General features: G+C 71.9%; 52 protein-coding genes (1 of these 52 only partly in view). 46 read left to right on the top strand and 6 right to left on the bottom strand.

Annotated features, from left to right (window positions below; translation table 11 throughout):
* From ruvA to WAB15_RS08445, 7 genes are all read left to right on the top strand, one after another.
* Positions 1 to 574, top strand: the 3' portion of a protein-coding gene (ruvA, locus tag WAB15_RS08475) for a Holliday junction branch migration protein RuvA (RefSeq protein WP_399144118.1). The gene continues 47 nt to the left of window position 1, outside the view; 574 of the gene's 621 nt are visible here — the last part of the coding sequence; the start codon falls outside the window, past its left edge; the stop codon is at positions 572 to 574.
* A 79-nt stretch (positions 575 to 653) separates the two neighbouring features.
* Positions 654 to 1,742, top strand: a complete 1,089-nt coding sequence (gene ruvB, locus WAB15_RS08470) for a Holliday junction branch migration DNA helicase RuvB (RefSeq protein ID WP_407285856.1) — start codon at positions 654 to 656, stop codon at positions 1,740 to 1,742.
* Positions 1,743 to 1,863: 121 nt separating this feature from the next.
* Positions 1,864 to 2,442, top strand: a complete 579-nt coding sequence (gene yajC / locus WAB15_RS08465) for a preprotein translocase subunit YajC (RefSeq protein ID WP_399144116.1) — start codon at positions 1,864 to 1,866, stop codon at positions 2,440 to 2,442.
* 147 nt (positions 2,443 to 2,589) lie between these two features.
* Positions 2,590 to 4,362 (top strand): protein translocase subunit SecD, encoded by a 1,773-nt coding sequence (gene secD, locus WAB15_RS08460; protein WP_399144115.1) that lies wholly within the window; start codon positions 2,590 to 2,592, stop codon positions 4,360 to 4,362.
* A gap of 1 nt (position 4,363) precedes the next feature.
* Positions 4,364 to 5,485, top strand: coding sequence for a protein translocase subunit SecF (gene secF / locus WAB15_RS08455; protein WP_407285855.1), 1,122 nt, complete (start codon positions 4,364 to 4,366; stop codon positions 5,483 to 5,485).
* A gap of 73 nt (positions 5,486 to 5,558) precedes the next feature.
* On the top strand, positions 5,559 to 6,107 hold the full coding sequence (locus WAB15_RS08450) for an adenine phosphoribosyltransferase (protein WP_399144113.1): 549 nt from the start codon (positions 5,559 to 5,561) through the stop codon (positions 6,105 to 6,107).
* Between the two features lie 183 nt (positions 6,108 to 6,290).
* Complete coding sequence (locus WAB15_RS08445; RefSeq protein ID WP_407285854.1) at positions 6,291 to 8,897, top strand: RelA/SpoT family protein; 2,607 nt, start codon at positions 6,291 to 6,293, stop codon at positions 8,895 to 8,897.
* A gap of 80 nt (positions 8,898 to 8,977) precedes the next feature.
* Here the strand turns inward: WAB15_RS08445 and WAB15_RS08440 are convergent, their stop codons facing one another.
* Positions 8,978 to 10,207 (bottom strand): DUF349 domain-containing protein, encoded by a 1,230-nt coding sequence (locus tag WAB15_RS08440; protein WP_399144110.1) that lies wholly within the window; start codon positions 10,205 to 10,207, stop codon positions 8,978 to 8,980.
* 252 nt (positions 10,208 to 10,459) lie between these two features.
* Entirely contained in the window at positions 10,460 to 11,281 is an 822-nt protein-coding gene (locus WAB15_RS08435; protein ID WP_399144109.1) for a peptidylprolyl isomerase, read from the bottom strand.
* A gap of 205 nt (positions 11,282 to 11,486) precedes the next feature.
* Here WAB15_RS08435 and WAB15_RS08430 point away from each other — a divergent pair, with 205 nt between their 5' ends.
* The 4 genes from WAB15_RS08430 (at position 11,487) to WAB15_RS08415 (ending at position 15,728) form a co-directional block, all read left to right on the top strand.
* Complete coding sequence (locus WAB15_RS08430; RefSeq protein ID WP_399144108.1) at positions 11,487 to 12,200, top strand: MBL fold metallo-hydrolase; 714 nt, start codon at positions 11,487 to 11,489, stop codon at positions 12,198 to 12,200.
* A gap of 10 nt (positions 12,201 to 12,210) precedes the next feature.
* Positions 12,211 to 13,473: a histidine--tRNA ligase gene (hisS, locus tag WAB15_RS08425; protein WP_407285853.1), complete on the top strand. Its 1,263-nt coding sequence runs from the start codon at positions 12,211 to 12,213 to the stop codon at positions 13,471 to 13,473.
* Between the two features lie 158 nt (positions 13,474 to 13,631).
* Positions 13,632 to 14,273 carry a vitamin K epoxide reductase family protein gene (locus tag WAB15_RS08420; RefSeq protein ID WP_399144106.1) on the top strand — a complete coding sequence of 214 codons (642 nt, stop codon included), beginning with the start codon at positions 13,632 to 13,634 and terminating at the stop codon, positions 14,271 to 14,273.
* Positions 14,274 to 14,357: 84 nt separating this feature from the next.
* Complete coding sequence (locus WAB15_RS08415; protein WP_399144104.1) at positions 14,358 to 15,728, top strand: replication-associated recombination protein A; 1,371 nt, start codon at positions 14,358 to 14,360, stop codon at positions 15,726 to 15,728.
* A 46-nt stretch (positions 15,729 to 15,774) separates the two neighbouring features.
* Here WAB15_RS08415 and WAB15_RS08410 read toward each other — a convergent pair whose 3' ends face one another.
* Positions 15,775 to 16,566 carry a DUF2470 domain-containing protein gene (locus WAB15_RS08410; RefSeq protein ID WP_407285852.1) on the bottom strand — a complete coding sequence of 264 codons (792 nt, stop codon included), beginning with the start codon at positions 16,564 to 16,566 and terminating at the stop codon, positions 15,775 to 15,777.
* A gap of 185 nt (positions 16,567 to 16,751) precedes the next feature.
* Here WAB15_RS08410 and rpsD point away from each other — a divergent pair, with 185 nt between their 5' ends.
* Positions 16,752 to 17,363, top strand: a complete 612-nt coding sequence (rpsD, locus tag WAB15_RS08405; RefSeq protein ID WP_384429048.1) for a 30S ribosomal protein S4 — start codon at positions 16,752 to 16,754, stop codon at positions 17,361 to 17,363.
* Positions 17,364 to 17,388: 25 nt separating this feature from the next.
* Here the strand turns inward: rpsD and WAB15_RS08400 are convergent, their stop codons facing one another.
* On the bottom strand, positions 17,389 to 19,578 hold the full coding sequence (locus WAB15_RS08400) for an ATP-binding protein (protein ID WP_407285851.1): 2,190 nt from the start codon (positions 19,576 to 19,578) through the stop codon (positions 17,389 to 17,391).
* Between the two features lie 181 nt (positions 19,579 to 19,759).
* On the opposite strand from WAB15_RS08400, the gene WAB15_RS08395 reads away from it, so the two are divergent.
* The 14 genes from WAB15_RS08395 (at position 19,760) to nusB (ending at position 33,199) form a co-directional block, all read left to right on the top strand.
* On the top strand, positions 19,760 to 20,194 hold the full coding sequence (locus tag WAB15_RS08395; protein WP_244943242.1) for a DUF948 domain-containing protein: 435 nt from the start codon (positions 19,760 to 19,762) through the stop codon (positions 20,192 to 20,194).
* An 8-nt stretch (positions 20,195 to 20,202) separates the two neighbouring features.
* Complete coding sequence (locus WAB15_RS08390; RefSeq protein WP_407285850.1) at positions 20,203 to 20,547, top strand: DUF6167 family protein; 345 nt, start codon at positions 20,203 to 20,205, stop codon at positions 20,545 to 20,547.
* Positions 20,547 to 23,216 (top strand): alanine--tRNA ligase, encoded by a 2,670-nt coding sequence (gene alaS, locus WAB15_RS08385; RefSeq protein WP_407285849.1) that lies wholly within the window; start codon positions 20,547 to 20,549, stop codon positions 23,214 to 23,216. The genes WAB15_RS08390 and alaS overlap by 1 nt, the downstream gene beginning before the upstream one ends.
* A 14-nt stretch (positions 23,217 to 23,230) precedes the next feature.
* Positions 23,231 to 23,695, top strand: coding sequence for a Holliday junction resolvase RuvX (gene ruvX / locus WAB15_RS08380; protein ID WP_399144516.1), 465 nt, complete (start codon positions 23,231 to 23,233; stop codon positions 23,693 to 23,695).
* A 128-nt stretch (positions 23,696 to 23,823) separates the two neighbouring features.
* Positions 23,824 to 25,500: an endolytic transglycosylase MltG gene (gene mltG / locus WAB15_RS08375; protein WP_407285848.1), complete on the top strand. Its 1,677-nt coding sequence runs from the start codon at positions 23,824 to 23,826 to the stop codon at positions 25,498 to 25,500.
* Positions 25,500 to 26,327 carry a shikimate dehydrogenase gene (locus WAB15_RS08370; protein ID WP_407285847.1) on the top strand — a complete coding sequence of 276 codons (828 nt, stop codon included), beginning with the start codon at positions 25,500 to 25,502 and terminating at the stop codon, positions 26,325 to 26,327. Before mltG ends, WAB15_RS08370 begins: the two co-directional genes overlap by 1 nt.
* Positions 26,328 to 26,447: 120 nt before the next feature.
* On the top strand, positions 26,448 to 27,632 hold the full coding sequence (gene aroC / locus WAB15_RS08365) for a chorismate synthase (protein ID WP_399144096.1): 1,185 nt from the start codon (positions 26,448 to 26,450) through the stop codon (positions 27,630 to 27,632).
* A complete protein-coding gene (locus WAB15_RS08360; RefSeq protein ID WP_399144095.1) occupies positions 27,629 to 28,186 on the top strand; it encodes a shikimate kinase in 558 nt (185 codons plus the stop codon). Before aroC ends, WAB15_RS08360 begins: the two co-directional genes overlap by 4 nt.
* Positions 28,183 to 29,274, top strand: a complete 1,092-nt coding sequence (gene aroB, locus WAB15_RS08355) for a 3-dehydroquinate synthase (protein WP_399144094.1) — start codon at positions 28,183 to 28,185, stop codon at positions 29,272 to 29,274. The genes WAB15_RS08360 and aroB overlap by 4 nt, the downstream gene beginning before the upstream one ends.
* A gap of 73 nt (positions 29,275 to 29,347) precedes the next feature.
* The gene (gene aroQ / locus WAB15_RS08350; RefSeq protein WP_399144093.1) at positions 29,348 to 29,797 is read left to right on the top strand and encodes a type II 3-dehydroquinate dehydratase; all 450 of its coding nucleotides are present in this window, start codon (positions 29,348 to 29,350) and stop codon (positions 29,795 to 29,797) included.
* Positions 29,798 to 30,082: 285 nt separating this feature from the next.
* Positions 30,083 to 30,955 carry a Pro-rich N-terminal domain-containing protein gene (locus WAB15_RS08345; protein WP_407285846.1) on the top strand — a complete coding sequence of 291 codons (873 nt, stop codon included), beginning with the start codon at positions 30,083 to 30,085 and terminating at the stop codon, positions 30,953 to 30,955.
* A gap of 67 nt (positions 30,956 to 31,022) precedes the next feature.
* Positions 31,023 to 32,129, top strand: coding sequence for an aminopeptidase P family protein (locus tag WAB15_RS08340; protein WP_399144091.1), 1,107 nt, complete (start codon positions 31,023 to 31,025; stop codon positions 32,127 to 32,129).
* A 66-nt stretch (positions 32,130 to 32,195) separates the two neighbouring features.
* Complete coding sequence (gene efp, locus WAB15_RS08335) at positions 32,196 to 32,762, top strand: elongation factor P (RefSeq protein WP_399144090.1); 567 nt, start codon at positions 32,196 to 32,198, stop codon at positions 32,760 to 32,762.
* 2 nt (positions 32,763 to 32,764) lie between these two features.
* Positions 32,765 to 33,199 (top strand): transcription antitermination factor NusB, encoded by a 435-nt coding sequence (gene nusB, locus WAB15_RS08330; protein ID WP_407285845.1) that lies wholly within the window; start codon positions 32,765 to 32,767, stop codon positions 33,197 to 33,199.
* A gap of 276 nt (positions 33,200 to 33,475) precedes the next feature.
* On the opposite strand, the gene bldD is transcribed toward nusB, so the two are convergent.
* Positions 33,476 to 33,976 carry a transcriptional regulator BldD gene (bldD, locus tag WAB15_RS08325; protein WP_384429091.1) on the bottom strand — a complete coding sequence of 167 codons (501 nt, stop codon included), beginning with the start codon at positions 33,974 to 33,976 and terminating at the stop codon, positions 33,476 to 33,478.
* Positions 33,977 to 34,196: 220 nt separating this feature from the next.
* Here bldD and pyrR point away from each other — a divergent pair, with 220 nt between their 5' ends.
* The 14 genes from pyrR (at position 34,197) to WAB15_RS08255 (ending at position 50,881) form a co-directional block, all read left to right on the top strand.
* Positions 34,197 to 34,787, top strand: coding sequence for a bifunctional pyr operon transcriptional regulator/uracil phosphoribosyltransferase PyrR (gene pyrR, locus WAB15_RS08320; RefSeq protein ID WP_407285844.1), 591 nt, complete (start codon positions 34,197 to 34,199; stop codon positions 34,785 to 34,787).
* 93 nt (positions 34,788 to 34,880) lie between these two features.
* Positions 34,881 to 35,858: an aspartate carbamoyltransferase catalytic subunit gene (locus WAB15_RS08315; protein ID WP_399144087.1), complete on the top strand. Its 978-nt coding sequence runs from the start codon at positions 34,881 to 34,883 to the stop codon at positions 35,856 to 35,858.
* A 4-nt stretch (positions 35,859 to 35,862) separates the two neighbouring features.
* Entirely contained in the window at positions 35,863 to 37,149 is a 1,287-nt protein-coding gene (locus WAB15_RS08310; RefSeq protein ID WP_393487934.1) for a dihydroorotase, read from the top strand.
* A complete protein-coding gene (locus tag WAB15_RS08305) occupies positions 37,146 to 37,724 on the top strand; it encodes a hypothetical protein (protein ID WP_399144085.1) in 579 nt (192 codons plus the stop codon). The genes WAB15_RS08310 and WAB15_RS08305 overlap by 4 nt, the downstream gene beginning before the upstream one ends.
* Complete coding sequence (gene carA, locus WAB15_RS08300) at positions 37,721 to 38,863, top strand: glutamine-hydrolyzing carbamoyl-phosphate synthase small subunit (protein WP_407285843.1); 1,143 nt, start codon at positions 37,721 to 37,723, stop codon at positions 38,861 to 38,863. Before WAB15_RS08305 ends, carA begins: the two co-directional genes overlap by 4 nt.
* Positions 38,856 to 42,167 (top strand): carbamoyl-phosphate synthase large subunit, encoded by a 3,312-nt coding sequence (gene carB, locus WAB15_RS08295; protein WP_399144083.1) that lies wholly within the window; start codon positions 38,856 to 38,858, stop codon positions 42,165 to 42,167. Before carA ends, carB begins: the two co-directional genes overlap by 8 nt.
* Positions 42,168 to 42,251: 84 nt before the next feature.
* Complete coding sequence (locus WAB15_RS08290; protein WP_399144082.1) at positions 42,252 to 43,361, top strand: quinone-dependent dihydroorotate dehydrogenase; 1,110 nt, start codon at positions 42,252 to 42,254, stop codon at positions 43,359 to 43,361.
* Complete coding sequence (gene pyrF, locus WAB15_RS08285; RefSeq protein WP_407285842.1) at positions 43,358 to 44,197, top strand: orotidine-5'-phosphate decarboxylase; 840 nt, start codon at positions 43,358 to 43,360, stop codon at positions 44,195 to 44,197. Before WAB15_RS08290 ends, pyrF begins: the two co-directional genes overlap by 4 nt.
* A gap of 215 nt (positions 44,198 to 44,412) precedes the next feature.
* Complete coding sequence (locus WAB15_RS08280; protein WP_006607450.1) at positions 44,413 to 44,736, top strand: integration host factor; 324 nt, start codon at positions 44,413 to 44,415, stop codon at positions 44,734 to 44,736.
* 38 nt (positions 44,737 to 44,774) lie between these two features.
* Positions 44,775 to 45,395: a guanylate kinase gene (gene gmk / locus WAB15_RS08275; protein ID WP_407285841.1), complete on the top strand. Its 621-nt coding sequence runs from the start codon at positions 44,775 to 44,777 to the stop codon at positions 45,393 to 45,395.
* Between the two features lie 106 nt (positions 45,396 to 45,501).
* Positions 45,502 to 45,774: a DNA-directed RNA polymerase subunit omega gene (gene rpoZ, locus WAB15_RS08270; RefSeq protein WP_039649019.1), complete on the top strand. Its 273-nt coding sequence runs from the start codon at positions 45,502 to 45,504 to the stop codon at positions 45,772 to 45,774.
* A gap of 133 nt (positions 45,775 to 45,907) precedes the next feature.
* On the top strand, positions 45,908 to 47,134 hold the full coding sequence (gene coaBC, locus WAB15_RS08265) for a bifunctional phosphopantothenoylcysteine decarboxylase/phosphopantothenate--cysteine ligase CoaBC (protein WP_399144078.1): 1,227 nt from the start codon (positions 45,908 to 45,910) through the stop codon (positions 47,132 to 47,134).
* Between the two features lie 276 nt (positions 47,135 to 47,410).
* Positions 47,411 to 48,619 (top strand): methionine adenosyltransferase, encoded by a 1,209-nt coding sequence (gene metK, locus WAB15_RS08260; RefSeq protein ID WP_384485054.1) that lies wholly within the window; start codon positions 47,411 to 47,413, stop codon positions 48,617 to 48,619.
* A 123-nt stretch (positions 48,620 to 48,742) separates the two neighbouring features.
* Entirely contained in the window at positions 48,743 to 50,881 is a 2,139-nt protein-coding gene (locus tag WAB15_RS08255; protein WP_407285840.1) for a primosomal protein N', read from the top strand.
* Between the two features lie 236 nt (positions 50,882 to 51,117).
* On the opposite strand, the gene WAB15_RS08250 is transcribed toward WAB15_RS08255, so the two are convergent.
* Entirely contained in the window at positions 51,118 to 51,675 is a 558-nt protein-coding gene (locus tag WAB15_RS08250; RefSeq protein WP_399144075.1) for a hypothetical protein, read from the bottom strand.
* A 250-nt stretch (positions 51,676 to 51,925) separates the two neighbouring features.
* Here WAB15_RS08250 and fmt point away from each other — a divergent pair, with 250 nt between their 5' ends.
* The 6 genes from fmt to WAB15_RS08220 all read left to right on the top strand — a co-directional run bounded on the left by fmt (position 51,926) and on the right by WAB15_RS08220 (position 57,647).
* Entirely contained in the window at positions 51,926 to 52,870 is a 945-nt protein-coding gene (fmt, locus tag WAB15_RS08245; protein WP_399144074.1) for a methionyl-tRNA formyltransferase, read from the top strand.
* A gap of 261 nt (positions 52,871 to 53,131) precedes the next feature.
* Positions 53,132 to 54,565 (top strand): RsmB/NOP family class I SAM-dependent RNA methyltransferase, encoded by a 1,434-nt coding sequence (locus WAB15_RS08240; protein WP_399144073.1) that lies wholly within the window; start codon positions 53,132 to 53,134, stop codon positions 54,563 to 54,565.
* 123 nt (positions 54,566 to 54,688) lie between these two features.
* Complete coding sequence (rpe, locus tag WAB15_RS08235) at positions 54,689 to 55,372, top strand: ribulose-phosphate 3-epimerase (RefSeq protein ID WP_407285839.1); 684 nt, start codon at positions 54,689 to 54,691, stop codon at positions 55,370 to 55,372.
* A gap of 216 nt (positions 55,373 to 55,588) precedes the next feature.
* Positions 55,589 to 56,605, top strand: a complete 1,017-nt coding sequence (locus tag WAB15_RS08230) for a sugar-binding transcriptional regulator (protein ID WP_399144071.1) — start codon at positions 55,589 to 55,591, stop codon at positions 56,603 to 56,605.
* Positions 56,606 to 56,716: 111 nt separating this feature from the next.
* Positions 56,717 to 57,184: a ribonuclease domain-containing protein gene (locus tag WAB15_RS08225; RefSeq protein ID WP_399144070.1), complete on the top strand. Its 468-nt coding sequence runs from the start codon at positions 56,717 to 56,719 to the stop codon at positions 57,182 to 57,184.
* A gap of 19 nt (positions 57,185 to 57,203) precedes the next feature.
* Positions 57,204 to 57,647, top strand: coding sequence for a barstar family protein (locus WAB15_RS08220; RefSeq protein WP_399144069.1), 444 nt, complete (start codon positions 57,204 to 57,206; stop codon positions 57,645 to 57,647).
* The last annotated feature ends 24 nt before the right edge of the window (positions 57,648 to 57,671 follow it).

Here is a 57,671-nt window from a genome sequence, read left to right as displayed (position 1 = left end):
GGCAGTCGTCGAGGTCGGCGGTATCGGCATGGCCGTCCAGTGCACCCCGAACACGCTCTCCACGCTGCGCATCGGAGCCCCGACCAAGCTCGCCACCTCCCTCGTCGTCCGCGAGGACTCCCTCACGCTCTACGGCTTCGTCGACGACGACGAGCGCCAGACGTTCGAGCTGCTGCAGACGGCCAGCGGCGTGGGCCCCCGGCTCGCCCAGGCCATGCTCGCGGTGCACAGCCCGGACGCGCTGCGCCGCGCGGTCTCCACGGGTGACGAGAAGGCGCTCACCGCCGTACCCGGCATCGGCAAGAAGGGCGCCCAGAAGCTGCTGCTGGAGCTGAAGGACCGGCTCGGCGAGCCGGTCGGCGGCGGTCGGCCCGCGGTCGGCGGCGCCGGCACCGCCGGCTGGCGCGACCAGCTGCAGGCCGCCCTGATCGGGCTCGGCTACGCCACCCGCGAGGCGGACGAGGCGGTCGCCGCGGTCGCCCCGCAGGCCGAGGAGGCCGTCGCCGCCGGCGGCGCGCCCCAGGTGCCGCAGCTGCTCAAGGCCGCCCTGCAGACGCTGAACCGCGCCCGATGACCGCCGCCCGGTCCGCGAGCCCCCGACCGCATGACCACGCAGGCGGCCCGGCCGCCCCGACCCCGCGAGGCAATCCGCAGTGAACTGGGACGACACCGCACCGCCCACCGAGGACACCGCCCCGGGCGGCCCCGACCGGCTGGTCGGAGCCGACGCGGACGGCGAGGACACCGCCGTCGAGGCCGCGCTGCGGCCCAAGGACCTCGCCGAGTTCGTGGGCCAGGAGCGGGTGCGCGAACAGCTCGACCTGGTGCTGCGGGCCGCCCGCGCCCGCGGCGCCACCGCCGACCACGTCCTGCTGTCCGGCGCGCCGGGCCTCGGCAAGACGACCCTGTCGATGATCATCGCCGCCGAGATGGGCGCCCCGATCCGGATCACCTCCGGCCCCGCCATCCAGCACGCCGGCGACCTCGCCGCGATCCTCTCCTCCCTCCAGGAGGGCGAGGTGCTCTTCCTCGACGAGATCCACCGGATGTCCCGGCCCGCCGAGGAGATGCTCTACATGGCGATGGAGGACTTCCGCGTCGACGTCATCGTCGGCAAGGGTCCGGGCGCCACCGCCATCCCCCTCGAACTCCCGCCGTTCACCCTGGTCGGCGCCACGACCAGGGCCGGACTGCTGCCGCCCCCGCTGCGCGACCGCTTCGGCTTCACCGCCCATATGGAGTTCTACGCCCCCGCCGAGCTCCAGCGGGTCATCCACCGCTCGGCCGGCCTGCTCGACGTCGAGATAGAAGGGGACGGCGCCGCCGAGATCGCCGGCCGCTCCCGCGGCACGCCCCGTATCGCCAACCGCCTGCTCCGCCGCGTCCGCGACTACGCCCAGGTCAAGGCCGACGGCCTGATCACCCGCGAGATCGCCTCCCAGGCCCTGGCCGTCTACGAGGTCGACGCCCGCGGGCTGGACCGCCTGGACCGCGCCGTGCTCACGGCCCTGCTGAAGCTCTTCGGCGGCGGCCCGGTGGGCCTGTCCACCCTCGCGGTCGCCGTGGGGGAGGAGCGCGAGACGGTCGAGGAGGTCGCCGAGCCGTTCCTCGTACGGGAGGGGCTGCTCGCCAGGACTCCCAGGGGGCGCATCGCGACCCCGGCGGCCTGGGCCCATCTCGGGCTGGTCCCGCCCCAGCAGCAATCAGGAGGAAGCGGACAGCAGGGCTTGTTCGGACCCTGACGGCGCGGAGACTCGCCCGGTCAGGAACTGCGGTGCGATGCTGGGCGTTGTTCCACTGGTGGGGACTCGCTTAGACTCCGCCGATGCCGTCCGTAAGGGCCGGCATACCCACCCCCGCTATATGAGACCGCGCAGCAGCGGTCGTGCGAAGGATTTCCGTCCCGTGCCCAATATCGTGACTCTCCTCCCCTTTATCGTTCTCATCGGGGCCATGTTCCTGATGACGCGGTCCGCCAAGAAGAAGCAGCAGGCGGCCCAGCAGATGCGCGAAGAGATGCAGGCCGGCACCGGCGTCCGGACGATCGGCGGTATGTACGCCACCGTCAAGGAAGTCCACGAGGACACCGTCCTCCTGGAGGTCGCCCCCGGCGTGCACGCCATCTATGCCAAGAACGCCATCGGCGCGGTGCTCGCTGATGAGGAGTACAACCGCATTCTGGACGGTGCCGAGGCCGGCCACGGCGACGCGCCCGTCGTCCCGGACGACGCCTCCTCGCTGACCGGCGACGCCGCCACCGCAACGGGTGACAAGGCCGCCAAGATCGAGCTGGGCAAGGCCGAGACCCCGGCCGCCGACAAGCCCGCCGACGACGCCGCGGCCGAGCCGGACGCCGAGGACGCCAAGGACGCCAAGGACACCGCCAAGGCGGACGCCGACGCCGCCAAGGACGACAAGAAGGCCGGCGACGACGCGAAGTAGTCCATCCCACGGAACCGCGGGGCATGTTGGGTCGTGCACCGCGGTTCCGGGACGGTTTAGGCTCCGGCGGGGGCAGGTCCGCACAAGACTTCGTGGCCGCTCGGCCGACACCCCGGGCCGAGGGGTTGGACAGGGAGAAACGAGAAGGTGGCAGCACCGAAGAAGGGCCGCAGGGCGCCCGCGAGCCAGGGGCATCCGGGCCGCACCCTGATCCTGGTCCTGATCGCGATGGTGGGGCTGATCGGAGGCATGTTCTACTCCGGCACGCTGACGCCCCGCCTGGGCATCGACCTGGCGGGCGGCACCAGCTTCACGCTGGCGGCCCAGAACCAGCCGGGCAAGCCCAACGCGATCAACGAGACCAATATGAAGACCGCCTCCGACATCATGGAGCGACGGGTCAACGGTCTCGGCGTGACCGAGTCCGAGGTCCAGACGCAGGGCAGCAACCACATCATCGTGAACATCCCCAAGGGGACGGACGCGAAGCAGGCCCGCCAGCAGGTCGGTACCACCGCCCAGCTCGGGTTCCGGCCGGTGCTGACCACCACCGTGGGCACCAAGACGCCCGAGCCGAACCCCTCCAAGAGCGGCGCCAACGACAAGGGCAAGGGCGACAAGGCGTCCGGCGACAAGGCCAAGGACCAGCCGGGCACCCAGCAGAACGCCTCGTCCTCGCCGAGCGCCAAGCCGACGACGCAGGGCCGCGCCGTGACGGACGCGCTGAAGAAGGCGCCGTCCGCGAAGCCCACCCCGTCGGGCAAGCCCTCCGCGCCTCCGACGCCGCCGGCGCTCCCCGGCGCCGAGGAGATCCCGCCGGCCCTCCAGAAGCAGCTGAACGCGCTGGACTGCTCCACGAAGAAGAGCCGCGCCACGGCCGGTGAGAAGGCCGCCGGCGCCAAGCCGTCCGACCCGATCGTGGCCTGCAAGGACGACGGCACCCAGAAGTACGTGCTGGGTCCGATCGCCGTCGAGGGCACCGACGTCAAGGGCGCCAAGGCCGTCTTCGACAGCCAGCAGGGCCAGGGCTGGATCGTCCAGATGGACTTCACCTCCGACGGCGGCAAGAAGTTCGCGGACATCACCGGCAAGCTCGCGACCAAGGCCCAGCCGCAGAACCAGTTCGCGATCGTCCTGGACGGCGCGGTGGTCTCCGACCCCCGGGTCCACGAGCGGCTCAACGGCGGCAACGCCACCATCTCCGGCGGCTTCACCCAGCAGTCCGCCGAGGACCTCGGCAACATGCTCTCCTACGGTGCGCTGCCCCTCTCCTTCAAGATCGACGACGAGACCACGGTCACCGCGGCCCTCGGCGGCGAGCAGCTGCACGCCGGTCTGATCGCCGGCGCCATCGGCCTCGCCCTGGTCGTCATCTACCTGATCGCCTACTACCGGGGCCTGGCGCTGGTCGCGCTGGCGAGCCTGTGCGTCTCGGCGATCCTGACGTACACGATCATGACGTTGCTCGGCCCGGCCATCGGGTTCGCGCTGAACCTCCCGGCGGTCTGCGGCGCCATCGTCGCCATCGGCATCACCGCCGACTCGTTCATCGTCTACTTCGAACGCATCCGGGACGAGATCCGCGAGGGCCGCACCCTGCGCCCGGCCGTCGAGCGCGGCTGGCCGCGGGCCCGCCGCACGATCCTGGTCTCCGACTTCGTGTCGTTCCTGGCCGCCGCGGTGCTGTTCATCGTCACCGTCGGCAAGGTGCAGGGCTTCGCCTTCACCCTCGGCCTGACCACCGTCCTCGACGTCGTGGTGGTCTTCCTCTTCACCAAGCCCCTGATGACGCTGCTGGCCCGGCGGAAGTTCTTCTACGAGGGCCACTCCTGGTCCGGCCTCGACCCCCAGCGCCTGGGCGCCAAGCCGCCGCTGCGCCGCCGCCGTGGCACCGCCCCCACCCAGACGAAGGAGGCGTGAGATGTCCAAGCTCGGAAACATCGGCGCCCGGCTCTACCGCGGCGAGGTCGGCTACGACTTCATCGGCAAGCGGAAGATCTGGTACGGCATCTCGATCCTCATCACCATCACGGCCATCGTCGGCCTGGCGGTGCGCGGTCTGAACATGGGCATCGAGTTCTCCGGCGGCGCGGTCTTCACCACCCCGTCCACCTCCGTGTCCGCCTCCGAGGCCCAGCACCAGGCCGAGTCGGCGGCGGGCGGCCACCAGGCCGTCGTGCAGAAGCTCGGCGACGGCGCGCTGCGCATCCAGATCAGCGGTCTGGACACCAAGCAGGCGGTGCCGGTCCAGGAGGAGCTGGCCAAGGACCTGAGCATCCCGGTCAAGGACGTCAACACCCAGCTGGTCGGCCCGAGCTGGGGCGAGCAGATCGCCGACAAGGCCTGGCTGGGCCTGGGGATCTTCATGGTCCTCGTGGTGATCTATCTGGCCATCGCCTTCGAGTGGCGGATGGCGCTCGCCGCCCTGATCGCACTGATCCACGACCTCACGATCACGGTCGGCGTCTACGCCCTGGTCGGCTTCGAGGTCACGCCCGGCACGGTCATCGGTCTGCTGACCATCCTCGGTTACTCCCTGTACGACACGGTCGTCGTCTTCGACAGCCTCAAGGAAGCCTCCAGGGACATCACCAAGCAGACCCGCTTCACCTACAGCGAGATCGCCAACCGCTCCATCAACAGCACGCTGGTCCGCTCCATCAACACCACCGTGGTGGCGCTGCTCCCGGTCGCCGGTCTGCTGTTCGTCGGCGGCGGCGTGCTGGGCGCGGGCATGCTCAACGACATCTCGCTGGCCCTGTTCGTGGGTCTGGCCGCCGGTGCGTACTCCTCGATCTTCATCGCCACCCCGCTGGTCGCGGACTTCAAGAACGCCGAGCCGGAGATGAAGGCGCTGGCCAAGCGGGTCAAGGCCAAGCGCGCCGCCGCGGCGGCCAAGGGCGCGAGCCAGGAGGAGCCGCAGGACGCCGTCCCCGGTGGCGCGGACGCCGACGAGGACGCGGACGCCGCGGTCGTCGGTCCGCGTCGGCAGCCCCCCACCCGCCCCCGCGGACGCGGCCGCTCGTCGGGCAAGCGCCGATGAGCGGGCGTAGTGAGCGAAGCATCAGGGGGTGCGCGTCGCGCGAATGCGCGGCCGAGCTGAGCGAGGTTTCGGCATGAGTGCTCCCGCAGCCCTGCAGGAGCTGCTGCTCAGCCGGATCACCGATGTCCCGGACTATCCGAAGCCGGGCGTGATGTTCAAGGACATCACCCCGCTGCTGTCCGACCCGGCGGCCTTCGGCGCGCTCACCGACGCCTTCGCCGAGCTGTGCGAGCGGCATCGCGCCGACAAGGTGGTGGGCCTGGAGGCGCGCGGTTTCATACTCGCCGCCCCCGTGGCGGTCCGCGCCGGCATCGGCTTCGTCCCCGTACGCAAGGCCGGCAAGCTGCCCGGCGCGACGCTGGGCCAGGCCTACGAGCTGGAGTACGGCACCGCCGAGATCGAGATCCACGCCGACGCACTGGCCCCGGGCGACCGGGTGCTGGTCATCGACGACGTGCTCGCCACCGGCGGCACCGCCGACGCCTCGGTGCAGCTCATCCGCCGCGCGGGCGCCGAGGTCGCCGGCCTGGCGGTGCTGCTGGAGCTGGGCTTCCTGGCCGGGCGGCAGCGGCTGCAGCCGGGTCTGCAGGGTGCTCCGCTGGAGGCCCTGATCACGGTCTGAGCCGCTCGCGGGCGGCCGCCGCACACCACAGAAGCAGCGGGGGCATCCGGAAGAATCCGGGTGCCCCCGCTGCTGTGTCATGTACGGACCCATGGCCGCGGGGGAGCCGCCGCCGCGGGCTCGATACCATGGCACCCCGACCCGTTCGAGGTCCTGGGGTCCGGAACCGCCTGAGGAGTGCTCTTGCCAGACGAGGCCCAGCCGCTCTCCCCCGGACTGCGTCCGGCGGGATCCGACGCCGCGCGCCCGGACGAGCCGAAGCCGAAGGACGCGGCTTCCACGGACGCGCCCCAGCCCGAGCGGCCCGGCGCTCCCGACGGAAGCGCCATGCCCCGGCCGCCGGCCGACCGGCCCGCCACGTCTCCCGCCGAGCACTCCCGGCCGGCGCCCAAGCCGGCGACCGCCGCTTCCCCGGCCACGCGTGCGCCCAAGCCGCCCGCCAAGGCCGACCAGCCGGCCGCGCCCAAGCCGCTGCCGCCCACTCCGGCCGGCCGCTCCGGTTCCCCCAACCGGGTACGCGCCCGTCTCGCCCGGCTGGGCGTCCAGCGCTCCAGCCCGTACAACCCGGTCCTGGAGCCGCTGCTGCGGGCCGTGCGCGGCAACGACCCCAAGATCGAGACCGCGACGCTGCGCCAGGTCGAGCGGGCCTACCAGGTCGCCGAGCGCTGGCACCGCGGCCAGAAGCGCAAGAGCGGCGACCCGTACATCACCCACCCGCTCGCGGTCACCACCATCCTCGCCGAGCTGGGCATGGACCCGGCGACGCTGATGGCCGGCCTGCTGCACGACACCGTCGAGGACACCGAGTACGGCCTGGACACCCTGCGCCGGGACTTCGGCGACCAGGTCGCGCTGCTGGTCGACGGCGTCACCAAGCTCGACAAGGTCAAGTTCGGCGAGGCCGCGCAGGCCGAGACGGTCCGCAAGATGGTCGTCGCGATGGCCAAGGACCCGCGCGTCCTGGTCATCAAGCTCGCCGACCGCCTGCACAACATGCGCACCATGCGCTACCTCAAGCGGGAGAAGCAGGAGAAGAAGGCCCGCGAGACGCTGGAGATCTACGCCCCGCTCGCCCACCGCCTGGGCATGAACACCATCAAGTGGGAGCTGGAGGACCTCGCCTTCGCGATCCTCTACCCCAAGATGTACGACGAGATCGTCCGGCTGGTCGCCGAGCGGGCGCCCAAGCGGGACGAGTATCTGGCGATAGTGACCGACGAGGTCCAGGCCGATCTGCGCGCCGCCCGCATCAAGGCCACCGTCACCGGCCGCCCGAAGCACTACTACAGCGTCTACCAGAAGATGATCGTGCGCGGCCGCGACTTCGCCGAGATCTACGACCTGGTGGGCATCCGCGTCCTCGTCGACACCGTCCGCGACTGCTACGCCGCCCTCGGCACCATCCACGCGCGATGGAACCCGGTCCCCGGCCGGTTCAAGGACTACATCGCGATGCCGAAGTTCAACATGTACCAGTCGCTGCACACGACGGTCATCGGGCCCAGCGGCAAGCCGGTCGAACTCCAGATCCGCACCTTCGACATGCACCGCCGCGCCGAGTACGGCATCGCCGCGCACTGGAAGTACAAGCAGGAAGCGGTGGCCGGCGCCTCCAAGATCCGTACGGATGTGCCGAAGAACGCGGGCAAGGGCCAGGACACCGTCAACGACATGGCCTGGCTGCGGCAGCTGCTGGACTGGCAGAAGGAGACCGAGGACCCCGGCGAGTTCCTGGAGTCGCTGCGCTTCGACCTGTCCCGCAACGAGGTCTTCGTCTTCACGCCGAAGGGCGATGTGATAGCGCTGCCGGCCGGCGCCACCCCCGTCGACTTCGCCTACGCGGTGCACACCGAGGTCGGCCACCGCACGATAGGGGCCCGGGTCAACGGACGCCTCGTCCCGCTCGAATCGACCCTGGACAACGGCGACCTGGTGGAGGTCTTCACCTCCAAGGCCCCGGGCGCCGGACCGTCCCGGGACTGGCTCGGCTTCGTCAAGTCCCCGCGCGCCCGGAACAAGATCCGCGGCTGGTTCTCCAAGGAGCGCCGCGACGAGGCCATCGAGCAGGGCAAGGACGCCATCGCGCGGGCCATGCGCAAGCAGAACCTGCCGATCCAGCGGATCCTGACCGGCGACTCCCTGGTGACCCTCGCGCACGAGATGCGCTATCCGGACATCTCCTCGCTCTACGCCGCCATCGGCGAGGGCCATGTCGCGGCGCAGGGCGTCGTCCAGAAGCTGGTGCAGGCGCTCGGCGGCCAGGACGAGGCCACCGAGGACATCGCCGAGTCCACCCCGATCCGGCCGCGCTCCAAGCGCCGCTCCAGCGCCGACCCCGGCGTGGTCGTCAAGGGCGTCGATGACGTCTGGGTCAAGCTCGCCCGCTGCTGTACGCCGGTGCCGGGCGACCCCATCATCGGCTTCGTCACCCGCGGCAGCGGCGTCTCGGTGCACCGCGCCGACTGCGTCAACGTCGACTCGCTGTCCCGGCAGCCGGAGCGGATCCTGGACGTCGAATGGGCGCCCACCCAGTCCTCGGTCTTCCTGGTCGCCATCCAGGTCGAGGCGCTGGACCGGTCCCGGCTGCTGTCGGACGTCACCCGGGTGCTGTCGGACCAGCACGTCAACATCCTCTCGGCGGCCGTCCAGACCTCCCGCGACCGCGTCGCCACCTCCCGCTTCACCTTCGAGATGGGCGACCCGAAGCATCTGGGGCATGTGCTCAAGGCGGTGCGGGGCGTGGAGGGCGTGTACGACGTGTACCGCGTGACGTCGGCGCGCAGGCCGTAGCCGCGCGCACGAGGAGGGCCCCGGTACGGAAGTACCGGGGCCCTCCTTCGTATCGGGCGCCTCAGCCGCAAAGGGGCCGATCAGCCACCGAACTCCTCAAGACCCTTCAGCGCCTGGTCCAGCAGGGCCTTGCGGCCCTCCAGCTCCCGGCCGAGCTTGTCGGCCTTGGCGTCGTTGCCGGCCGCCCGAGCCGTGTCGATCTGCTTCTGCAGCTTGTCGACGGCGTCCTGGAGCTGCCCGGTCAGCCCCGCGGCACGGGCCCGCGCCTCGGGGTTCGTCCGCCGCCACTCGGCCTCCTCGGCCTCCTGGATGGCGCGCTCCACGGCGTGCATCCGGCCCTCGATCTTCGGGCGGGCGTCCCGCGGGACGTGGCCGATGGCCTCCCACCGCTCGTTGATCGACCGGAACGCGGCCCTTGCGGCCTTCAGGTCGGTGACCGGGAGCAGCTTCTCGGCCTCGACGGCCAGCTCCTCCTTGCGGGTCAGGTTCTCCCCCTGCTCGGCGTCGCGCTCCGCGAAGACCTCACCGCGCGCCTGGAAGAAGACGTCCTGGGCGCCGCGGAAGCGGTTCCACAGGTCGTCCTCGTGCTCGCGCTGAGCCCGGCCCGCGGCCTTCCACTCCGCCATCAGCTCGCGGTAGCGGGCCGCGGTGGCGCCCCAGTCCGTCGAGCCCGAGAGCGACTCGGCCTCGGCGACCAGCTTCTCCTTGGCCTTGCGGGACTCCTCGCGCTGCGCGTCCAGCGACGCGAAGTGCGCCTTGCGCCGCTTGGAGAACGCCGAGCGGGCGTGCGAGAAGCGGTGCCACAGCTCGTCGTCCGCCTTGCGGTCGAGCCGCGGCAGGCCCTTCCAGGTGTCCACCAGCGCACGCAGCCGTTCGCCGGCCGCCCGCCACTGCTCACTGGCCGCCAGTTCCTCGGCCTCGGCGACCAGCTGCTCCTTGGCCACACGGGCCTCGTCGCTCTGCTTGGCCTTCTGCGCCTTGCGCTCCTCGCGGCGCGATTCGACCGACTCGACGAGCTTGTCCAGCCGCTTCCTGAGCGCGTCCAGATCGCCGACCGCGTGGTGCTCGTCGACCTGCTGGCGCAGATGGTCGATCGCGGTGCTCGCGTCCTTCGCCGACAGGTCGGTGGTCTTGACCCGGCGCTCGAGGAGGCCGATCTCGACGACCAGGCCCTCATACTTGCGCTCGAAGTAGGCGAGGGCCTCCTCGGGAGTGCCCGCCTGCCACGATCCGACGACCTGCTCGCCATCGGCGGTACGCACGTACACGGTCCCCGTCTCATCGACGCGGCCCCATGGGTCGCTGCTCACAGCGCCTCCTCCACATGATGCCGACGGGGGCGTGCGGCCCCCCGGCATCGTCCACAGTTTCTGTCCGGCAGAGCCGCGCCCTGGCCGGTCCGACGGGGTGTCTTGCGGGTGAGGGTGGCAGCCGTCGGAGCAGGCACCCTACCCAACGCCAATCTAGGCGACCGGGGCTCGGCTGTCCGCATCCAGCGCGACCGAAATTCCACGGTGCGCACCCGGGGGCGGTGCCGCGCCGCCCCCGCCGCGACCCGCCGGTCAGGACTTCTTCACGGTCGCCCGGTCGATCACGACGGTGGCGTTGGGCGCGGTGTTGCGGGTCTGCGGGTCGGGCGTGGAGCCCGCGTCGGCGATCTTGCGCAGTACGTCCAGGCCGCCCGTGATCGTCCCGAACGGTGTGTAGTTGGGCGGCAGCTCGCTGTCCTGGTAGACGAGGAAGAACTGGCTGCCGCCGGAGTTGCGGGTCTTCTCGTTCTGCCCGTCGTAGGTGTTGGCCATCGCGACCGTGCCCGCCGGATACACCCCGCCCTTGAGCCGGGGGTCCTTGAGGTTCTCGTCGGGGAGGGTGTAGCCGGGCGTGCCCTTGCCCGTGGCCGTCGGGTCGCCGCACTGCAGGACGTGGATGCCCTGGTCCACCAGGCGGTGGCAGCGGCTGTGGTCGAAGTAGCCCTGACGGGCCAGGAAGGCGAACGAGTTGACCGTGTGCGGCGCCTTGCCCGCGTCCAGCTTCAGACCGATCTCGCCGCAGGTCGTCGCCAGCTTCACGGAGTAGGGGGCCGCGGTGTCGACGGACATCGCCGGTTCCTTCTTCCAGGTCTTCGTCGACGGCGCGCCCTTCGCGGGCCTGCCGCACGGGTCCGGCGCCGCGGACGGTGTCGCGTCGGCCGCCGCCCGGTCGTCGCCGCCGGCCAGTCCCGCCGAGGCGTAGGCCGCGGCGCCGGCGGCCAGTGCCACGGCCGCGGCGGACGCGACGATCACATTGCGCCGCTTGGCCTTGCGCCGGGCGGAGGACCGCCGCTCCCGCTGACGCTCGAACTTCTCCCGGGCGAGCTGCCGCCGCCGCTGATCCTTGCTGACCACCGGTCGTCTCCTTGTCCGATCATCGATGTGTCCGAGCAGTGCGGTGTCCGGGCACCGAGGTCCTCGTTCGCCGAGCGCCTCCGCCGTGGCCGTACCGTATACGGGTTCGCCCTGGCGGGAGTCCCGCCGGTAGGCTCTGGAGCTGCCGAGATGTCCGGGAGCGGCCTTGCGTAACCGCCCTCCACACCGACCTTTAAGGACGAACGTGCTGATTGCCGGGTTCCCCGCCGGGGCCTGGGGCACCAACTGCTACTTGGTCGCCCCCGCCGCCGGCGAGGAGTGCGTCATCATCGACCCGGGCCACCAGGCGGCCCAAGGAGTCGAGGACGCGGTCGCAAAGCATCGTCTCAAGCCCGTCGCGGTCGTCCTCACCCACGGCCATATCGACCATGTCGCCTCGGTCGTCCCCGTGTGCGGCGCGCACGACGTCCCGGCCTGGATCCACCCCGAGGACCGTTTCATGATGAGCGATCCCGAGCGGGCCCTGGGCCGCTCCATCGGTCGGCAGCTCATGGGCGAACTGACGGTGGGGGAGCCGGACGACGTCAAGGAGCTCAGTGACGGCAGCGTCCTGGAACTGGCCGGAATGGAGTTCTCCGTCGCGCACGCGCCGGGCCATACCAAGGGGTCGGTGACGTTCAGGATGCCCGAGCAGGCGGACGTTCCGCCGGTGTTCTTCTCGGGCGACCTGCTGTTCGCCGGCTCCATCGGACGCACCGACCTGCCGGGCGGCGACCACGCCGAGATCCTGCAGTCGCTGGCCCGCGTGTGCCTGCCACTGGAGGACTCGACCGTCGTCCTGTCCGGCCACGGCCCCCAGACCACCATCGGCCGCGAGCGCGCCACCAACCCGTTCCTGCGGGAGGTGGCCGCCGGCCTCGGAGACGGCTTCAGCGCCGCTCCACGACGAGGAATGTGACGAGAGCTTCGTGAGCACCTTCAAGGCCCCCAAGGGCACCTACGACCTGATTCCGCCGCAGTCCGCCACCTACCTCGCGGTGCGCGAGGCGATCGCCGAGCCGCTGAGGAACTCCGGTTACGGCTACGTCGAGACGCCCGGCTTCGAGAACGTCGAGCTCTTCGCGCGCGGCGTCGGCGAGTCCACCGACATCGTGACCAAGGAGATGTACGTCTTCGAGACCAAGGGCGGCGACCGGCTCGCCCTGCGCCCGGAGACCACCGCTCCTGTGCTGCGCGCGGTCCTGGAGTCCAATCTCCACAAGGCGGGAAACCTGCCGGTGAAGGTCTGGTACTCGGGCTCGCAGTACCGCTACGAGCGCCCCCAGAAGGGCCGTTACAGGCACTTCTCCCAGGTCGGCGCGGAGGCCATCGGCACCGAGGACCCGGCACTGGACGCCGAGTTGATCATCCTGGCCGACCAGGCCTACCGCGCCCTGGGACTGCGCGACTTCCGCATCCTGCTCAACTCCCTGGGCGACAAGGAGTGCCGCCCCGTCTACCGCGCCGCGCTGCAGGACTTCCTGCGCGGGCTCGACCTGGACGACGACACCCGGCGCCGGGTCGACATCAACCCGCTGCGCGTCCTGGACGACAAGCGCGAGTCCGTCCAGCGGCAGCTGGCCGGGGCGCCGATGCTGCGCGACTACCTGTGCGAGGCGTGCAAGGCGTACCACGAGCAGGTCCGCGAGCTGCTGGCGGCGGCGGGCGTGGCCTTCGAGGACGACGAGAAGCTGGTCCGCGGCCTGGACTACTACACCCGCACCACCTTCGAGTTCGTCCACGACGGCCTCGGCTCGCAGTCCGCGGTGGGCGGCGGCGGCCGCTACGACGGCCTGTCGGAGATGATCGGCGGCCCCGCGCTGCCGTCCGTCGGCTGGGCGCTGGGCGTCGACCGCACGGTGCTGGCGCTGGAGGCGGAGGGCATCACGCTCGACATCCCCGCCGCCACCGCCGTGTACGCCGTACCGCTCGGCGAGGAGGCCCGCCGGGTGCTCTTCGGCACCGTCACCGAGCTGCGCCGGGCCGGCGTCGCCACCGACTTCGCCTACGGCGGCAAGGGCCTGAAGAACGCCATGAAGTCCGCCAACCGCTCGGGCGCACGGCTGGCGCTGGTGGCCGGCGAGCGGGATCTGGCCGAGGGCGTCGTCCAGCTCAAGGACCTCGAAAGCGGCGAGCAGACCCCCGTCGCGCTGGCCGCGGTGGCCGACGAGGTCCGCCGCCGGCTGGGCTGAGGGCCGCCGGTCCGTCAACGCCGGACCCGAGAATTCGCCGTGTTTACGCGCAGCGAACGGCGGTCCCTTGGGTGGTTGAGGCAGAATGAAGGGCGCGGCCGCGGCCCCGCGGGCCCGTCCGCGCAGCCCATCTCCCAAGGGACCGACGGAACGGCGATATGACGACGACAGCGGTTGACGACGTGTCCATCGACGACGACCACGCGAGCGGCCCGAGCACCATCGGCTCGGGCCGCGGACTCGCCCTGCTCCTGGTGATCACCGGTGCGCTGGGCGGCCTGGCCGCTTGGATCATCACGCTGGACAAGTTCGAGCTGCTGAAGGACCCGAACTTCAAGCCGGCGTGCAGCCTCAACCCGATCATCTCCTGCGGCAGTGTCATGCAGAGCAAGCAGGCGGAGGCCTTCGGCTTCCCGAACCCGATGGCCGGTCTGGTCGGCTTCGGCGTGGTCGTCGCGATCGGCATGGCCCTGCTCGCCGGTGCCCGCTTCCGCCGCTGGTACTGGATCGGGTTGAACATCGGCACCGGGCTCGCCGCGGTGTTCTGCATGTGGCTGATGACCCAGTCGCTGTACAGCATCAACGCGCTGTGCCTGTGGTGCACGCTGACCTGGTGCGTGACGATCCTCATGTTCTGGTACACCACGGTGCACAACATCAAGCACGGCGTCGTCCCGGCCCCCGAGGGGCTGCGCCGCACGGTGCTGGAGTTCCACTGGGTCGTCCCGGTGCTCTGGTACGGCGTGATCGCCCTGCTGATCCTCACCAAGTGGTGGTCGTACTGGAGCACCCTGCTCTAGGCGAAGCGTCCCGAACTGCCCGCCCCGGTTCCGTCCCACGACGGGGCCGGGGCGTTGTCAGTGGGGTGGCATAGGCTCGTCGACGTGGAGCCCGACCTGTTCACCGCCGCCGCCGAAGACCGCCAGGAGAAGGACCCCGCGGGGTCTCCGCTCGCCGTGCGGATGCGTCCGCGCACCCTCGACGAGGTGGTGGGCCAGCAGCATCTGCTCAAACCGGGCTCGCCGCTGCGCCGCCTGGTGGGGGAGGGCAGCGGCGGGCCGGCGGGGCCGTCGTCGGTGTTTCTGTGGGGGCCGCCCGGCATCGGCAAGACGACCCTGGCGTATGTCGTCAGCCAGGCGACGAACAAGCGCTTCGTGGAGCTGTCGGCGATCACGGCCGGGGTCAAGGAGGTCCGTGCGGTCATCGACGGCGCCCGGCGCGCCTCCGGCGGCTTCGGCAAGGAGACCGTCCTCTTCCTCGACGAGATCCACCGCTTCAGCAAGGCGCAGCAGGACTCCCTGCTGCCCGCCGTGGAGAACCGCTGGGTCACCCTGATCGCCGCGACGACCGAGAACCCGTACTTCTCGGTGATCTCCCCGCTGCTGTCCCGGTCGCTGCTGCTGACGCTCGAACCGCTCACGGACGACGATCTGCGCGGGCTGCTGCGGCGCGCGCTGACCGACGCGCGCGGCCTCGCCGGCGCGGTCACCCTCCCCGAGGACACCGAGGCGCATCTGCTGCGCATCGCCGGCGGCGACGCCCGGCGCGCGCTCACGGCCCTGGAGGCCGGCGCCGGATCCGCGCTGGCCAAGGGGGAGAAGGAGATCACCCTCCAGACCCTGGAGGAGTCCGTCGACCGCGCCGCGGTGAAGTACGACCGGGACGGCGATCAGCACTACGACGTCGCCAGCGCGCTGATCAAGTCCATCCGCGGTTCGGACGTCGACGCCGCGCTGCACTACCTTGCGCGGATGATCGAGGCGGGCGAGGACCCGCGGTTCATCGCCCGACGGCTGATGATCTCGGCGAGCGAGGACATCGGCCTGGCGGATCCGTCGGCCCTGCAGACCGCGGTCGCCGCCGCCCAGGCGGTGGCGCTGATCGGTTTCCCCGAGGCCCGGATCACGCTGAGCCAGGCCACCATCGCGCTCGCCCTGGCGCCGAAGTCCAACGCCGCCTACACGGCCATCGACGCGGCGCTGGCGGACGTCCGGGCCGGCCGGGCCGGTGCGGTCCCGCCCCATCTGCGCGACAGCCACTACAAGGGCGCCCAGAAGCTCGGCCACGGCCAGGGCTACCAGTACCCGCACGACCTGCCGGGCGGCATCGCGGCCCAGCAGTACGCGCCGGACGAGGTGCACGGCAGGCGGTACTACGAGCCCACCCGCCATGGCGCGGAGGCACGCTACGCCGACGTCGCCGAGCGGGTGCGGGCCCGCCTGCGCGGCGCGGCCGGCGAGGGCGTCGCCGAGTAGCCCGGAGCACTTCAGGGGGCCGGCCGGCACCGGGCCGGCCAGCGATCTACTCGGCCGCCGCCTCGAAGAGCGTGTGCATCGCCCGCCGCAGCTCCGCCACGTCCCGTACGGGTTCGGGGAAGTCGAAGCGGGCGTCGAAGGAGCGCTGCTCGGCGTCGGTGCCGCGGTCTTCCGGGGAACGCCCCCCGGACCCCTGGACAAAGCGCACTCGCAGGCCGAAACGGTCCAGGCCCACGGGCACCGCCTGCTCGCGCGGTCCGCACAGCCGGCCGCGGTCGCCCAGCAGGGCGCACAATCCGTGTACCTGCTCGCTGTGCGCCGCGTGCAGATGCTGCAGCAGCTCCGCCTCGTGGGCGACCAGCGGATCGGGGGTCGCGTCGGCGAAGTCGTCCGGCTCGACGGCCTCGGTGCCCCACAGGTCGTCCACCGCGCCCTCGCCGACCTCCAGGCGGAGCATCATCCAGGCGGTCCGCCCGTACAGGCCCGGTGCCGGATCCGGCTGCAGCGCCTCGCCGATGCCGAGCAGCTCGCCCACGGGGTGCCGCTCGGCGAGCAGCATCGCCGCCTCGGCGCGCTGCTCGTTGCGTACGGGCGTCAGCCAGCCGGCCACCCAGGCCCTTCCGCGGATCCGATGGGGCACCGAAACCGGCGCCACGTCCGTGATCTCCATCACTGCGGAAAGATCATCATCCTGTGCGTGCGCGGCCGCCCGAGCCGCCGCGGAGTCCCCAGGGACCAGCAACAGCACGTCTCCGTCGGTGGTGACGGTCCGGCAGACGGGCGCCGAGAGTCCGGTCTCGTCGGGGTCCTCGACACCGGGGATGCTCAAAGACGCCATAGCATGGGACTCGACGAGGGTTCGTACGCGCTCAGCGGCGGTCGGCTGCTGGGCGTCTTCCACGGGACGCGGCTGACCCGCCTCTGTGCTCTGACCAGCACTGGGCAGGGGGATCCCAGGTCGAAACATGCGTTCTCCTCACGCTAAGGTAAGCCTCACCTAACTTACACGGAGGTCCGTTCCACGTGAACCAGTCGCGTCCCAAGGTCAAGAAGTCGCGCGCGCTCGGCATCGCGCTGACGCCGAAGGCCGTCAAGTACTTCGAGGCCCGTCCCTACCCGCCCGGCGAGCACGGCCGTGGCCGCAAGCAGAACAGTGACTACAAGGTCCGACTGCTCGAGAAGCAGCGTCTGCGTGCGCAGTACGACATCAGCGAGCGTCAGATGGCGCGCGCCTACGACCGCGCTCGGAAGGTCGAAGGCAAGACCGGCGAAGCGCTGATCATCGAGCTTGAGCGCCGTCTGGACGCGCTCGTCCTGCGTTCGGGCATCGCCCGCACGATCTACCAGGCCCGCCAGATGGTCGTCCACGGCCACATCTCGGTGAACGACCGCAAGGTCGACAAGCCGTCCTTCCGCGTCCGCCCCGGCGACGTCGTGATGGTCCGCGAGCGCAGCCGCGAGAAGCACCCCTTCCAGGTCGCGCGTGAGGGTGGCTACGCCCCCGACGGCGAGACGCCGCGCTATCTGGAGGTCAACCTGCAGGCTCTGGCGTTCCGCCTCGACCGGGACCCGAACCGCAAGGAGATCCCCGTGATCTGCGACGAGCAGCTCGTCGTCGAGTACTACGCCCGCTAAGCACCACCGCAGGCGCAGCACCACTTCAGCCCGCCGTCTCCCCGCCGCTCGCGGAGGGGGAGGCGGCGGGCTCGTTCGTGGCGGGCGGCGCGATCCGCACCGTGCGGCGCGGCGCGGGCGACCGGTGCGCGGGCCGCAGGATCCGGGCCACCGCCGCGTCCAGGTCGAGCCGCCCGCCCGCGCGCAGCGCGTCCTCGTACGCCTCGTCCCCGAGCCGCCGCCGCGCCCGCTCCTCGCACAACGCGTGCAGCCGGCTGTAGTGGTGCGAGCCGAACAGCGGCAGCCCCACCGACGGCCAGACCCGCCCCGCGGCGCCCTGCAGCACCGCCGCCTCCTCCGCCTCGCCCTCACCGAGCGTCACCAGTGCCAGCAGTTCGAGCGCCAGCACCGCGCCCAGCAGATCGCCGAAGGCGTGGTCGACGGCCAAGGACTCCTCCAGCAGCGTGCGGGCCCGTCCGCCGTCGCCCTGGGACCAGGCGGCGTAGGCCAGCACGAACTGGGCGTAGGCCAGCGTCCAGCGCTCACCGTGGTCCTCGCAGACCTCCCGAACTTCCTCGCCCAGCCGCACGGCGTCCGCCAGCTCCTCCTGGAAGGCCACCGTCATCGCCAGCGCGAGCTGTGCCATCAGCGCCGTGCTGCTCAGCTCCCCGATCTCCCGGTAGCGCGCCAGCGCGCCGCGCAGCAGCTCCTCGGCGCGCGGCAGGTCGTCGCAGACCAGGGCCAGGCAGCCGGTGCGGTGCAGCGCGTACGCGGCCGCGGTGGCGTTACCGGTCCGCTCGGCCTTCTCGCTGCACTCCTGCAGCGCCCCCAGCGCGCCGACGGTGTCCCCCTGGAGCACCGCGACATGGCCGGTCACCCACAGCGCCTTCAGCCGCGCCTCGTCGTGGTCGCTGTCCAGCTCCAGGGCCCGGTCCAGCCAGTGCCGGCCCTCCGAGAGCCGGCCGCAGCCCACCCAGTAGAACCACAGGGTGCCCGCCAGGTACTGGCCCAGGTGCGTATCGTCGGCACTCGCCAGGCTCTGCTCCAGCGCCACCCGCAAATTGGGCAGTTCGGCCTCGATCCGGGCGGCGATCTCGGCTTGCCGGGGGCTGAACCAGTCCAGCTCGCACCAGGTCGCCAGCCCCAGGTACCAGTCGCGGTGCCGGCGCCGGAGCCGGGCGGTGTCGCCCGTCGCGTCGAGCCAGTCCGCGCCGTAGGCCCGTACGGTGTCCAGCATCCGGTAGCGCACACCGGCCGCGGTCTCCTCGCGCACCAGGACCGACTGGGCGACCAACTCCGCGACGACGTCGAGGACTTCCTCGCCCGGCAGCTCCGGGCCCGCGCAGACGTACTCGACCGCCTCCAGGTCGAACTGCCCGGCGAAGACCGACAGCCGCGCCCACAGCAGCCGCTCCCCGGGGGTGCACAGTTCATGGCTCCACCCGATCGCGGTCCGCAGTGTCCGGTGCCGGGGCAGGGTGCCGCGGGCGCCGCCGGTCAGCAGCCGGAAGCGGTCGTCGAGGCGGTGCAGCACCTGGTTGACGGAGAGCGCGCGCAGCCGGACCGCGGCCAGTTCCAGCGCGAGCGGAATGCCGTCCAGCCGCCGGCACAGCTCGGCGACCGCGACCTCGTCGGACGCCTCGACGGTGAAGCCGGCGACGACCGACGCGGCGCGGTCGGCGAACAGCGCGGCGGCGTCGTCCGCGGTCATCGGTGCCAGCGGCACCACGTGTTCGCCCGGGATCCCCAGCGGCCGCCGGCCGGCGGCCAGCACCCGCAGCCCGGGGGCGCGCCGCAGCAGCTCCAGGGTCAGCTCGGCGCACGCCTCGACCAGGTGGTCGTAGCCGTCGAGGACCAGCAGCAGCTCACGGCCTGCGAGGTGCTCGCCGAGCGCGGCGCGCACCGGCCGACCGCCGCGGTCGGCCGCCGCCAGCGCCTCGGCGACGGTGAGGTCCAGGAGATGCGGTTCGCGCAGGGAGTCCAGTTCGACCAGCCACACCCCATCGCAGAAGCGATCCTGCAAGATCGCCGCGCCGTGTGCGGCGAGACGCGACTTCCCCACGCCGCCGAGGCCGGTGAGGGTGACGAGCCGGGCCGATTCCAGCCGCCGTGCCAGCGCGGCCAGTTCGTCGTCGCGGCCGATGAACCGATTGAGCTCCGCGGGGAGGTTGCCGGGCCCCCGCGCGTGCTCGGGGAGCGGGCGATCGGAGGGCCCGGGGCCCGTGAAGCGTCGCATGGCACACGGAGAGTACTCGGCGCGATGCGGACCGTACAATCATGCCGTCGCGTGCCGCCCGGGCCCTTCTCGTGGCGCCGGGAACGGGGTACGGACGGACAGTCACGGCGCGATAAGGTCAAGGTTGCCGTTCGAGCAGGACGACGAGACCAGACCAGACCAGTCGGAGAGTGGTGCCAGCGTGTCCGGTGGAGAGGTGGCCGGGATCCTCGTGGCCGTCTTCTGGGCGATCCTCGTGTCGTTCCTCGCCCTTGTACTGGTGAGGCTCGCGCAGACGCTCAAGGCGACCACGAAAATGGTGGCCGAGGTGTCCGAGCAGGCCGTTCCGCTTCTCGCCGACGCCTCCGCGACCGTCCGCTCCGCGCACACCCAGCTCGCCCGCGTCGACGCGATCGCGGCCGACGTGCAGGAAGTCACCGCCAACGCCTCCGCGCTCTCCTCGACCGTCTCCTCCGCCTTCGGCGGACCGCTGGTCAAGGTGGCCGCGTTCGGCTACGGCGTGCGCCGCGCGATCGGCAAGAAGGGCGCGCCGGAGCCCGAGCGCACCGTCGTCGTCGGCCGTACCCTGCCCGGCGCCCGCCGCGGCGGGCGCCGCAACCGTCGCTCCAAGGACTGATCACAGCGATGTTCCGCCGCGCATTCTGGTTCACCACCGGCGCCGCCGCCGGAGTGTGGGCCACGAACAAGGTCCACCAAAAGCTGCGCAAGCTGCAGCCCGACAGCCTCGCCGCCCAGGCGGCGGAGAAGGCCGTCGAAACCGGAAACCGGTTGCGCCAATTTGCATTGGACGTACGGACCGGAATGGCGGACCGTGAAGAGCAGCTGCACGACGCCCTCGGCCTGAGCGAGCCAGCCGAGGTGCGCGAGCTGCCCGCACCGCGCCGCGCGGTGCTCGAACCGCACCACCGAACCACGAGAAGAACCGGACCGAACGGTCTGACCGGACCGACTGGAAAAGAGGACCACTGATGGAGTCGGCTGAAATCCGCCGCCGCTGGCTGCGCTTCTTCGAGGAGCGCGGGCACACCGTCGTGCCGTCGGCGTCGCTCATCGCGGACGACCCGACGCTGCTGCTGGTCCCCGCGGGCATGGTCCCCTTCAAGCCCTACTTCCTGGGCGAGGTCAAGCCGCCCTACAAGACCGCCACCAGCGTCCAGAAGTGCGTCCGTACGCCGGACATCGAAGAGGTCGGCAAGACCACCCGGCACGGCACGTTCTTCCAGATGTGCGGCAACTTCTCCTTCGGCGACTACTTCAAGGAAGGCGCCATCAAGTACGCCTGGGAGCTGCTGACCAGCCCCCAGGACAAGGGCGGTTACGGACTGGAGCCGGAGAAGCTCTGGATCACCGTGTACTTGGAGGACGACGAGGCCGAGCGCATCTGGCACGAGGTCGTCGGCGTGCCCAAGGAGCGCATCCAGCGCCTCGGCAAGAAGGACAACTACTGGTCCATGGGCGTCCCGGGCCCCTGCGGCCCCTGCTCCGAGATCAACTACGACCGCGGCCCCGAGTTCGGCGTCGAGGGCGGCCCGGCCGTCAACGACGAGCGGTACGTGGAGATCTGGAACCTGGTCTTCATGCAGTACGAGCGCGGCGCGGGCACCTCCAAGGAGGACTTCGAGATCCTCGGCGACCTGCCGTCGAAGAACATCGACACGGGTCTGGGCCTCGAACGCCTCGCCATGATCTTGCAGGGCGTCCGCAACATGTACGAGACGGACACCCTGCGCGTCGTCATCGACAAGGCCACCGAGCTCTCCGGTGTCCGCTACGGCGGCTCGGAGGCCACCGACGTCTCGCTGCGCGTGGTCGCCGACCACATGCGCACGTCCACGATGCTCATCGGCGACGGCGTCACGCCCGGCAACGAGGGCCGCGGCTACGTGCTGCGCCGCATCATGCGCCGCGCCATCCGCAACATGCGCCTGCTCGGCGCCACGGACCTGGTCGTCGGCGAGCTGCTGGACGTCGTCATCAACACCATGGGCCAGCAGTACCCCGAGCTGCTGGAGGACCGCCGCCGCATCGAGACGGTCGCCCTCGCCGAGGAAGCCGCCTTCGTCAAGACGCTCAAGGCCGGCACCAACATCCTCGACACCGCCGTCACGGACACCAAGGCCGCCGGCTCGACGGTCCTGCCCGGCGACAAGGCCTTCCTGCTCCACGACACCTGGGGCTTCCCGATCGACCTCACCCTCGAAATGGCCGCCGAACAGGGCCTCTCGGTGGACGAGGACGGCTTCCGCCGCCTGATGAAGGAGCAGCGGGAGCGCGCCAAGGCCGACGCCCAGGCCAAGAAGCACGGCCACGCCGACCTGTCCGCCTACCGCGAGGTCGCCGACAAGTCCGGCTCCACGGAGTTCACCGGCTACAGCGCCACCGAGGGCGAGTCCACCGTCGTCGGCCTGCTGGTCAATGGCGCCCCGGCCCCCGCCGCCCATGAAGGCGACGAGGTCGAGGTCGTCCTGGACCGCACCCCGTTCTACGCCGAGGGCGGCGGCCAGCTCGCCGACACCGGCCGGATCAAGCTGGACTCCGGCGCCGTCGTCGAGGTCCGCGACGTCCAGCAGCCGGTGCCCGGCGTCACCGTCCACAAGGGCAGCGTCCAGGTCGGCGAGGTGGTGCTCGGCGCGTCCGCGTACGCCGCCATCGACATCACCCGCCGCCGCGCCATCGCCCGCGCCCACAGCGCCACCCACCTCACCCACCAGGCGCTGCGCGACGCCCTGGGCCCGACGGCCGCCCAGGCCGGCTCGGAGAACTCCCCGGGCCGCTTCCGCTTCGACTTCGGCTCGCCCACCGCGGTGCCCGGCTCGGTCCTCACCGACGTCGAGCAGAAGATCAACGACGTGCTGGCCCGTGAGCTCGATGTGCACGCCGAGGTCATGAGCATGGAGGACGCCAAGAAGCAGGGCGCCATCGCCGAGTTCGGCGAGAAGTACGGCGACCGGGTCCGGGTCGTCACCATCGGCGACTTCTCCAAGGAGCTGTGCGGCGGCACGCACGTCCACAACACCGCCCAGCTGGGCCTGGTGAAGCTGCTGGGCGAGTCCTCCATCGGCTCCGGCGTGCGCCGTGTCGAGGCACTGGTCGGCGTGGACGCCTACAAGTTCCTCGCCCGTGAGCACACCGTCGTCTCCCAGCTCACCGAGCTGGTCAAGGGACGCCCGGAGGAGCTCCCGGAGAAGATCTCCGGTGTCCTGGCCAAGCTCAAGGACGCCGAGAAGGAGATCGAGAAGTTCCGCGCCGAGAAGGTGCTGCAGGCCGCCGCGGGGCTGGCCGAGGGCGCCAAGGACGTCCGCGGGGTGGCGCTGGCCGCCGCCCAGGTCCCGGACGGGACCTCCGCCGACGACCTGCGCAAGCTCGTGCTCGACGTCCGCGGCCGGATCCAGGGCGACCGTGCCGTCGTCGTGGCGCTGTTCACGGTCGCCAACGGCCGTCCGGTGACCGTCGTCGCCACCAACGAGGCCGCCCGTGAGCGCGGCATCAAGGCCGGTGACCTGGTCCGTACGGCCGCCAAGACGCTCGGCGGCGGTGGCGGCGGCAAGCCGGACGTCGCCCAGGGCGGCGGCCAGAACGCCGCCGCGGTGCCCGAGGCCATCGAGGCCGTCGAGCGCCTCGTGGCCGAGGCGGCCTGACGCGCGTGAGTGAGATGCGACGCGGTCGACGCCTCGCGGTGGATGTCGGGGACGCCCGCATCGGGGTCGCCTCGTGCGACCCCGACGGGGTCCTCGCCACCCCCGTCGAGACCGTGCCGGGACGTGACGTCCCCTCAGCGCACCGTCGGCTCAGGGCGATCGTCGAGGAGTACGAGCCGCTCGAAGTCGTGGTCGGCCTGCCCCGCTCCCTCAGTGGGGGAGAGGGGCCGGCCGCGGCCAAGGTCCGGGCCTTCGCCCAGGAGCTGGCGCGGAACATCGCACCCGTAGGGGTCCGGCTGGTCGACGAGCGGATGTCGACGGTCACCGCCACCCAGGGCCTGCGGGCCTCCGGAGTGCGCAGCAAGAAGGGCCGCTCGGTGGTCGACCAGGCGGCCGCGGTGGTCATCCTGCAGAGCGCGCTGGAGACCGAGCGCGTCTCGGGGGAGCCTCCGGGCGAGAGCGTCGAAGTGGTCATCTGATCGCGATACGGTAACGTGCCGCGCGATGTGGCGGCGGTTCGAACAGCCGCACGTGCAAGTAGAGGCGGATCGATACAGCAAGCGCGCTGCCGGACCGGAGCGCACCGCCTCTCGGCTCTAGGGGATCGATGACCGAGTATGGCCGGGGCTACGGCTCCGAACCGTGGCATCCCGAGGACCCGCTCTACGGAGACCAGGGTTCCTACGGAGGCCAGGCGCAGCAGCCTCAGTGGGGCGGGCAGCAGTCCGCCCCGCACCAGTCCGCCCCGCAGCAGTACCCGGGTCCCCAGCAGCACCCACAGCAGCAGCACCCGCAGCAGCCCTACGACGGGGGCTGGGACGGCTCCCAGACCGGGCAGTTCTCGTACGACCCGTACGACCCCTACGGGCAGCAGCCCCCGGCCGACCCCTACGGCGGCGCCGGCCAGAGCCCTTACGGTCACCAGGACGCCTACCAGCAGCATCCGCAGCAGGCGCCGCCGCACCAGCAGCACTACGCCCCTCACCAGTACGACCAGCCGGCCGCGGCCCCCTACGAGGACGCCGCCGCCGACGACTGGCGGGCCGAGCCGGAGCCGCGGCGCGAACCGGAGCCGGAGCACCCGTTCTTCGCCGACGGCGCGGACGGCACGTACAGGGACGATCGCGATGGGCGGGACGACTTCGACGATGACGACGACCCGCGCGAAGGGCGCTCCGGCCGTGAGCGCCGCGGCAACAAGAACAAGAAGAAGAAACGCCGCAGCGGTACCGCCTGCCTGGTCGTCACCCTGGTCTTCGCCGGCGCGGTCGGCGCCGTCGGCTACTTCGGCTACGACTTCTTCATGAGCCACTTCGGCCCGGCCCCCGACTACGAGGGCGAGGGCTCGGGCGAGGTCCAGGTCGAGATTCCGGACGGTTCGCCGATCTCGGAAATGGGCGAAATCCTCACGAAGAACGGCGTGGTCAAGAGCGCGGCCGCGTTCAGCGATGCGGCCGGCAGCAAGACTCTGCAGCCGGGAACGTACACCCTCCGCAAGCAGATGTCGGCCGCCTCGGCCGTCGAGCTGATGCTGGACCCCAAGAGCCGCAACGGCCTCACGATCCGCGAGGGGCTGCGGGCCGGCGAGGTCTACAAGCTCATCGACAAGAAGCTCAAACTCAAGGCGGGCACGACCAAGGGCGTCGCCAAGAGCGAGGTCAAGAACCTCGGTCTGCCGTCCTGGGCCAACGACTCGGCCAAGATAAAAGACCCGCTCGAAGGCTTCCTCTACCCCTCCACGTACAGCGTGGGGCAGAACGCGAAGCCGTCGGCGGTTCTGAAGCAGATGGTGGCGCGGGCCAATCAGGTCTACGAGAAGGTGGACCTCGCGGGCAGTGCGCGCAAGCTCCAGCTGGACTCGCCGATGCAGCTGCTCACGGTGGCCAGCCTCACGCAGGCCGAGGGCAAGTACAAGCACGACTTCGTCAAGGTCGCGCGCGTCGTCTACAACCGCCTCAAGCCGAACAACACCGAGACCTACGGTCTGCTCGACTTCGACTCGACGGTGAACTACGCGAGGTCCCAGAGCACTCTGGACACCGGTTCCGTCGACAATCTGCGGAACTTCAACGACCCGTACAACACCTACAAGTTCAAGGGTCTGCCGCCGGGGCCGATCGGCAACCCGGGCGAGGTCGCGCTCAAGTCCGCCATCAGCCCGGCCAAGGGCAACTGGTACTACTTCGTCTCGATCAACCCCGAAAAGACGCTGTTCGCCGAGACGAACGAAGAGCACGAGCGAAACCGCCGCATCTACGAAAAGGAACGCGAGAAAGCGAAGTAATGAGCCCCACACGTCGAGCTGCGGTACTCGGCTCCCCGATCGCCCATTCCCTCTCCCCGGTGCTGCACCGTGCCGCCTACACGGAACTGGGCCTGACGGACTGGACGTACGACCGCTTCGAGATCGACGAGGCCGCCCTGCCCGGATTCGTCGAGAAACTCGGCCCGGAATGGGCGGGGCTCTCCCTGACCATGCCGCTCAAGCGCGCGATGATCCCGCTGCTCGACGAGATCTCCGACACCGCGGCCTCCGTCGAGGCGGTGAACACCGTCGTGTTCACGCCCGACGGGCGCCGCCTGGGCGACAACACCGACATTCCGGGAATGCTCGCCGCGCTGCGCGAGCGCGGGGTGCGGCAGGTCGAACGGGCCGCCGTCCTGGGCGCCGGCGCCACCGCCTCCTCGGCGCTGGCCGCGCTGTCCCGGATCTGCACCGGCGAGGTCACCGCGTACGTCCGCAGCGACGCCCGCGCCGAGGAGATGCGCGGCTGGGGCGAGCGGCTCGGCGTCACGGTCCGCACTGCCCCGTGGGCGGACGCGGCCGAGGCCTTCACGGCCCCGCTGACCATCGCCACGACCCCGGCGGGCACCACCGACGCGCTCGCCACGGCCGTCCCCGACCGGCCCGGCACGCTCTTCGACGTCCTCTACGAGCCCTGGCCGACGGCACTGGCCACCGCCTGGGCCGACCACGGCGGTGCGGTGGTCGGCGGGCTCGACCTGCTGGTCCACCAGGCAGTGCTCCAGGTGGAGCAGATGACCGGTCGCTCTCCGGCGCCGCTGGCCGCGATGCGCGAGGCGGGTGAGGCGGCCCTGGCCGCCCGCTGATCCGCCGGCCGGCCCCCCGGCGCCCGGTCCGCTCTCTGGACTGGGCGCCGCCCCTCGTGCGCGACGTGGGAGGATCAGGGGGAAGACCGTACCCGGATGAGCAGTACATGAGGAGCACCGTTGAGCAGGTTGCGCTGGCTGACGGCGGGGGAGTCGCACGGCCCCGCACTCGTGGCGACGCTGGAGGGCCTTCCGGCCGGGGTCCCGATCACCACGGAGTTGGTGGCGGACGCGCTGGCGCGGCGCCGGCTGGGCTACGGCCGCGGTGCCCGGATGAAGTTCGAGCAGGACGAGATCACATTCCTCGGCGGGGTGCGGCACGGTCTGTCGCTGGGCTCGCCGGTGGCCGTCATGGTCGGCAACACCGAGTGGCCCAAGTGGGAGCAGGTGATGGCGGCCGATCCGGTGGACGCCGATGAGCTGGCGGCGCTGGCGCGCAACGCCCCGCTGACCCGCCCCCGTCCCGGTCACGCCGATCTCGCCGGCATGCAGAAGTACGGCTTCGACGAGGCCCGCCCGATCCTGGAGCGCGCCTCGGCCCGCGAGACCGCCGCCCGGGTGGCGCTCGGCGCCGTGGCCCGTTCGTTCCTGAAGGAGACGGCCGGCATCGAGATCGTCTCGCACGTGGTCGAGCTGGCCGCGGCGAAGGCCCCGTACGGGGTGTACCCGAAGCCGTCGGACGTGGCGAAGCTGGACGCGGACCCGGTGCGCTGCCTGGACGCGGACGCGTCGAAGGCGATGGTCGCGGAGATCGACCAGGCGCACAAGGACGGCGACACCCTGGGCGGTGTGGTCGAGGTGCTGGCGTACGGCGTGCCGGTGGGCCTCGGCTCGCACGTCCACTGGGACCGTCGGCTGGACGCCCGGCTGGCCGCCGCCCTGATGGGCATCCAGGCGATCAAGGGCGTCGAGGTCGGCGACGGCTTCGACCTGGCGCGGGTGCCGGGTTCGAAGGCGCACGACGAGATCGTGGCCACCGAGGACGGGATCAAGCGCACCACGGGCCGCTCCGGTGGCACCGAGGGCGGGCTGACGACCGGCGAGCTGCTGAGGGTGCGCGCGGCGATGAAGCCGATCGCCACCGTCCCGCGCGCCCTGGCCACCGTGGACGTCACCACCGGCGAGGCGACCAAGGCGCACCACCAGCGCTCGGACGTCTGCGCCGTCCCGGCCGCCGGCATCGTCGCCGAGGCCATGGTCGCCCTCGTCCTGGCCGACGCCGTCGTGGAGAAGTTCGGCGGCGACAGCGTGGCCGAGACCCGCCGCAATGTGCGCGGCTTCCTCGACAACCTGGCGATCAAATGACGTCCCCGGTCGTCGTGCTGGTCGGCCCGCCCGGCGCCGGTAAGTCCACGGTGGGCGCGCTGCTCGCCGAGCGGCTGGGCGTCGGCTATCGGGACACCGACGCCGACGTCGTCGCCACGGCCGGCCGGCCGATCGCCGAGATCTTCTTCGACGAGGGCGAGCCGCGCTTTCGCGAGCTGGAACGCGAGGCGGTGCGCGTCGCGCTCGACGAGCACCCCGGCGTGCTCTCGCTCGGCGGCGGCGCGATCATGGACGACGACACCCGCAAGCTGCTGACCGGCCTGCCGGTGATCTTCCTCGACGTCCAACTCGCCGACGCCGTCAAGCGGGTGGGGCTGGACGCGCCCCGCCCGCTGCTGGCGGTCAACCCGCGCAAGCAGTGGCGCGAGCTGATGGAACGGCGCCGCCCGCTGTACACCGAGGTCGCGCGCGCCGTGATCGCCACGGAGGAGCGCACCCCCGACCAGGTCGCCGAGGCGATCCTGGACGCATTGGAGCTACGCCCGGCCGCGGGAGACGCCCCGCGGGCGGGCCACAGGGAGGAACAGGCATGACGGAGCAGGCCATCCGTATCCAGGTCGGCGGTACGGCGGGCACCGACCCGTACGAGGTGCTCGTCGGGCGGCAGCTGCTCGGCGAGCTCCCGGGCCTGATCGGCGACGGCGTCAAGCGCGTCGCGGTACTGCACCCGGAGGCGCTGGCCGCCACCGGCGAGGCGCTGCGCGAGGACCTCGCCTCCCAGGGCTACGAGGCGATCGCCATCCAGCTGCCGAACGCCGAGGAGTCCAAGACCGCCGAGGTCGCGGCGTACTGCTGGAAGGCGCTCGGGCAGTCCGGCTTCACCCGCAGCGATGTGATCGTCGGCGTCGGCGGCGGCGCCACCACCGACCTGGCCGGCTTCGTCGCCGCGACCTGGCTGCGCGGGGTGCGCTGGATCGCCGTCCCCACCACCGTCCTGGGCATGGTCGACGCCGCGGTCGGCGGCAAGACCGGCATCAACACCGCCGAGGGCAAGAACCTGGTCGGGGCCTTCCACCCGCCGGCCGGGGTCCTGTGCGACCTCGCCGCGCTCGACTCGCTGCCGGTGCACGACTACGTCTCCGGCCTCGCCGAGGTCATCAAGGCCGGCTTCATCGCCGACCCGGCGATCCTCGACCTGATCGAGTCCGACCCCGAGGCCGCCAAGCGCCCGGACGGTGCGCACACCGCCGAGCTGATCGAGCGCGCCATCCGGGTCAAGGCCGAAGTGGTCTCCGCCGACCTCAAGGAGTCCGGTCTGCGCGAGATCCTCAACTACGGCCACACCCTGGCCCACGCCATCGAGAAGAACGAGCGCTACAACTGGCGGCACGGTGCCGCGGTCTCCGTCGGCATGGTCTTCGCCGCCGAACTCGGCCGGATCGCCGGCCGCCTGGACGACGCCACCGCCGACCGGCACCGCACCGTCCTCGCCTCCGTCGGACTGCCGCTGACCTACCGCGGCGATCAGTGGCCCAAGCTCCTGGAGACGATGAAGGTCGACAAGAAGTCCCGCGGCGACCGGCTGCGCTTCATCGTCCTGGACGGCATCGCCAAGCCGACCGTCCTGGAGGGACCGGACCCGGCCATGCTGCTCGCCGCGCACGCGGAGATCGCGGCATGAGCGAGCTTCGCGAGCGAATCATGGTGAGGTGCGCGCCTCGCGAACGCGGGGCCGAGCGAAGCGAGGTTTCGGCATGAGCCCCAAGGCCCGGCGGGTTCTCGTCCTCAACGGTCCCAACCTCGGCCGGCTGGGCTCCCGCGAGCCGGACGTCTACGGCGCCACGTCCTACGCCGGACTCGTCGAGGAGTGCACCCGCCTCGGCAAGGAGCTGGGCTTCGAGGCCGAGGTCCGGGAGACCAACGACGAGGGCGAGATGATCCGCTGGCTGCACGAGGCCGCCGACGGATCGATTCCGGTCGTCATCAACCCCGGTGCCTTCACGCACTACTCGTACGGAATGCGCGACGCGGCCGCCCAGCGCACCGCCCCGCTCATCGAGGTGCACATCTCGAACCCGTACGCGCGCGAGGAGTTCCGCCACAATTCGGTCATCGCGGCTGTCGCCAGCGGTACGGTCGCCGGATTCGGCATCGGCTCCTACCGCCTCGCGCTCCGCGCGCTGGCCGAGGAGCTCGGCAACTGACGTAGCCCCAAGGGCACTTCGTCCCCGCCCCCGGCCGTTCACTTGGCGCGCGCCGGGGGTAGGAGCCTTCCCTGCCGCGGCCGGGAGGGTACCGTTCGCAGCAGTGCCACCCATGCCGGCGGCCGTGGGGCCCACCGGCCCCCGGGGCCGGTGGAACCGCCGCACCGCGCCGGGCGCCGGCCCGGCGCCTGGGGCCGCCCCTCGGCCACCGTCGAGGGCACCCCTCCCGGCGTCTGCCGGGGGAGCACCGCACCACGTCGACCGCACGAGACGGAGAGCCACCGGATGCAGTACGCAGTGGGGGCTCCGCTGCCGCCCCACGGGCAGGCATCAGGACCCGGGGCCGCCATGCACTGGACGCCCAACCCGGGACGGCCCACCCCGCCCACCTCGCCGCCGGTCGCGCCGCCGGCTCCCGCGGCCCCGCCCCCACCCGCCCAGCAGCCCGCCCCGCAGCAGGGCTGGCACGGGCCGGCACCCCAGCAGGCCCCGCCCACCGGCCACAGCACCACCGACCTCACGGGCCATGTCCCGCTGCCTCCGGGCGCCCCGGTGCCGCTGCCCAGCCCGCCCACCGACACCGCCGCGCCGGACGCCAGCCAGGCGGCCGTCGCGGTGCTGCTCATCGGGCCGGCCGGAGCCGGCAAGACCAGCGTCGCGCGCCACTGGGCCGACACCCGCCGGGTGCCGACCGCCCACATCAGCCTCGACGACGTCCGCGAATGGGTCCGCTCGGGTTTCGCCGACCCGCAGTCCGGCTGGAACGACCACTCCGAAGCGCAGTACCGCCTCGCCCGCCGCACCTGCGGCTTCGCGGCCCGCAACTTCCTCGCCAACGGCATCTCCTGCATCCTCGACGACGCCGTCTTCCCCGACCGGCCGGTCGTCGGCCTCGGCGGCTGGAAGCGGCATGTGGGCCCGGGACTGCTGCCGATCGTGCTGCTGCCCGGCCTGGAGATAGTCCTGGAGCGCAACGCCCGGCGCTCCGGCAACCGCCGCCTGTCCGACGAGGAGGTCGCCCGGATCCACGGCCGGATGGCCGGCTGGTACGGCTCCGGGCTGCCGATCATCGACAACTCCCAGCACGACGTCGCCACGACCGCCCGCATGCTCAACGACGTCGTCGCCCGCTCCATCGCCAGCCCGCCGAGCTGGTGAGCGGGCGACTCCCCCGAGCGGCTGCGCTCGACCGGCCGCCTCGGGGGAGTCGCCGTACGCTCGTGATATGTCCGAGTTGTACGCGGCCCGACGCACGCGTCTGCGCGACCGCGTAGCCGGGGCCGGAAGTGCCGCCGCACTGATCTCGCGCCCCGCGAACGTCCGCTACCTCACCGGCTGCGCGCCGCCCGGCGCCGCCCTGCTACTGGGCCCCGGCGACGATGTGCTGCTGTGCGGCAGACCGCTCAGCGGCGACCCGTCCGAGGGCCGCCCGGTCGACGACGTGAGGGTGGCGATGCTGCCCACCCGCGACGGCGACCCGGTCGTCGCGGGTGCCGATCTGGCGGCGAAGGCCGGCGCGGACACCCTGGCCGTCGAGGAGCACCACCTCACCGTCTCCCGGCACCGGGCGCTCTCCCAGGTCGCGCCCCGGCTGCGGCTGACCGACATGGCGTGCGCGGTCGAGGCGCAGCGGCTGGTCAAGGACGACGACGAGATCGCCTGTCTGCGGATCGCCGCCGAGATCGCCGACCAGGCGCTGGGCGAGCTGCTCGAATCGATCCTGGTCGGCCGTACCGAACGGCATCTCGCGCTCGAACTGGAGCGCCGCCTGGTCGACCACGGCGCGGACGGGCCGGCCTTCGCCACCTCCGTGGCGACCGGCCCGAACTCCGGCCGCGCCCGGCATCTGCCCACCGATCGGCGGGTCGAGGAGGGCGACTTCCTCAGCGTCGGCCTGGGCGCGAACTACCGCGGCTACCGCTGCGAGATCGGCCGGACCTTCGTCATCGGCACCTCGCCCTCGGACTGGCAGATCGAGCTGTACGATCTCGTTTTCGCAGCCCAGCGGGCCGGGCGCGAGGCGCTCGCGCCGGGTGTGGAGTGCCGCGAGGTGGACCGGGTGACCCGGCACGTGCTGGACGCCGCGGGCTACGCCGAGCGGCTCGGGCCGTGGACCGGGCACGGTGTGGGACTCGAAATCGACGAGGACCCTCAGTTGTCCCCGGCCGCCATGGGTAAACTGGACGCTTGCGTGCCGGTCACCGTCGAGCCGGGGGTTCACATCCCGGGCCGTGGGGGTGTCCGGATCGACGACACACTCGTCGTCCGCCCCGAGGCGGACGGCGGGCCCGAGCTACTCACGATCACGACCAAGGAGCTGCTCGCACTGTGAGCCGCAGCGGCTCACTGGGTGCTGCTCCCGGGTCCCACCACCTGCAGTCCAGGAGATTCCGCAACCGTGGCATCCACGAACGACCTCAAGAACGGCATGGTGCTCAAGCTCGACGGCGGCCAGCTCTGGTCCGTCGTCGAGTTCCAGCACGTCAAGCCCGGCAAGGGCCCGGCCTTCGTCCGCACCAAGCTCAAGAACGTGCTGTCCGGCAAGGTGGTGGACAAGACCTTCAACGCCGGCGTGAAGGTCGAGACGGCCACCGTCGACAAGCGCGGGATGCAGTTCTCGTACATGGACGGCGACTACTTCGTCTTCATGGACATGGACACCTACGACCAGATCCACGTCGACCGCAAGGCTGTCGGCGACGCCGCGAACTTCCTCCTGGAGGGCTTCGAGGCCGTCGTCGCGCAGCACGAGGGCGAGGTGCTCTACGTCGAGCTGCCGGCCGCGGTCGAGCTGGTCATCAAGGAGACCGAGCCGGGCGTCCAGGGTGACCGCTCCACCGGCGGCACCAAGCCCGCCACGCTGGAGACCGGCTACGAGATCCAGGTGCCGCTCTTCATCACGACCGGTGAGAAGATCAAGGTCGACACCCGCTCGGGCGACTACCTCGGCCGGGTGAACAGCTAACCGTGGCCGCCCGCAGCAAGGCCCGTAAGCGCGCCTTCCAGATCCTCTTCGAGGCCGATCAGCGCGGCGCCGACGTGCAGTCCGTGCTCGCGGACTGGATGCGACACGCCCGGACCGACCCCCGGCAGCCGCCGGTCAACGAATACACCCTGCAGTTGGTCGAGGGGTACGCGGACCACGTCGCCCGCATCGACGAGCTGATCTCCACCTACGCGGTCGACTGGGACCTGGACCGGATGCCGGCGGCCGACCGCTCGATCCTCCGTCTCGGTGCCTTCGAGCTGCTCTGGGTGGACGACACGCCGGACGCGGTGGCGATCGACGAAGCCGTGCAGCTGGCCAGGGAGTTCTCCACGGACGACTCCCCGGGCTTCGTCAACGGCCTCCTCGGCCGCCTCAAGGAGCTGAAGCCGAGCCTGCGGCGCGAGGCGCAGTAGGCGCTCGGCAGAGCGTGTGAACGGGCCCGGAGCGGGGGAGACCGCTCCGGGCCCGTCGCATGCCCGCAGAGCGCCCTGTGGCGCCCTCTGCGCCGCGTGCGGGACCTCGTGCCTGTCGCTGTCCCCGGCGCCTCGTGCCTGCCGCCGTGCCGGGCGTAGCGCACCCGTCGCCGCGCCCGGGTCGGAGGCCGCGTGCCTCGGCCGTAGGCCGGCAGACGAAAACCGCCGCCCCGGAAGTCCGGGGCGGCGGTACGTTTCTTCACTTGGCGCGCGAGGTTAGATCTCCTCGTGCGTCACGGCGCGGCGGGCGTCGGAGTCCAGCACGCCCCAGCTGATCAGCTGCTCGGTCAGCACCGAGGGCGACTGGTCGTAGATCACGGCCAGGGTGCGCAGGTCGTCCTGGCGGATCGAGAGGACCTTGCCGTTGTAGTCGCCGCGCTGGCTCTGGATCGTGGCGGCGTAGCGCTGCAGCGGGCCGGCCTTCTCCTGCGGGACATGGGCGAGGCGCTCCAGGTCGAGCACCAGCTTCGGCGGCGGCTCGGCCGCGCCGCCCGGTGTCGTGCCCGGCAGAAGCTCCTGCACCGGGACGCCGTAGAAGTCCGCCAGCTCGGCGAGGCGCTGTACGGTCACGGCACGGTCGCCGCGCTCGTACGAACCCACTACCACGGCCTTCCAGCGGCCCTGGGACTTCTCCTCGACGCCGTGGAGGGAGAGGCCCTGCTGGGTACGGATGGCGCGGAGCTTTGCCCCGAGCTGTTTGGCGTATTCGCTGGACATAAGGCTCCCCAGACGGCTGTATCGACATGCGGCTCCGCCGCGTGGTGGTAACTCCCTGTGAGGTTACGCAGCGTAATCTGACTTCGTCAAGCGGAATGGGCCAGACCATCACCCGTCAGGGGTGCGGGCGGGTCCTGAAGGGGCTCCTGCTAACCTGACTGCGTTATTCCGACGTCCTTTAAGGTCCGTCCCGTGAGGCGGAGAAGGAGGTCCGTTTCGTATGGACGCAAACAGTTCCGACTCGGGAGTCGAACTCCCGGCGCGACCGGTGCTCGAAGGGCCGGACATCACGCGCATGCTCACCCGCATCGCCCACGAGATCGTCGAGCGCGCCAAGGGCGCGGACGACGTGGTGCTGCTGGGAATCCCCACCCGCGGTGTCTTCCTCGCCCGGCGGCTGGCCGCCAAGCTGGCGGAGATCACCGGCCGGACGATCCCGGTGGGCTCGCTCGACATCACGATGTACCGCGACGACCTGCGCCTGGGCCCCGCCCGCACGCTCGCCCGCACGGACATCCCCGGTGACGGCATCGAGGGCCGGCTCGTCCTGCTCGTCGACGACGTCCTGTTCTCCGGCCGCACGATCCGTGCCGCCCTGGACGCCCTGGGCGACATCGGCCGCCCGCGCGCCGTCCAGCTCGCGGTCCTCGTCGACCGCGGCCACCGCGAACTGCCGATCCGCGCCGACTACGTGGGCAAGAACCTCCCCACGTCGCTGCGGGAGACGGTCAAGGTCCAGCTCACCGAGGAGGACGGCCGGGACGCCGTGCTGCTCGGCGTCAAGGACACCGCCCCGGCCGGCGAGCGCTAGCGCACCGCGCACGGACCCGGTGACCCCGGGCCCGCAGGCATGCCCGCTCAACGGACATTCCCGTACACCTCCCTCACTCACGGAGAAAACCGGATGAAGCGTCACCTCATCTCGGCCGCCGACCTCACGCGCGACGACGCCGTCCTGATCCTCGACACCGCCGAGGAGATGGCCCGGGTCGCCGACCGGCCGATCAAGAAGCTTCCCACCCTGCGCGGACGCACGGTCTGCAACCTCTTCTTCGAGGACTCCACCCGGACCCGGATCTCCTTCGAGGCCGCCGAGAAGCGGCTCTCCGCGGACGTCATCAACTTCGCCGCCAAGGGATCCAGCGTCTCCAAGGGCGAATCCCTCAAGGACACCGCCCAGACCCTGGAGGCGATGGGCGTCGACGCCGTCGTCATACGGCACAGCGCCTCCGGCGCCCCCTACCGGCTCGCCACCTCCGGATGGATCGACGCTCCCGTCATCAACGCCGGCGACGGCACCCACCAGCACCCCACCCAGGCCCTGCTCGACGCCTTCACCATGCGGCGCCGGCTCATCGGCCCGGACGCCGGGCTGGGCCAGGACCTGAGCGGGCGGCGCATCACCCTCGTCGGCGACGTGCTGCACAGCCGCGTCGCGCGCTCGAACGTCGACCTCCTGCACACCCTCGGCGCCGAGGTCACCCTCGTCGCCCCGCCCACCCTGGTGCCGGTCGGCGTCGAGACCTGGCCGTGCGAGGTGTCCTACGACCTCGACCGCGTGCTGCCGAAGTCCGACGCCGTGATGATGCTGAGGGTGCAGCGCGAGCGGATGAACGCCGCCTTCTTCCCGACCGAGCGCGAGTACTCGCGCCGCTACGGCCTGGACGGCGAGCGGATGGCGCGGATGCCCGAGCACGCCATCGTGATGCACCCCGGCCCGATGGTCCGCGGCATGGAGATCACCGCCGAGGTCGCCGACTCCGACCGCTGCACGGTCGTCGAGCAGGTGGCCAACGGCGTCTCCATCCGCATGGCCGTCCTGTACCTGCTGCTCGGCGGCAACGAGCCCGCCGTCACCCACACCCGTACCGAGGAGAAGTAAGAACATGAGCAAGATCCTGATCCGTGGTGCGAAGGTGCTCGGCGGCGAGGCCCAGGACGTCCTGATCGACGGCGAGACCATCGAGGCCGTCGGCAACGGGCTGTCCGCCGAGGGCGCCGACGTCGTCGAGGCCGAGGGTAAGATCCTCCTGCCGGGCCTCGTCGACCTGCACACCCACCTGCGCGAGCCGGGCCGTGAGGACTCCGAGACCGTCCTGACCGGCACCCGGGCGGCCGCCTCCGGCGGCTACACCGCCGTGTTCGCCATGGCCAACACCTTCCCCGTCGCCGACACCGCCGGCGTCGTCGAGCAGGTCTACCGCCTCGGCCAGGAGCACGGCTACTGCGATGTGCAGCCCATCGGCGCGGTCACCGTCGGCCTGGAGGGCAGCAAGCTCGCCGAGCTGGGCGCCATGCACGAGTCCGCCGCCGGGGTCACCGTCTTCTCCGACGACGGCAAGTGCGTGCACGACGCCGTGATCATGCGCCGGGCCCTGGAGTACGTGAAGGCCTTCGGCGGCGTCGTCGCGCAGCACGCCCAGGAGCCGCGGCTCACCGAGGGCGCCCAGATGAACGAGGGCGTGGTCTCGGCGGAGCTGGGGCTCGGCGGCTGGCCTGCGGTGGCCGAAGAATCGATCATCGCCCGGGATGTCCTGCTCGCCGAGCACGTCGGCTCCCGCGTGCACATCTGCCACCTGTCGACCGCCGGGTCCGTCGAGATCGTCCGCTGGGCCAAGTCCCGCGGGATCGACGTGACCGCCGAGGTCACGCCGCACCACCTGCTCCTCACCGACGAGATGGTGCGCACCTACAACCCCGTCTACAAGGTCAACCCGCCGCTGCGCACCGAGCGCGACGTGATGGCCCTGCGCGAGGCCCTCGCCGACGGCACGATCGACATCGTCGCGACCGACCACGCCCCGCACCCGCACGAGGACAAGGACTGCGAGTGGGCCGCGGCCGCCATGGGCATGGTCGGCCTGGAGACCGCGCTGTCGGTCGTGCAGCGGACGATGGTCGAGACCGGCCTGCTGACCTGGGCGGACGTCGCGGACCGGATGTCCTACGCGCCCGCGCGGATCGGGCAGGCCAAGGGCCACGGCCGCCCCATCTCGGCTGGTGAGCCGGCCAACCTCACCCTGGTCGATTCCGCTTACCGTGGAGAGGTGGACCCCGCGGGCTTCGCCTCGCGCAGCCGCAACACCCCTTACGAGGGCCGTGAGCTGCCGGGGCGTATCACCCACACCTTCCTGCGGGGCCGCGCAACGCTCGTCGACGGGAAGCTGGCGTGACTCCTCCACTCATCCGACTGGCCCAAGCGCCGCAGTCCGCGCCGGTCACCGACTGGGCCGCACGGATCGGCTGGGTCATCGGCCTGCTGGTCTTCGTGGCCTTCGTCTACTGGCTGATGCGGCAGGGCTGGAAGTGGCGCGGCACGCTCCAGGGCGATCTGCCCGAGCTCCCGTCCACCCCGGCCGACCCGGGCGAGCCCCGGCTGAAGCTCAGCGGCCGCTACCACGGATCCACCACGGCCGGGCAGTGGCTCGACCGGATCGTCGCGCGCGGCCTGGGCACCCGTAGCCGCGCCGAGCTGACCCTGACCGACCAGGGCCTGGACGTCGTACGGCCGGGCGCCGCGGACTTCTTCGTGCCGGCCGACGCGCTGCGCGGCGCCCGCCTCGACAAGGGCATCGCCGGCAAGGTCCTCACCGAGGGCGGACTGCTGATCGTCACCTGGCAGCACGGCGACCGGCGGATCGACTCCGGTTTCCGCTCCGACCGGGCGGGCGAGCACCCCGCCTGGGTCGAGGCCATCAACGCACTGAGCACCACCACCGAGCACACCGAAACGGAAGGCGCACGATGACGACCTCCACCAGGGGGACCGCCAAGATCCCCGCCGTACTCGTCCTGGAGGACGGCCGCACCTTCCGCGGCCGTGCCTACGGGGCCGTGGGGGAGACCTTCGGCGAAGCGGTGTTCTCCACCGGCATGACCGGCTATCAGGAGACGCTGACCGACCCCTCGTACCACCGCCAGGTCGTCGTCATGACCGCCCCGCACATCGGCAACACCGGTGTGAACGACGAGGACCCCGAGTCGCAGCGGATCTGGGTCTCCGGCTACGTCGTCCGCGACCCCGCCCGCATCCCGTCCAACTGGCGCTCGGTGCGCTCCCTGGACGACGAGCTGGTGGCCCAGGGCGTCGTCGGCATCAGCGGCATCGACACCCGCGCGCTCACCCGCCATCTGCGCGAGCGCGGTGCGATGCGGGTCGGCATCTTCTCCGGCGAGGCGCTGCCCGACGCGGGCGTCATGCTCGCCAAGGTGCGCCAGGCCCCCGAGATGCAGGGCGCCGACCTGTCCACGCAGGTCGCCACCAAGGAGGCGTACGTCGTCCCGGCCATCGGGACGAAGAAGTTCACCGTCGCCGCGATCGACCTGGGCATCAAGGGCATGACCCCGCACCGCATGGCCGAGCGCGGCATCGAGGTGCACGTCCTGCCCGCCACCGCCACCGTCGAGGACGTCTACGCGGTCGCACCGGACGGCGTGTTCTTCTCCAACGGCCCCGGCGACCCGGCCACCGCCGACCACCCCGTCTCCGTCATGCGCGGCGTGCTGGAGCGCAAGACGCCGCTGTTCGGCATCTGCTTCGGCAACCAGATCCTGGGCCGCGCGCTGGGCTTCGGCACCTACAAGCTCAAGTACGGGCACCGCGGCATCAACCAGCCGGTGCAGGACCGTACGACCGGCAAGGTCGAGGTCACCGCGCACAACCACGGATTCGCCGTCGACGCCCCGCTCGACAAGGTTTCCGACACCCCCTTCGGCCGCGCCGAGGTCTCCCACGTCTGCCTCAATGACAACGTGGTGGAGGGCCTCCAGCTGCTCGACCAGCCGGCCTTCAGTGTCCAGTACCACCCCGAAGCCGCCGCGGGTCCGCACGACGCCGCGTACCTCTTCGACCGCTTCGTATCCCTGATGGAGGGCCAGCGTGCCTAAGCGCACCGATATCCAGTCCGTCCTGGTCATCGGCTCCGGCCCGATCGTCATCGGCCAGGCCGCCGAGTTCGACTACTCCGGTACCCAGGCCTGCCGGGTCCTCAAGTCCGAGGGCCTGCGCGTCATCCTGGTGAACTCCAACCCGGCGACGATCATGACCGACCCGGAGATCGCCGACGCCACCTACGTCGAGCCGATCACCCCGGACTTCGTCGAGAAGATCATCGCCAAGGAGCGCCCCGACGCGCTGCTGCCCACCCTGGGCGGCCAGACCGCGCTGAACACCGCGATCTCCATGCACGAGCAGGGTGTCCTGGAGAAGTACGGCGTCGAGCTCATCGGCGCCAACGTCGAGGCGATCAACAAGGGCGAGGACCGCGACCTCTTCAAGGACGTCGTCGAGGAGGTCCGCAAGAAGATCGGGCACGGCGAGTCCGCCCGGTCCGTCATCTGCCACTCCATGGACGACGTGCTGAAGGGTGTCGACACCCTCGGCGGGTACCCCGTCGTCGTCCGCCCCTCCTTCACCATGGGCGGCGCCGGCTCCGGCTTCGCCCACAACGAGGAGGAGCTGCGCCGCATCGCCGGGCAGGGCCTGACGCTCTCTCCCACCACCGAGGTGCTCCTGGAGGAGTCCATCCTCGGCTGGAAGGAGTACGAGCTGGAGCTGATGCGCGACAAGAACGACAACGTCGTGGTCGTCTGCTCCATCGAGAACTTCGACCCGATGGGCGTGCACACCGGTGACTCGATCACCGTCGCCCCGGCGATGACGCTCACGGACCGCGAGTACCAGCGGCTGCGCGACGTCGGCATCGCGATCATCCGTGAGGTCGGCGTCGACACCGGCGGCTGCAACATCCAGTTCGCGGTGAACCCCGACGACGGCCGCATCATCGTCATCGAGATGAACCCGCGGGTCTCGCGCTCCTCGGCCCTGGCCTCCAAGGCCACCGGCTTCCCGATCGCGAAGATCGCCGCCCGGCTCGCCGTCGGCTACACCCTCGACGAGATCCCCAACGACATCACCGAGAAGACCCCGGCGTCCTTCGAGCCGACACTCGACTACGTCGTCGTCAAGGTGCCGCGCTTCGCCTTCGAGAAGTTCCCGGCCGCCGACGCCACGCTGACCACGACCATGAAGTCGGTGGGCGAGGCGATGGCGATCGGCCGCAACTTCCCCGAGGCGCTGCAGAAGGCGCTGCGCTCCCTGGAGAAGAAGGGCAGCCAGTTCGACTTCGTGTCCGCCCCGGGCGCGAAGGCGGAGCTGCTGGAGCTCGCCCAAGTCCCGACCGACGGCCGGATCAACTCCGTCATGGCCGCGATCCGGGCCGGCGCCACCCCACAGGAGGTCTTCGACGCCACGAAGATCGACCCCTGGTTCGTCGACCAGCTCTTCCTGGTCAAGGAGATCGCCGACGAGATCGCCGGCGCCGACAAGCTCGAACCCGAGATCCTTGCGGACGCAAAGCGCCACGGCTTCTCCGACGCCCAGATCGCGGCGATCCGCGGACTGCGCGAGGACGTCGTGCGCGAGGTCCGGCACGCCCTCGGCGTCCGCCCCGTCTACAAGACCGTCGACACCTGCGCCGCCGAGTTCGCCGCGAACACCCCGTACTTCTACTCGTCCTACGACGAGGAGACCGAGGTCGCCCCGCGCGAGAAGCCGGCCGTGATCATCCTCGGCTCCGGCCCCAACCGCATCGGCCAGGGCATCGAGTTCGACTACTCCTGCGTCCACGCCTCCTTCGCGCTCAGCGACGCCGGCTACGAGACCGTGATGGTCAACTGCAACCCGGAGACCGTCTCGACGGACTACGACACCTCCGACCGTCTGTACTTCGAGCCGCTGACGCTCGAGGACGTCCTGGAGATCGTGCACGCCGAGACCCAGGCGGGCCCGGTCGCCGGCGTCATCGTCCAGCTCGGCGGGCAGACCCCGCTGGGCCTGGCGCAGGCGCTCAAGGACAACGGCGTGCCGATCGTCGGCACCTCGCCCGAGGCGATCGACCTCGCCGAGGAGCGCGGCGCCTTCGGCCGGGTGCTGACCGAGGCCGGTCTGCCCGCGCCCAAGTACGGCACCGCCTTCTCCTTCGAGGAGGCCAAGCGGATCGCCACCGAGATCGGCTACCCGGTCATGGTCCGCCCGTCCTACGTGCTGGGCGGCCGCGGCATGGAGATCGTCTACGACGAGCCGTCGCTCGGCGGGTACCTGGAGCGGCACGCGGGGCTGATCTCCGAGCACCCGGTCCTCATCGACCGGTTCCTCGACGACGCCATAGAGATCGACGTCGACGCGCTCTACGACGGCCACGAGCTCTACCTCGGCGGCGTCATGGAGCACATCGAGGAGGCCGGCATCCACTCCGGCGACTCCGCCTGCGCGCTGCCCCCGATCACCCTCGGCGGCTACGACATCAAGCGGCTTCGGGCGTCGACGGAGGCGATCGCCAAGGGCGTGGGCGTCCGCGGCCTGATCAACATCCAGTTCGCGATGGCCGGCGACATCCTGTACGTCCTGGAGGCCAACCCGCGCGCCTCGCGCACCGTGCCCTTCACCTCGAAGGCCACCGCGGTCCCGCTGGCCAAGGCCGCCGCCCGGATCTCGCTCGGCGCCACCATCGCCGAACTGCGCGCGGAGGGCATGCTGCCCAAGAACGGCGACGGCGGCTCCCTGCCGCTGGACGCGCCGATCTCGGTCAAGGAAGCCGTCATGCCCTGGTCGCGGTTCCGGGACGCCTCGGGCCGCGGCGTGGACACCGTCCTCGGCCCCGAGATGCGCTCCACCGGCGAGGTCATGGGCATCGACTCGGTCTTCGGCACGGCGTACGCCAAGTCCCAGACCGGCGCCTACGGGGCGCTGCCCACCAAGGGCCGGGCCTTCGTGTCCGTCGCCAACCGTGACAAGCGCTCGATGATCTTCCCGGCCCGCGAGCTGGTCGCGCACGGCTTCGAGCTGCTCGCCACCTCCGGCACCGCCGAGGTGCTGCGCCGCAACGGCATCAACGCCACCGTGGTGCGCAAGCAGTCCGAGGGCGAGGGCCCCGACGGCCAGAAGACCATCGTCCAGCTGATCCACGACGGCCAGGTCGACCTGATCGTCAACACCCCCTACGGCACCGGCGGCCGGCTCGACGGCTACGACATCCGTACCGCCTCCGTCGCCCGGGGCGTCCCCTGCCTGACCACGGTCCAGGCGCTCGCCGCCGCCGTACAGGGCATCGAAGCGATGGCCCGCGGCGATGTGGGCGTGCGCTCCCTCCAGGAACACGCCGAACATCTCATCGCGGCCCGCGAGGAGTAGGGCACACGAGGGGGACACCGAAGCGGTGTCCCCCTCGTCATGAGCCCCCCGCCCGTCCCTCACCGCGAAAAGGCCCGCCGAACGATGTACCGCCTCTTCTTCCGACTGATTTTCCAGCGCATGGACCCCGAGCAGGCCCACCACCTGGCCTTCCGCTGGATCCGGTACGCCGCGCGCACCCCCGTGCTGCGCACCTTCCTCGCCGCCGCCCTGGCGCCCCGCTACAAGGAGCTGCGCACCGAGGCCCTGGGCCGTCGGATGCACGGGCCCTTCGGCCTGGCCGCCGGCTTCGACAAGAACGCCGTCGCCATCGACGGCATGGCCATGCTCGGCTTCGACCACGTCGAGATCGGCACCGTCACCGCCCAGCCGCAGCCCGGCAACCCCAAGAAGCGCCTCTTCCGGCTCGTGCCGGACCGTGCGCTGATCAACCGCATGGGCTTCAACAACGACGGCTCCGCCTCCGTCGCGGCGCGCCTGGCGGCCCGCAACCCGGTCTTCCCGACGACCCTCGGCGTCAACATCGGCAAGACCAAGATCGTCCCGGAGTCCGAGGCGATCGGCGACTACGTCGCCTCCACCGAGCGGCTCGCCCCGCACGCCGACTACCTGGTCGTCAACGTCTCCTCCCCGAACACCCCGGGACTGCGCAACCTCCAGGCCGTCGAGCACCTGCGCCCGCTGCTGACCGCCGTCCGCGAGGCCGCCGATCGCACGGTCACCGACCGCCGGGTCCCGCTGCTGGTCAAGATCGCCCCGGACCTCGCCGACGCGGACATCGACGCGGTCGCCGACCTCGCCGTCGAGCTGGGCCTGGACGGGATCATCGCCACCAACACCACCATCGCCCGCGAGGGCCTCGGTCTGACCTCCGACCCGAAGGTGATCGCCGAGACCGGGGGCCTGTCCGGCGCGCCCGTCAAGGAGCGCTCCCTGGAGGTGCTGCGCCGCCTCTACGCCCGCGTCGGCGACCGGGTCACCCTGATCGGCGTCGGCGGCATCGAGACCGCCGAGGACGCCTGGCAGCGCATCCTGGCCGGCGCCACGCTGATCCAGGGCTACAGCGCGTTCATCTACCAGGGCCCGTTCTGGTGCCGCGCGATCCACAAGGGGCTCGCCGCGCGGCTGCGCAACAGCCCGTACGCCACCCTCGCCGACGCGGTCGGCGCCGAGCACGAGAAGGTGACCGCATGACCGCCCCTGAGCCCTTCGGCGCACGCCTGCGCCGCGCCATGGACGAGCGCGGCCCGCTGTGCGTCGGCATCGACCCGCACGCCTCCCTGCTGGCCGACTGGGGCCTGAACGACGATGTCGCGGGCCTGGCCCGCTTCACCCGCACCGTCGTCGAGGCGCTCGGCGAGCGGGTCGCGGTCTTCAAGCCGCAGGCGGCGTTCTTCGAGCGCTTCGGCTCGCGCGGCCTCGCCGTCCTGGAGACCGCCGTCGTCGAGGCCCGCGAGCGCGGCGCCCTGGTCGTGATGGACGCCAAGCGCGGCGACATCGGCTCGACCATGGCGGCGTACGCCGAGACCTTCCTGCGCGGCGACTCGCCGCTGTTCTCGGACGCCCTGACGGTCTCCCCGTACCTCGGCTACGGCTCGCTGAAGCCGGCCGTCGACCTGGCGCGGGAGAACGGCTGCGGGCTCTTCGTCCTCGCCCTCACCTCCAATCCGGAGGGCGCGGAGGTCCAGCGGGCGGTGCGCGAGGACGGCCGCACGATCGCCGCGACCATGCTCGGCCACCTCGCCGCCGAGAACGCCGGCGCGGAGCCGATGGGCTCCTTCGGCGCGGTGGTCGGCGCCACGCTCGGCGATCTCTCCTCGTTCGATCTGGCGATCAACGGCCCGCTGCTGGCTCCGGGCATCGGCGCCCAGGGTGCCACCCCCGCCGACCTCCCGACCGTCTTCGGCGACGCGGTGCGCAATGTCGTCCCGAGCGTCAGCCGGGGGGTGCTGCGGCACGGTCCGGACGCCGCGGCGCTGCGCGCGGCGGCGGACCGATTCGCCGGCGAAGTGCGCAGCGCGCTCGGTTAGGGAGCTTCCAGCGGGGACTTTGGTCCCGAATTGTCCTGGTCAGCAGAGTCTGACCAGGACTTTTCGTCTGTTCTCGCTGACTCTGACGCGATCGGCCGCTAGTCTCCGTCGAGAGCACTGCACGTAAGCGCGTTGCTCGTTGCTCCGCAGTTGTGGGGCGACTAGGTTCCACACCGGTCCGTATCCGACAGTTCGACATCCGAGGTGACGTAGGCGTGGCTCTTCCGCCCCTTACCCCTGAACAGCGCGCAGCCGCGCTCGAGAAGGCCGCCGCGGCTCGCCGGGAGCGCGCCGAGGTCAAGAATCGGCTCAAGCACTCCGGTGCATCCCTTCATGAGGTCATCAAGCAGGGCCAGGAGAACGACGTCATCGGCAAGATGAAGGTCTCCGCCCTGCTCGAGTCCCTGCCGGGCGTCGGCAAGGTCCGCGCCAAGCAGATCATGGAGCGACTCGGGATCTCCGAGAGCCGCCGTGTCCGGGGTCTTGGCTCCAACCAGATCGCGTCGCTGGAGCGCGAGTTCGGCAGCACCGCTTCCTGAATTTTCCGGCATCACCGGGAAGCTGGAATAATCGCTGCATGAGTTCTGCAGTCTCCGGGGGGACGACCCCCGCGCCCCCGGCCAGACAACCGCGACTGACCGTGCTCTCCGGCCCCTCCGGGGTCGGCAAGAGCACGGTCGTCGCGCATATGCGCAAGGTCCACCCCGAGGTCTGGCTCTCGGTCTCGGCCACCACCCGCAAGCCGCGGCCCGGGGAGCGGCACGGTGTCCAGTACTTCTTCGTCGACGACGAGGAATTCGACAAGCTGGTCGCCAACGGCGAGCTGCTCGAATGGGCCGAGTTCGCGGGCAACCGCTACGGCACCCCGCGCAAGGCGGTGCTGGACCGCCTGGACTCCGGCGAGCCGGTCCTGCTGGAGATCGACCTGCAGGGCGCCCGCCAGGTCCGCGAGTCCATGGCGGAGGCCCACCTGGTCTTCCTGGCCCCCCCGAGCTGGGACGAGCTGGTCCGCCGGCTGACCGGCCGGGGCACCGAGGCGCCCGAGGTCATCGAGCGCCGGCTGGAGGTCGCCAGGGTCGAGCTGGCCGCGGAGAAGGAGTTCGACGCGACGCTGGTCAACACCTCCGTCGAGGACGTCAGCCGTGAGCTGCTAGCCTTGATGCTGAATCGATCCGAGGAGCCGAACACCGGCGGCTGACGCCGCGGAGCTGCACCGGCCCCCGGACCGACCGAGATTTTGCGCCGTGCCTCAGGGCACAACGGCGCGCGACACCCAGGCTTCATCCCCTTTCGGAAGGTAGAGAGTGTCCTCTTCCATCACCGCACCCGAGGGCATCATCAACCCGCCCATTGATGAGCTTCTCGAGGCCACCGACTCGAAGTACAGCCTCGTGATCTACGCCGCCAAGCGCGCGCGCCAGATCAACGCGTACTACTCCCAGCTCGGCGAGGGCCTGCTCGAGTACGTCGGCCCGCTGGTCGACACGCACGTCCACGAGAAGCCCCTCTCGATCTCGCTCCGCGAGATCAACGCGGGTCTGCTGACCTCCGAGGCCATCGAGGGCCCCGCGCAGTAAGCAGCAGTACGTCACCAAGGGCCCGGCAAGGGGGCACCGCCCGGCGTCCAGCCGGGGGAGCGACCGCCGGGCCTTTGGTGTGTCATAGGGGCGTACGGACCTACGGACCTTCAGCTCGGGGAGCGGCGAAGCGATGGACAAGCGGGAGCGGGAGCGGCCCAGGGTCGTCCTGGGTGTCAGCGGCGGCATCGCCGCGTACAAGGCGTGTGAGCTGCTGCGTCGGCTCGCCGAGTCCGGGCACGACGTACGGGTGGTGCCCACCGCCTCGGCCCTGCACTTCGTCGGCGAGGCCACCTGGTCGGCGCTGTCCGGCAACCCGGCCACCACCGAGGTCTGGGAGTCCGTCCACGAGGTCCCGCACGTCCGCATCGGCCAGGCCGCCGACCTCGTCGTGGTCGCACCCTGTACGGCCGACATGCTCGCCAAGGCCGCCCACGGCCTCGCCGACGACCTGCTGACGAACACGCTCCTCACCGCCCGCTGTCCGGTGGTCTTCGCCCCGGCGATGCACACCGAGATGTGGGAGAACCCCGCCACGCAGGAGAACGTCGCCACGCTCCGCCGCCGCGGTGCGATCGTCGTCGAGCCCGCCGTCGGCCGGCTGACCGGCGTCGACACCGGCAAGGGCCGCTTCCCCGACCCGGTCGAGATCTTCGAACTCTGCCGCCGGGTCCTGGCCCGCGGCGCACAGGGCGCCTCGGTGTCGGACCTCGCGGGCCGCCATGTGGTCGTCACCGCCGGCGGTACCCGTGAACCGCTGGACCCCGTCCGCTATCTGGGCAATCGCTCCTCCGGCAAGCAGGGCTACGCGCTCGCCGCGACCGCGGCCGCCCGCGGCGCCCGGGTCACGCTCGTCGCGGGCAACACCGAGCTGCCCGACCCCGCCGGGGTGGACGTACTGCGCATAGGCACCGCCCGCCAGCTCCGGGAGGCCGTCCTGAAGGCCGTGGCGGACGCCGACGTGGTCGTCATGGCCGCGGCCGTCGCCGATTTCCGTCCCGCCGTCTACACCACCGGCAAGATCAAGAAGGTCGAGGGCCAGGAGCCGGAACCAGTCACCCTGGTCCGGAATCCGGACATCCTCGCCGAGCTCTCCGCCGACCGCGCCCGCCCCGGGCAAATCGTCGTGGGCTTCGCCGCGGAGACCGACGACGTGCTGGCCAACGGCCGCGCCAAGCTCGCCCGCAAGGGCTGTGACCTGCTGGTCGTCAATGAGGTCGGCGAGCACAAGGCCTTCGGTTCGGCCGAGAACGAGGCGGTGATCCTGGCTGCCGACGGCACCGAGACCCCGGTCCCGTACGGCCCCAAGGAAGCCCTGGCAGACACCGTCTGGGACCTGGTGGCCCCGCGCCTGACCTAGGTCCGGGGCCTGCTCCGGCCCGTACGGCCGAATCTCGCCTATCGGTCACCCCAACGGCCCCACGAAAACCGGCGTGTCCCCTTGACCCGACCCATACTCAAGGTGATCGTCCTACCGTGAGGCGTGGTGTTGCAGGTCACGAGGGGTCCATAAATCGAGACCGCGTGCCCGAACGCCACATACGACCGATAAACTGGCGAGTGGATCGGGCCGAGCGCAGCTCTCGGCCCTTCCGCCAATGATCAGCCAGCAGCCGCTGCAACCCCAGGGAGCGATGTGTCCCGCCGCCTGTTCACCTCGGAGTCCGTGACCGAGGGCCACCCCGACAAGATCGCTGACCAGATCAGCGACACCATCCTCGACGCCCTCCTCAAGGAGGACCCGACCTCCCGGGTCGCCGTCGAGACGCTGATCACCACCGGCCTGGTCCATGTGGCCGGCGAGGTGACGACCAAGGCGTACGCCGACATCCCCAACCTCGTCCGCAACAAGATCCTGGACATCGGTTACGACTCGTCCAAGAAGGGCTTCGACGGCGCCTCCTGCGGCGTCTCGGTCTCCATCGGCGCGCAGTCCCCGGACATCGCCCAGGGTGTCGACACCGCGTACGAGAACCGCGTCGAGGGCGATGACGACGAGCTGGACCGACAGGGCGCGGGCGACCAGGGCCTGATGTTCGGCTACGCCTGCGACGAGACGCCCGAGCTGATGCCGCTCCCGATCAACCTGGCGCACCGGCTCTCCCGCCGCCTGTCCGAGGTGCGCAAGAACGGGACCATCCCCTACCTGCGCCCCGACGGCAAGACCCAGGTCACCATCGAGTACGACGGCAACAAGGCCGTCCGCCTCGACACCGTCGTGGTCTCCTCGCAGCACGCCAGCGACATCGACCTCGACTCGCTGCTCGCACCCGACATCCGCGAGTTCGTCGTCGAGCACGTCCTCAACCAGCTCGTCGAGGACGGCATCAAGCTGGACACCGACGGCTACCGCCTCCTGGTCAACCCGACCGGCCGCTTCGAGATCGGCGGCCCGATGGGTGACGCCGGCCTGACCGGCCGCAAGATCATCATCGACACCTACGGCGGTATGGCCCGCCACGGCGGCGGTGCCTTCTCCGGCAAGGACCCGTCCAAGGTCGACCGCTCGGCCGCCTACGCCATGCGCTGGGTCGCCAAGAACGTCGTCGCGGCCGGCCTCGCGGCCCGCTGCGAGGTCCAGGTCGCCTACGCCATCGGCAAGGCCGAGCCGGTCGGCCTCTTCGTCGAGACCTTCGGCACCGCCACCGTCGACACCGACAAGATCGAGCAGGCCATCGCCGAGGTCTTCGACCTCCGCCCGGCCGCGATCATCCGGGACCTCGACCTGCTGCGCCCGATCTACTCCCAGACCGCCGCCTACGGCCACTTCGGCCGTGAGCTGGAGGACTTCACCTGGGAGCGCACGGACCGCGTGGAGGCACTGCAGAAGGCCGCCGGGCTGTAAGCAGGCCCCTTCGCCGACGCAGCCCACGGCCCCGGACCGCCCAGCGGTCCGGGGCCGTGGGCTGTCCGCTGTGCGGCTGCTCGCCACCGCTCGCTGTCAGTGCGGTCTGCTAAGACTGAAGCTGTGAGCAGGCAGAACGGGCGAGCGGAGGAGGGGGCGTCGGAAGTGGGGGAGCAGCTGGCGCTGATCCGGGAGGCCGTGCGGGAGACCAAGGCCGAGCGGGCCAAGCCGCGGACGTGGCGGGGGGCCGAGCTGGCCGCGGAGCTGCCGGTGGCGCGGGTGCTGGTCGACAAGGGGCTGGTGCACCTCGACCGCTACTTCGACTACGCCGTGCCGGCGGCGATGGACGCCGAGGCGCAGCCCGGCGTGCGGGTGCGGGTGCGGTTCGGGGCGGGGGAGAAGGGGGGCCGCCGGGAGGGCGGCAAGCTCGTCAGCGGGTTCATCGTGGAGCGGGTGGCGCAGAGCGAGTATCGGGGGGTGCTCGCGCCGATCGCCCAGGTGCTGTCGCCGGAGCGGGTGCTGGGCCCCCGGCTGCTGGCGCTGTGCCGGGCCGTGGCGGACCGGTATGCGGGGACGCTGGCCGATGTGGTGCAGCTGGCGGTGCCGCCGCGGCGGGCGCGCGCGGAGGCCAAGCCGTCGCCCGATCCGCTGCCGCCCAACGCGCCGCCCGATCCGGGGAGTTGGGAGCGGTACGCGGCCGGGCCCGGGTTCCTGGCGGCGCTCGCGCGAGGGGATGCGCCGCGCGCGGTATGGACGGCGCTGCCGGGGGCGACCTGGCCGCAGGAGCTGGCGCGGGCGGCGGCCGCGGCGCTGGCCGGCGGACGCGGGGCCCTGGTGGTGGTGCCGGACGGGCGGGCCGCGGCGCGGGTGGACGCGGCGCTCGGTGAGCTGATCGGGGCGGGGCGGCATGTGCTGCTGACCGCCGATGCGGGGCCCGAGGAGCGGTATCGGCGCTGGCTCGCGGTCAGCCGGGGCTCGGTGCGCGCCGTCGTCGGGACCCGGGCGGCGATGTTCGCGCCGGTCGCCGATCTGGGGCTGGTGGCGCTGTGGGACGACGGGGACGCCAGCCACAGCGATCCCCATGCGCCGCAGCCGCATGCCCGCGAGGTGCTCATCCAGCGGTCGGTGAGCGAGCGGGCCGGCTTCCTGCTGGGTGGGCTGAGCTGCACGGTCGAGGCGGCGCAGCTGGTCGAGACCGGCTGGGCAAGGCCGCTGGCGGCGGAGCGCGAGCAGGTGCGGACCGCGGCGCCGCGGGTGCGTACGGTCGGGGACGGCGACGAGGCGCGCGATGCCGCGGCGCGGGCGGCGCGGCTGCCGACGATGGCCTGGCAGGTGGTGCGGGAGGGGCTCAAGCGCGGGCCGGTGCTGGTGCAGGTGCCGCGCCGCGGATATGCGCCGCGGCTGGCGTGCGAGCGCTGCCGCACCCCGGCGCGGTGCCGGGCCTGTGCCGGCCCGCTGGAGGCGCAGGCGGCGGGGGACCTGGGCTGCGCATGGTGCGGACGCCCGGAGCCGGACTGGCACTGCGCCGAGTGCGGTGGCGCTCGGCTGCGGGCCCAGATCGTGGGGGCGCGGCGGACGGCGGAGGAGCTGGGCCGGGCCTTTCCGGCGGTCCCGGTGCGGACGTCCGGGCGCGATCATGTGCTGACCTCGGTCCCCGAAGTGCCCGCGCTCGTGGTGAGCACGCCGGGCGCGGAGCCGGTGGCCGAGGGCGGCGGCTATGCGGCCGCGCTGCTGCTGGACGGCTGGGCGCTGCTCGGGCGACCGGATCTGCGGGCCGGGGAGGAGGCGCTGCGCCGCTGGCTGGCCGCCGCCGCGCTGGTCCGCGGCCAGGCCGAGGGCGGCACGGTCGCGGTGATCGCGGAGCCCACGCTGCGTCCCGTGCAGGCGCTGGTGCGCTGGGATCCGGTGGGCCATGCGGTCCGCGAGCTGTCCGAGCGGGCCGAGCTGGGGTTCCCCCCGGTGTCCCGGATGGCCTCGGTGACCGGCCGCGCCGAGGATGTCGTCGAGCTGCTGAGGGCCGCCGAACTCCCCGAGGGCGCCGAGGTGTTGGGGCCGGTCCCGCTGCCGGTGCCGGATCCCGGGCGGCCGCGCCGGCCGGGCGACCCGCCCGCCGGTGAGGAGTGGGAGCGCGCGCTCGTTCGGGTCCGTCCCGGCCAGGGAACGGCGCTTGCCGCGGCACTCAAGGCGGCCCGGGCGGCGCGGCTGGTCAAGCGGGAGGGAGAGGCGGTACGCGTACGGGTCGACCCGCCGGACCTGGGGTGAGCTCGGCCGGCCGGGGGCGGGACCGCCTGCTCCTCGCAGTTGCCAGGCGTCGCCCGCTCCGTACCGGCGCCGCTCCTGCGGCGCGGACGTGGTGCCGCGGACATGGCGCTACGGACGTGCACCGCGGATGGCCCCGTAGAAAAAATGGCGCCGCCCCGGGACCGTAGCCGGCGCTCGGTCCCGGGGCGTTGGCGAGCGTGCGCAGGGCCGCGCCCGGTGTGGCCGGTGAAGCGGGGTCAGCCGTTGCGGGGCCCGGGGAAGGCGCCCGGGCGGGTCGCCTCGTCGCGGGCGGCGGGCCCGGAGGGCTGGGCGGGCAGGGAGCGGGAGCCGGGCACGGACGGCGAACTCGGCAGCCCGGTGGCCATGGTCACCGCGCGGGGCGAGGCGGACTCGGACGAACGCACCGCAGGCTCGCCGCCGCCGTCGGCCGCGGGTTGGGCGGCGGCGGCCCTGCGGGCGCCGTAACGGCGGTGCACGGCCTGCTTGGTGACGCCGAGCGCCGAACCCACCGCGTCCCACGAGAAGCCCAGCGAACGGTCGAAGTCGACCGCGGCCGTGACGAGTGTTTCGACGCTGTCCCGCAACTCCTGGGCCAGGCGCACGGTCGGCGCGGGCGCGCGTCCGTAGACGACGAAGCCCGCGGAGGGGCCGGTACGCCGCGGCCGGTAGACGTTGCCGAGCTGAGCGGTCAGCGTGCGCAGTGCGTCCACCTGCCGGCGGACCCGCTCGATGTCCCGCACCAGGAGATGCAGGCTGGCGCGCGCCTGGGCGTCGTGGGTTGCGTGGTCGGCCATGAGCAAGCCTCTCGAACCGGCGTGGAAAAGGAAGGGGTTAATGCGATCGGGCCGCCGAGGCGGCCCGGTCCGGGTCAATGCTGTTTGACCAACGCGACAGCAGCGGCTCTGGTCACGGTATGGGGGCGTACGAGCTTGCGTGCGAGGCGCGGGAAATGTCGTACGCCCCCTGTATCCACCGCTGTGACCGGGACCAAGCCCCATAGACTGGTGTGTCGTTCCGCTGCGTGTGAGAGGTAGATCGCCACCTATGAGGCTTGTCTTCGCCGGTACCCCCGAGGTCGCCGTACCCGCCCTCGATGCCCTGATCGCCTCGGACCGGCATGACGTCGTGGCCGTCGTGACCAGGCCCGACGCGCCCGCCGGCCGCGGACGGAGGCTGGTCGCCAGCCCCGTCGCGGAGCGCGCGCAGGAGGCCGGCATCGAGGTCCTCAAGCCCCTCAAGCCGCGCGACGAGGACTTCCTGGCCCGGCTGCGGGAGATCGCGCCGGACTGCTGCCCGGTCGTCGCCTACGGTGCGCTGCTGCCGAAGGTCGCGCTCGACATCCCCGCCCAGGGGTGGGTCAATCTGCACTTCTCGCTGCTGCCCGCGTGGCGGGGCGCGGCGCCCGTCCAGCACTCGGTGCTCGCGGGCGACGAGGTGACCGGTGCCTCGACCTTCCTGATCGAGCAGGGGCTGGACTCCGGCCCGGTCTACGGGGTGTTGACCGAGGAGGTCCGTTCGACGGACACCAGCGGCGATCTGCTCACCCGGCTGGCGTTCGCCGGTGCCGGACTGCTCGTCGCGACGATGGACGGCATCGAGGACGGCACGCTCCAGGCCGTACCGCAGCCGGCCGAGGGCATCACCCTCGCGCCGAAGATCGAGGTCGAGGACGCCAAGGTGGACTGGACGACGCCGGCGCTCCGCGTCGACCGGGTGGTCCGCGGCTGCGCGCCCGCGCCCGGGGCCTGGACGGTCTTCCGCGGCGAGCGCCTCAAGCTGATGTCGGCCGCCTCCGCCGCCGGGCACGCCGAACTCGGCCTCGCGCCCGGCGAACTGGCCGTCACGAAGAAGGCCGTGTACGTCGGCACCGGCAGCCACCCCGTCGAACTGGTCTGGGTCCAGCCGCAGGGCAAGAAGCCGATGAAGGCGGCGGACTGGGCGCGCGGCGTACGCATCGAGAAGGGCGAGCGACTGGGGGACACGCCGTAAGGGGATGCGGGGGCGGGGTGGGTCGGGCCTTAGGGGGCGGGCGAACACATCCCGTAGGGGGTGCGGGCGCCCCTTGCGGGCCACAACGTGGGGGGGTGGGGAGGTATTCCGGCGGGCTTGCCGGTCGCCCCTGCGAACCGGTAGCAGCCCCTGCGAGCCATCGCCCGCCATCCCCGCAGGCTCCCGCTGTCCGGGCCGCGTAGGCTGGGACGGGCCCCTCTGTGGGCAGAACCCCTATCCCGTATCCGGAGCACCTTTTCTGTGAGTGAGCAGCCTCGCCGTCGCCCCAGCAAGCCCCATCGCCGCCCGAAGAAGGACCCGGTCAGGGTCCTCGCGTTCGAGGCGTTGCGGGCCGTCGACGAGCGGGACGCGTACGCCAACCTCGTCATGCCGCCGCTGCTGCGCAAGGCGCGTGAGAGCGGTGGCTTCGACAGCCGGGACGCGGCGCTGGCGACGGAGCTGGTCTACGGGTCGCTGCGGCGCCAGGGGACGTACGACGCGATCATCGCGCAGTGCGTGGACCGGCCGCTGCGGGAGGTGGACCCGCCGGTCCTGGACGTGCTGACGCTCGGCGCGCATCAGCTGCTCGGCACCCGGATCCCCACCCATGCCGCGGTCAGCGCCAGCGTCGAGCTGGCGCGGGTGGTGCTGGGCGACGGCCGGGCGAAGTTCGTCAACGCGGTGCTGCGCAAGGTCGCCGCCCATGACCTGGACGGCTGGCTGGAGCGGGTCGCCCCGGAGTACGACGAGGACCCCGAGGAGCACCTCGGCGTCGTGCACGCCCACCCCCGCTGGATCGTCTCGGCGCTGTGGGACGCCCTCGGCGGCGGCCGCGCCGGTATCGAGGACCTGCTGGAGGCGGACAACGAGCGCCCCGAGGTCACGCTGGTGGCGCGGCCCGGCCGATCCACCACCGAGGAGCTGATGGCGGCCGCCGGCGAGGAGAGCGCACTGCCCGGGCGCTGGTCGCCGTACGCGGTCCGGCTCGCGGAGGGCGGCGAGCCCGGCGCGCTGGACCCGGTACGGGAGGGGCGCGCCGGTGTGCAGGACGAGGGCAGCCAGCTGGTCGCCCTGGCGCTGGCGAACGCGCCGGTCGAGGGGCCCGACCGCGCCTGGCTCGACGGCTGTGCGGGCCCCGGCGGCAAGGCGGCGCTGCTGGCCGCCCTCGCCGCGGAGCGCGGCGCGGCCCTGCTGGCCTCGGAGAAGCAGCCGCACCGCGCCCGACTGGTGGCCCGTGCGCTGGAGGGCAACCCCGGCCCGTACACGGTGATCGCCGCCGACGGCACCCGCCCCGCCTGGCGGCCCGGTGCCTTCGACCGGGTCCTGATGGACGTGCCGTGCACCGGCCTGGGGGCGCTGCGCCGGCGGCCGGAGGCCCGCTGGCGGCGCCGACCGGAGGACCTGGACGGCTTCGCGCCGCTGCAGCGCGAGCTGCTGCGGCAGGCGCTCGCGGCGGTGCGGGTCGGCGGGGTCGTCGGCTATGCGACCTGTTCGCCGCACCCGGCCGAGACCCGGGCCGTGGTGGACGACGTCATCAAGGGCCGCGGCGGGGCGCCGGTGCAGGTGGAGTGGGTCGACGCCCGGCCGCTGATGCCGGGTGTACCGGCGCTCGGCGACGGCCCGGACGTCCAGCTGTGGCCCCATCTGCACGGCACGGACGCGATGTATCTGGCGCTGCTGCGACGCACGGGCTGAGGGACGGGACGAGGAACGGGCCGAGGGCGGGCGCCGCCGGACCCGGTGGTCGAGGAGGCCCGCCCGGGGCGGTCTCGTGGTCCCGGCTCCGGCCCCGCCGGGCCAGGACGCCATACTGGTCCCATGGCCTTGATCAACCCCAGCATCCTGTCCGCAGACTTCGCCCGGCTCGCCGAGGAGGCGAAGGCCGTCGAGGGCGCCGACTGGCTGCATGTCGACGTCATGGACAACCACTTCGTCCCGAACCTCACCCTCGGCGTGCCGGTCGTCGAGTCGCTGAGCAAGGCGACGGACACCCCGCTCGACCTGCATCTGATGATCGAGGACCCGGACCGCTGGGCGCCGCAGTACATCGAGGCCGGGGCCGGGTCGGTGACCTTCCACGCGGAGGCGGCGGCCGCGCCGGTGCGGCTGGCGCGGGAGATCCGGGCCAAGGGCGCGCGGGCGTCGATGGCGCTGAAGCCGGCCACGCCCATCGAGCCGTACGAGGACCTGCTCCCCGAGCTGGACATGCTGCTGATCATGACCGTGGAGCCGGGCTTCGGCGGCCAGGCGTTCCTGGACATCATGCTGCCGAAGATCCGCCGCACCCGTGAGCTGATCTCCCGGCACGGGCTCCAGCTGTGGCTCCAGGTCGACGGCGGGGTCTCCGCCTCGACTATCGAGCGCTGCGCGGAGGCCGGCGCCGACGTGTTCGTGGCCGGTTCGGCGGTCTACGGCGCGGACGACCCGGCCAAGGCGGTGCGGGACCTGCGGGAGAAGGCCGAGGCGGCGACCGCGGCGGCGGGCTGGGGCTGCGCGCACTGATTCGGGAGACGGGCCGGCGGCCCGGCCGGTGCGCGCCAGGGGGACGCCCTCGTGGCCCGGTCGCGCCACCCGTTGTCCGCGGCGCAATCGAGCGTTCACTACGGTCGAGGCGCCGATGGTCCCCGTTGGCCTCGGGTTTCTGAAAGGATGAGCAAAGACTCGATCAGATGCGCCAAAGGGGAGAATTTCGTGGTAGCCAGCCGCCCACAGTCCGGAATGGGCCCTGCCGAGCTGGTGCAGGCTGCGGCCATGGCCCGCCGTTTCTATCTTGAGGGAAAGTCGAAGATCCAGATCGCCGAGGAGTTCGGCGTCAGCCGCTTCAAGGTCGCGCGGGTGCTGGAGACGGCACTGGAGCGTGATCTCGTACGGATCGAGATCCGGGTGCCCTCCGAACTGGACGCCGAGCGCTCCGACGCCCTGCGGGCCCGCTACGGCCTGCGGCACGCCGTGGTCGTCGAGTCGCCCGCGGACGCTCCCCCCGCCTTCGGCGGCCAGACCCCGCCCGAGGACGCCGCCGACCCCGAGAACCTCGGTGAGGTCGCGGCCGACCTCCTCGGCGAGCTGGTCACCGAAGGCGATGTGCTCGGCCTCGCCTGGGGCCGGTCGACCATCCACATGGCGGCCGCGCTGCACCGGCTCCCGCCGTGCACCGTCGTGCAGTTGACCGGGGTCTACGACGCGGGCACCGCCGACCGCGGCTCGGTCGAGGCGGTGCGCCGCGCGGCCGACGTCTCCGGGGGCGAGGCGCACCCGATCTACGCGCCGATGCTGCTGCCCGACTCGGCGACGGCCGAGGCGCTGCGCCGGCAGACCGGCATCGCCCGCGCCTTCGAGTACTTCGACAAGGTCACCGTCGCCTGCGTCTCCATCGGCTCCTGGGAGCCGGGCGTCTCGACCGTCTACGACATGCTGAGCGAGCAGGAGCGGGAGCACTACGCCTCGCTGGGCGCGGCCGCCGAGATGTCCGCGCACCTCTTCGACGCCGAGGGCCGCCGGATCGGCCGGGACCTGGGCGAGCGGTGCATCACGGTCGAGGCGGACCGGCTGCGCCGCATTCCGGAGGTCGTCGCCATCGCGGGCGGCCGGCGCAAGGCCGCGGCGATCGGCGCGGTGCTGCGCTCCGGGCTGGTGACGAGCCTGGTCACCGACACCGCCGCCGCCGACCACCTGCTGCTGGAGACCGGCCCCGGGCCGCGGCCGGCGCTGGACCGGGCGGATCCCGACGGGGCGTGACGCCCCCCGGGTGGCCGCGGAGTCCGGTCACCCCCGACACGCTCGCCGCCGGCCACCCCCGAGGCGCCCATCGGCGAGCGGCTCGCGTAGGCCTGTGACAGCATCGGCGCCATGGAGATCCACTCCGCCCCGCGCCGAGCCGCCGCCGTCCTCGGCGCGCTGCTCGCCGGCCTGCTCCTCGTCCTCACCGGATGTGCCACCGGCGGTGGCGACAAGGGGAGTTCACCCGGATCGCCGCGGGCCGCGGCCACCGTCGCCACCCCGGCGCCGGGCACCTCCGCCGTTCCCGACTGGGCGCGGGGCATGCCCGTCGTCCCGGTCGGCGCGCTGCCCTCCCAGGCGCGCGACACCCTCCGGCTCATCGACGCCGGCGGGCCCTTCCCCTACCGGCAGGACGGGACCGTCTTCGGCAACCGCGAGAGGCTGCTGCCCCGTCAGGCGCGCGGTTACTACCACGAGTACACGGTCCCCACCCCCTCCTCGCCGGACCGCGGCGCCCGCCGCCTGGTCACCGGCCTGGGCCACGAGACGTACTACACCGACGACCACTACCGAAGCTTCAAGGCGGTGCTGCGATGACCGGCAAGGCGGTACGGCGATGACGGGCACGGTTCCGCGGCCGCTCAAGGCGGTGCTCGACGGCAGTACGCCCGCCGGGGTGCTGACCTGGCCCGCCGAGCGCCCGGTGGCCGACGCCCTGGCGGCGGCCCGGGACGCCGGCTGGACCGGCGCGTCGCTGGAGCTGGACGGGGCCCGGGACAAGGCCGCCTTCCTGCAGCGGTGCGCCGACGCGCTGCGGCTGCCGTCCTGGTTCGGCCACAACTGGGACGCGCTCGCCGACTGCCTCACCGACCTGTCGTGGTGCCCGGCCGACCGCGGCCGGCTGCTGGTCGTCACCGACTGGCAGGGCTACGCGGCCGCCGCCCCCGACGACTGGACCATCGTGGAGTCCGTCCTCGCGGACGCGGTCGGCTACTGGCGTGACACGGACACCGGACTGGCCGTGATCATGGCCCGCGGGCGGGGCCGGCAGGGGGCGTAGCGGCCTGACCAGGGGCGTCCCGGA

Source organism: Streptomyces sirii, from assembly GCF_045690365.1.
Classification (GTDB): Bacteria; Actinomycetota; Actinomycetes; order Streptomycetales; family Streptomycetaceae; genus Streptomyces; species Streptomyces sirii.
The sequence above is the reverse complement of the archived record's forward strand: the minus strand, read 5'-3'. Positions and strand labels throughout refer to the sequence as shown.

Excerpts from the sequence above, each read along its gene's own strand:
- yajC (WP_399144116.1), top strand. The coding sequence starts at position 1,864 with ATGAGACCGCGCAGCAGCGGTCGTGCGAAGGATTTCCGTCCCGTGCCC.
- secF (WP_407285855.1), top strand. The coding sequence starts at position 4,364 with ATGTCCAAGCTCGGAAACATCGGCGCCCGGCTCTACCGCGGCGAGGTC.
- WAB15_RS08450 (WP_399144113.1), top strand. The coding sequence starts at position 5,559 with ATGAGTGCTCCCGCAGCCCTGCAGGAGCTGCTGCTCAGCCGGATCACC.
- WAB15_RS08420 (WP_399144106.1), top strand. The coding sequence starts at position 13,632 with ATGACGACGACAGCGGTTGACGACGTGTCCATCGACGACGACCACGCG.
- WAB15_RS08410 (WP_407285852.1), bottom strand. The coding sequence starts at position 16,566 with ATGGCGTCTTTGAGCATCCCCGGTGTCGAGGACCCCGACGAGACCGGA.
- WAB15_RS08400 (WP_407285851.1), bottom strand. The coding sequence starts at position 19,578 with ATGCGACGCTTCACGGGCCCCGGGCCCTCCGATCGCCCGCTCCCCGAG.
- WAB15_RS08390 (WP_407285850.1), top strand. The coding sequence starts at position 20,203 with ATGTTCCGCCGCGCATTCTGGTTCACCACCGGCGCCGCCGCCGGAGTG.
- alaS (WP_407285849.1), top strand. The coding sequence starts at position 20,547 with ATGGAGTCGGCTGAAATCCGCCGCCGCTGGCTGCGCTTCTTCGAGGAG.
- ruvX (WP_399144516.1), top strand. The coding sequence starts at position 23,231 with ATGCGACGCGGTCGACGCCTCGCGGTGGATGTCGGGGACGCCCGCATC.
- mltG (WP_407285848.1), top strand. The coding sequence starts at position 23,824 with ATGACCGAGTATGGCCGGGGCTACGGCTCCGAACCGTGGCATCCCGAG.
- WAB15_RS08370 (WP_407285847.1), top strand. The coding sequence starts at position 25,500 with ATGAGCCCCACACGTCGAGCTGCGGTACTCGGCTCCCCGATCGCCCAT.
- WAB15_RS08360 (WP_399144095.1), top strand. The coding sequence starts at position 27,629 with ATGACGTCCCCGGTCGTCGTGCTGGTCGGCCCGCCCGGCGCCGGTAAG.
- aroB (WP_399144094.1), top strand. The coding sequence starts at position 28,183 with ATGACGGAGCAGGCCATCCGTATCCAGGTCGGCGGTACGGCGGGCACC.
- aroQ (WP_399144093.1), top strand. The coding sequence starts at position 29,348 with ATGAGCCCCAAGGCCCGGCGGGTTCTCGTCCTCAACGGTCCCAACCTC.
- WAB15_RS08345 (WP_407285846.1), top strand. The coding sequence starts at position 30,083 with ATGCAGTACGCAGTGGGGGCTCCGCTGCCGCCCCACGGGCAGGCATCA.
- WAB15_RS08340 (WP_399144091.1), top strand. The coding sequence starts at position 31,023 with ATGTCCGAGTTGTACGCGGCCCGACGCACGCGTCTGCGCGACCGCGTA.
- bldD (WP_384429091.1), bottom strand. The coding sequence starts at position 33,976 with ATGTCCAGCGAATACGCCAAACAGCTCGGGGCAAAGCTCCGCGCCATC.
- pyrR (WP_407285844.1), top strand. The coding sequence starts at position 34,197 with ATGGACGCAAACAGTTCCGACTCGGGAGTCGAACTCCCGGCGCGACCG.
- WAB15_RS08315 (WP_399144087.1), top strand. The coding sequence starts at position 34,881 with ATGAAGCGTCACCTCATCTCGGCCGCCGACCTCACGCGCGACGACGCC.
- WAB15_RS08310 (WP_393487934.1), top strand. The coding sequence starts at position 35,863 with ATGAGCAAGATCCTGATCCGTGGTGCGAAGGTGCTCGGCGGCGAGGCC.
- carA (WP_407285843.1), top strand. The coding sequence starts at position 37,721 with ATGACGACCTCCACCAGGGGGACCGCCAAGATCCCCGCCGTACTCGTC.
- WAB15_RS08290 (WP_399144082.1), top strand. The coding sequence starts at position 42,252 with ATGTACCGCCTCTTCTTCCGACTGATTTTCCAGCGCATGGACCCCGAG.
- pyrF (WP_407285842.1), top strand. The coding sequence starts at position 43,358 with ATGACCGCCCCTGAGCCCTTCGGCGCACGCCTGCGCCGCGCCATGGAC.
- gmk (WP_407285841.1), top strand. The coding sequence starts at position 44,775 with ATGAGTTCTGCAGTCTCCGGGGGGACGACCCCCGCGCCCCCGGCCAGA.
- coaBC (WP_399144078.1), top strand. The coding sequence starts at position 45,908 with ATGGACAAGCGGGAGCGGGAGCGGCCCAGGGTCGTCCTGGGTGTCAGC.
- WAB15_RS08250 (WP_399144075.1), bottom strand. The coding sequence starts at position 51,675 with ATGGCCGACCACGCAACCCACGACGCCCAGGCGCGCGCCAGCCTGCAT.
- fmt (WP_399144074.1), top strand. The coding sequence starts at position 51,926 with ATGAGGCTTGTCTTCGCCGGTACCCCCGAGGTCGCCGTACCCGCCCTC.
- rpe (WP_407285839.1), top strand. The coding sequence starts at position 54,689 with ATGGCCTTGATCAACCCCAGCATCCTGTCCGCAGACTTCGCCCGGCTC.
- WAB15_RS08230 (WP_399144071.1), top strand. The coding sequence starts at position 55,589 with ATGGGCCCTGCCGAGCTGGTGCAGGCTGCGGCCATGGCCCGCCGTTTC.
- WAB15_RS08225 (WP_399144070.1), top strand. The coding sequence starts at position 56,717 with ATGGAGATCCACTCCGCCCCGCGCCGAGCCGCCGCCGTCCTCGGCGCG.
- WAB15_RS08220 (WP_399144069.1), top strand. The coding sequence starts at position 57,204 with ATGACGGGCACGGTTCCGCGGCCGCTCAAGGCGGTGCTCGACGGCAGT.